Annotated in this window: 56 protein-coding genes (2 of these 56 running past the window's edge); 23 read left to right on the top strand and 33 right to left on the bottom strand. The window is 57.7% G+C overall.

Going from position 1 to position 55,769, the window contains the following annotated elements; translation table 11 throughout:
- The 4 genes from ACR0B7_RS01635 to fabD form a co-directional block, all read right to left on the bottom strand.
- Nucleotides 1-12: the start of a GNAT family N-acetyltransferase gene (locus ACR0B7_RS01635; protein ID WP_170382698.1), read on the bottom strand. 528 nt of this gene lie to the left of the window's left edge; only the first 12 of its 540 coding nucleotides appear in the window; the start codon lies at nt 10-12; its stop codon lies beyond the left edge, outside the window.
- Nucleotides 13-152: 140 nt separating this feature from the next.
- Entirely contained in the window at nt 153-386 is a 234-nt protein-coding gene (locus ACR0B7_RS01640; protein WP_008756330.1) for an acyl carrier protein, read from the bottom strand.
- Between the two features lie 209 nt (nt 387-595).
- Nucleotides 596-1,333, bottom strand: coding sequence for a 3-oxoacyl-[acyl-carrier-protein] reductase (gene fabG, locus ACR0B7_RS01645; protein WP_170382696.1), 738 nt, complete (start codon nt 1,331-1,333; stop codon nt 596-598).
- A gap of 41 nt (nt 1,334-1,374) precedes the next feature.
- Nucleotides 1,375-2,313 (bottom strand): ACP S-malonyltransferase, encoded by a 939-nt coding sequence (gene fabD / locus ACR0B7_RS01650; protein WP_170481276.1) that lies wholly within the window; start codon nt 2,311-2,313, stop codon nt 1,375-1,377.
- 170 nt (nt 2,314-2,483) lie between these two features.
- Between fabD and ACR0B7_RS01655 the strand changes: the two genes are divergently transcribed.
- Nucleotides 2,484-3,710 carry a cytochrome b/b6 domain-containing protein gene (locus ACR0B7_RS01655; protein ID WP_170481271.1) on the top strand — a complete coding sequence of 409 codons (1,227 nt, stop codon included), beginning with the start codon at nt 2,484-2,486 and terminating at the stop codon, nt 3,708-3,710.
- 55 nt (nt 3,711-3,765) lie between these two features.
- On the opposite strand, the gene ACR0B7_RS01660 is transcribed toward ACR0B7_RS01655, so the two are convergent.
- Both ACR0B7_RS01660 and ACR0B7_RS01665 read right to left on the bottom strand, forming a co-directional pair.
- On the bottom strand, nt 3,766-4,338 hold the full coding sequence (locus ACR0B7_RS01660) for a YceI family protein (RefSeq protein WP_170481267.1): 573 nt from the start codon (nt 4,336-4,338) through the stop codon (nt 3,766-3,768).
- A gap of 125 nt (nt 4,339-4,463) precedes the next feature.
- Nucleotides 4,464-4,982 (bottom strand): hypothetical protein, encoded by a 519-nt coding sequence (locus ACR0B7_RS01665; protein WP_170481264.1) that lies wholly within the window; start codon nt 4,980-4,982, stop codon nt 4,464-4,466.
- A gap of 284 nt (nt 4,983-5,266) precedes the next feature.
- On the opposite strand from ACR0B7_RS01665, the gene rpsF reads away from it, so the two are divergent.
- The 6 genes from rpsF to ACR0B7_RS01695 all read left to right on the top strand — a co-directional run bounded on the left by rpsF (nt 5,267) and on the right by ACR0B7_RS01695 (nt 9,010).
- Entirely contained in the window at nt 5,267-5,620 is a 354-nt protein-coding gene (rpsF, locus tag ACR0B7_RS01670) for a 30S ribosomal protein S6 (protein WP_039529890.1), read from the top strand.
- A gap of 28 nt (nt 5,621-5,648) precedes the next feature.
- Complete coding sequence (rpsR, locus tag ACR0B7_RS01675; RefSeq protein WP_005608650.1) at nt 5,649-5,876, top strand: 30S ribosomal protein S18; 228 nt, start codon at nt 5,649-5,651, stop codon at nt 5,874-5,876.
- 12 nt (nt 5,877-5,888) lie between these two features.
- Nucleotides 5,889-6,515 carry a 50S ribosomal protein L9 gene (rplI, locus tag ACR0B7_RS01680; RefSeq protein ID WP_170382686.1) on the top strand — a complete coding sequence of 209 codons (627 nt, stop codon included), beginning with the start codon at nt 5,889-5,891 and terminating at the stop codon, nt 6,513-6,515.
- A gap of 152 nt (nt 6,516-6,667) precedes the next feature.
- The gene (locus tag ACR0B7_RS01685) at nt 6,668-7,144 is read left to right on the top strand and encodes a lytic transglycosylase domain-containing protein (protein WP_170382684.1); all 477 of its coding nucleotides are present in this window, start codon (nt 6,668-6,670) and stop codon (nt 7,142-7,144) included.
- A 214-nt stretch (nt 7,145-7,358) separates the two neighbouring features.
- The gene (locus tag ACR0B7_RS01690; protein ID WP_170576630.1) at nt 7,359-8,060 is read left to right on the top strand and encodes a LuxR family transcriptional regulator; all 702 of its coding nucleotides are present in this window, start codon (nt 7,359-7,361) and stop codon (nt 8,058-8,060) included.
- 95 nt (nt 8,061-8,155) lie between these two features.
- On the top strand, nt 8,156-9,010 hold the full coding sequence (locus ACR0B7_RS01695) for an acyl-homoserine-lactone synthase (RefSeq protein WP_170481257.1): 855 nt from the start codon (nt 8,156-8,158) through the stop codon (nt 9,008-9,010).
- A gap of 100 nt (nt 9,011-9,110) precedes the next feature.
- Here ACR0B7_RS01695 and tig read toward each other — a convergent pair whose 3' ends face one another.
- The 3 genes from tig to ACR0B7_RS01710 all read right to left on the bottom strand — a co-directional run bounded on the left by tig (nt 9,111) and on the right by ACR0B7_RS01710 (nt 13,641).
- The gene (gene tig, locus ACR0B7_RS01700) at nt 9,111-10,442 is read right to left on the bottom strand and encodes a trigger factor (RefSeq protein WP_170481254.1); all 1,332 of its coding nucleotides are present in this window, start codon (nt 10,440-10,442) and stop codon (nt 9,111-9,113) included.
- A 183-nt stretch (nt 10,443-10,625) separates the two neighbouring features.
- Complete coding sequence (locus ACR0B7_RS01705; protein ID WP_170382678.1) at nt 10,626-11,750, bottom strand: porin; 1,125 nt, start codon at nt 11,748-11,750, stop codon at nt 10,626-10,628.
- Between the two features lie 304 nt (nt 11,751-12,054).
- On the bottom strand, nt 12,055-13,641 hold the full coding sequence (locus ACR0B7_RS01710) for an NAD(P)H-hydrate dehydratase (protein ID WP_170481213.1): 1,587 nt from the start codon (nt 13,639-13,641) through the stop codon (nt 12,055-12,057).
- A 170-nt stretch (nt 13,642-13,811) separates the two neighbouring features.
- Here ACR0B7_RS01710 and ACR0B7_RS01715 point away from each other — a divergent pair, with 170 nt between their 5' ends.
- The 5 genes from ACR0B7_RS01715 (at nt 13,812) to ACR0B7_RS01735 (ending at nt 18,282) form a co-directional block, all read left to right on the top strand.
- The gene (locus ACR0B7_RS01715) at nt 13,812-14,150 is read left to right on the top strand and encodes a P-II family nitrogen regulator (RefSeq protein ID WP_170382673.1); all 339 of its coding nucleotides are present in this window, start codon (nt 13,812-13,814) and stop codon (nt 14,148-14,150) included.
- A gap of 32 nt (nt 14,151-14,182) precedes the next feature.
- Nucleotides 14,183-15,589 carry a type I glutamate--ammonia ligase gene (gene glnA / locus ACR0B7_RS01720; protein ID WP_170382671.1) on the top strand — a complete coding sequence of 469 codons (1,407 nt, stop codon included), beginning with the start codon at nt 14,183-14,185 and terminating at the stop codon, nt 15,587-15,589.
- A 95-nt stretch (nt 15,590-15,684) separates the two neighbouring features.
- Nucleotides 15,685-16,314 carry an MSMEG_1061 family FMN-dependent PPOX-type flavoprotein gene (locus ACR0B7_RS01725; RefSeq protein ID WP_170481210.1) on the top strand — a complete coding sequence of 210 codons (630 nt, stop codon included), beginning with the start codon at nt 15,685-15,687 and terminating at the stop codon, nt 16,312-16,314.
- 68 nt (nt 16,315-16,382) lie between these two features.
- Nucleotides 16,383-17,171: a lytic murein transglycosylase gene (locus ACR0B7_RS01730; protein ID WP_170481207.1), complete on the top strand. Its 789-nt coding sequence runs from the start codon at nt 16,383-16,385 to the stop codon at nt 17,169-17,171.
- A gap of 199 nt (nt 17,172-17,370) precedes the next feature.
- The gene (locus tag ACR0B7_RS01735; protein ID WP_480680794.1) at nt 17,371-18,282 is read left to right on the top strand and encodes a hypothetical protein; all 912 of its coding nucleotides are present in this window, start codon (nt 17,371-17,373) and stop codon (nt 18,280-18,282) included.
- 20 nt (nt 18,283-18,302) lie between these two features.
- On the opposite strand, the gene ACR0B7_RS01740 is transcribed toward ACR0B7_RS01735, so the two are convergent.
- On the bottom strand, nt 18,303-19,061 hold the full coding sequence (locus ACR0B7_RS01740; RefSeq protein WP_170481199.1) for a heme-dependent oxidative N-demethylase family protein: 759 nt from the start codon (nt 19,059-19,061) through the stop codon (nt 18,303-18,305).
- Nucleotides 19,062-19,184: 123 nt separating this feature from the next.
- Here ACR0B7_RS01740 and dddP point away from each other — a divergent pair, with 123 nt between their 5' ends.
- Nucleotides 19,185-20,528 carry a dimethylsulfonioproprionate lyase DddP gene (gene dddP / locus ACR0B7_RS01745; RefSeq protein ID WP_170576631.1) on the top strand — a complete coding sequence of 448 codons (1,344 nt, stop codon included), beginning with the start codon at nt 19,185-19,187 and terminating at the stop codon, nt 20,526-20,528.
- 4 nt (nt 20,529-20,532) lie between these two features.
- Here dddP and ACR0B7_RS01750 read toward each other — a convergent pair whose 3' ends face one another.
- Nucleotides 20,533-20,721 carry a hypothetical protein gene (locus ACR0B7_RS01750; RefSeq protein ID WP_170481193.1) on the bottom strand — a complete coding sequence of 63 codons (189 nt, stop codon included), beginning with the start codon at nt 20,719-20,721 and terminating at the stop codon, nt 20,533-20,535.
- A gap of 239 nt (nt 20,722-20,960) precedes the next feature.
- On the opposite strand from ACR0B7_RS01750, the gene ACR0B7_RS01755 reads away from it, so the two are divergent.
- Nucleotides 20,961-22,175: a bifunctional alpha/beta hydrolase/OsmC family protein gene (locus tag ACR0B7_RS01755; protein WP_170481190.1), complete on the top strand. Its 1,215-nt coding sequence runs from the start codon at nt 20,961-20,963 to the stop codon at nt 22,173-22,175.
- Between the two features lie 5 nt (nt 22,176-22,180).
- Here the strand turns inward: ACR0B7_RS01755 and ACR0B7_RS01760 are convergent, their stop codons facing one another.
- The 4 genes from ACR0B7_RS01760 to ACR0B7_RS01775 all read right to left on the bottom strand — a co-directional run bounded on the left by ACR0B7_RS01760 (nt 22,181) and on the right by ACR0B7_RS01775 (nt 24,321).
- Nucleotides 22,181-22,531: a hypothetical protein gene (locus ACR0B7_RS01760; protein ID WP_170576632.1), complete on the bottom strand. Its 351-nt coding sequence runs from the start codon at nt 22,529-22,531 to the stop codon at nt 22,181-22,183.
- A 10-nt stretch (nt 22,532-22,541) separates the two neighbouring features.
- The gene (locus ACR0B7_RS01765) at nt 22,542-23,099 is read right to left on the bottom strand and encodes a hypothetical protein (RefSeq protein WP_480680797.1); all 558 of its coding nucleotides are present in this window, start codon (nt 23,097-23,099) and stop codon (nt 22,542-22,544) included.
- A gap of 136 nt (nt 23,100-23,235) precedes the next feature.
- Entirely contained in the window at nt 23,236-23,823 is a 588-nt protein-coding gene (locus ACR0B7_RS01770) for a biotin transporter BioY (RefSeq protein WP_170382655.1), read from the bottom strand.
- A gap of 75 nt (nt 23,824-23,898) precedes the next feature.
- Complete coding sequence (locus ACR0B7_RS01775) at nt 23,899-24,321, bottom strand: DUF6314 family protein (protein ID WP_170481187.1); 423 nt, start codon at nt 24,319-24,321, stop codon at nt 23,899-23,901.
- Between the two features lie 164 nt (nt 24,322-24,485).
- Between ACR0B7_RS01775 and purB the strand changes: the two genes are divergently transcribed.
- The 4 genes from purB (at nt 24,486) to ACR0B7_RS01795 (ending at nt 28,898) form a co-directional block, all read left to right on the top strand.
- Nucleotides 24,486-25,790, top strand: a complete 1,305-nt coding sequence (gene purB / locus ACR0B7_RS01780) for an adenylosuccinate lyase (protein WP_170481184.1) — start codon at nt 24,486-24,488, stop codon at nt 25,788-25,790.
- A gap of 374 nt (nt 25,791-26,164) precedes the next feature.
- Nucleotides 26,165-26,707 (top strand): hypothetical protein, encoded by a 543-nt coding sequence (locus tag ACR0B7_RS01785; RefSeq protein WP_170481181.1) that lies wholly within the window; start codon nt 26,165-26,167, stop codon nt 26,705-26,707.
- 68 nt (nt 26,708-26,775) lie between these two features.
- A complete protein-coding gene (locus ACR0B7_RS01790) occupies nt 26,776-27,867 on the top strand; it encodes a FliG C-terminal domain-containing protein (protein WP_170576633.1) in 1,092 nt (363 codons plus the stop codon).
- A 107-nt stretch (nt 27,868-27,974) separates the two neighbouring features.
- The gene (locus ACR0B7_RS01795; RefSeq protein ID WP_170481175.1) at nt 27,975-28,898 is read left to right on the top strand and encodes a lysophospholipid acyltransferase family protein; all 924 of its coding nucleotides are present in this window, start codon (nt 27,975-27,977) and stop codon (nt 28,896-28,898) included.
- Here ACR0B7_RS01795 and ACR0B7_RS01800 read toward each other — a convergent pair whose 3' ends face one another.
- On the bottom strand, nt 28,899-29,600 hold the full coding sequence (locus ACR0B7_RS01800; RefSeq protein WP_170481172.1) for a DUF1223 domain-containing protein: 702 nt from the start codon (nt 29,598-29,600) through the stop codon (nt 28,899-28,901).
- Between the two features lie 227 nt (nt 29,601-29,827).
- Here ACR0B7_RS01800 and acnA point away from each other — a divergent pair, with 227 nt between their 5' ends.
- Nucleotides 29,828-32,518, top strand: coding sequence for an aconitate hydratase AcnA (acnA, locus tag ACR0B7_RS01805; RefSeq protein WP_170382641.1), 2,691 nt, complete (start codon nt 29,828-29,830; stop codon nt 32,516-32,518).
- A 99-nt stretch (nt 32,519-32,617) separates the two neighbouring features.
- Here acnA and ACR0B7_RS01810 read toward each other — a convergent pair whose 3' ends face one another.
- The 10 genes from ACR0B7_RS01810 to yajC form a co-directional block, all read right to left on the bottom strand.
- On the bottom strand, nt 32,618-33,157 hold the full coding sequence (locus ACR0B7_RS01810) for a DsbE family thiol:disulfide interchange protein (RefSeq protein ID WP_170481168.1): 540 nt from the start codon (nt 33,155-33,157) through the stop codon (nt 32,618-32,620).
- On the bottom strand, nt 33,150-33,308 hold the full coding sequence (ccmD, locus tag ACR0B7_RS01815) for a heme exporter protein CcmD (protein WP_170481165.1): 159 nt from the start codon (nt 33,306-33,308) through the stop codon (nt 33,150-33,152). The genes ACR0B7_RS01810 and ccmD overlap by 8 nt, the downstream gene beginning before the upstream one ends.
- A complete protein-coding gene (locus ACR0B7_RS01820; protein ID WP_170481162.1) occupies nt 33,305-34,078 on the bottom strand; it encodes a heme ABC transporter permease in 774 nt (257 codons plus the stop codon). Before ACR0B7_RS01820 ends, ccmD begins: the two co-directional genes overlap by 4 nt.
- A 61-nt stretch (nt 34,079-34,139) precedes the next feature.
- Nucleotides 34,140-34,796 (bottom strand): heme exporter protein CcmB, encoded by a 657-nt coding sequence (gene ccmB / locus ACR0B7_RS01825; protein ID WP_170481158.1) that lies wholly within the window; start codon nt 34,794-34,796, stop codon nt 34,140-34,142.
- Nucleotides 34,793-35,407: a heme ABC exporter ATP-binding protein CcmA gene (ccmA, locus tag ACR0B7_RS01830; RefSeq protein ID WP_170415365.1), complete on the bottom strand. Its 615-nt coding sequence runs from the start codon at nt 35,405-35,407 to the stop codon at nt 34,793-34,795. Before ccmA ends, ccmB begins: the two co-directional genes overlap by 4 nt.
- Before the next feature lie 179 nt (nt 35,408-35,586).
- The gene (locus ACR0B7_RS01835; protein WP_170481155.1) at nt 35,587-35,940 is read right to left on the bottom strand and encodes an Mth938-like domain-containing protein; all 354 of its coding nucleotides are present in this window, start codon (nt 35,938-35,940) and stop codon (nt 35,587-35,589) included.
- Nucleotides 35,941-35,949: 9 nt separating this feature from the next.
- Nucleotides 35,950-36,696, bottom strand: a complete 747-nt coding sequence (locus ACR0B7_RS01840) for a sulfite exporter TauE/SafE family protein (protein WP_170481152.1) — start codon at nt 36,694-36,696, stop codon at nt 35,950-35,952.
- A complete protein-coding gene (gene secF / locus ACR0B7_RS01845) occupies nt 36,689-37,657 on the bottom strand; it encodes a protein translocase subunit SecF (protein WP_170481148.1) in 969 nt (322 codons plus the stop codon). The genes ACR0B7_RS01840 and secF overlap by 8 nt, the downstream gene beginning before the upstream one ends.
- A 2-nt stretch (nt 37,658-37,659) precedes the next feature.
- The gene (secD, locus tag ACR0B7_RS01850) at nt 37,660-39,321 is read right to left on the bottom strand and encodes a protein translocase subunit SecD (protein ID WP_170481144.1); all 1,662 of its coding nucleotides are present in this window, start codon (nt 39,319-39,321) and stop codon (nt 37,660-37,662) included.
- Between the two features lie 33 nt (nt 39,322-39,354).
- Complete coding sequence (gene yajC / locus ACR0B7_RS01855; RefSeq protein WP_155151194.1) at nt 39,355-39,642, bottom strand: preprotein translocase subunit YajC; 288 nt, start codon at nt 39,640-39,642, stop codon at nt 39,355-39,357.
- Nucleotides 39,643-39,844: 202 nt separating this feature from the next.
- On the opposite strand from yajC, the gene ACR0B7_RS01860 reads away from it, so the two are divergent.
- Nucleotides 39,845-41,500, top strand: coding sequence for a mechanosensitive ion channel domain-containing protein (locus ACR0B7_RS01860; RefSeq protein WP_170481140.1), 1,656 nt, complete (start codon nt 39,845-39,847; stop codon nt 41,498-41,500).
- Between the two features lie 78 nt (nt 41,501-41,578).
- On the top strand, nt 41,579-42,871 hold the full coding sequence (gene serS / locus ACR0B7_RS01865) for a serine--tRNA ligase (RefSeq protein ID WP_170569678.1): 1,293 nt from the start codon (nt 41,579-41,581) through the stop codon (nt 42,869-42,871).
- 54 nt (nt 42,872-42,925) lie between these two features.
- Here the strand turns inward: serS and ACR0B7_RS01870 are convergent, their stop codons facing one another.
- From ACR0B7_RS01870 to ACR0B7_RS01890, 5 genes are all read right to left on the bottom strand, one after another.
- Nucleotides 42,926-43,495: a helix-hairpin-helix domain-containing protein gene (locus ACR0B7_RS01870; RefSeq protein WP_170481133.1), complete on the bottom strand. Its 570-nt coding sequence runs from the start codon at nt 43,493-43,495 to the stop codon at nt 42,926-42,928.
- Between the two features lie 92 nt (nt 43,496-43,587).
- Entirely contained in the window at nt 43,588-44,574 is a 987-nt protein-coding gene (locus ACR0B7_RS01875) for a fatty acid desaturase (protein WP_170382615.1), read from the bottom strand.
- Between the two features lie 166 nt (nt 44,575-44,740).
- Nucleotides 44,741-46,204 carry a ribosome biogenesis GTPase Der gene (gene der / locus ACR0B7_RS01880; protein ID WP_170481130.1) on the bottom strand — a complete coding sequence of 488 codons (1,464 nt, stop codon included), beginning with the start codon at nt 46,202-46,204 and terminating at the stop codon, nt 44,741-44,743.
- A 48-nt stretch (nt 46,205-46,252) separates the two neighbouring features.
- Nucleotides 46,253-47,575 carry a PQQ-like beta-propeller repeat protein gene (locus ACR0B7_RS01885; RefSeq protein WP_170481127.1) on the bottom strand — a complete coding sequence of 441 codons (1,323 nt, stop codon included), beginning with the start codon at nt 47,573-47,575 and terminating at the stop codon, nt 46,253-46,255.
- A gap of 41 nt (nt 47,576-47,616) precedes the next feature.
- Nucleotides 47,617-48,288: a hypothetical protein gene (locus ACR0B7_RS01890; protein ID WP_170481124.1), complete on the bottom strand. Its 672-nt coding sequence runs from the start codon at nt 48,286-48,288 to the stop codon at nt 47,617-47,619.
- Nucleotides 48,289-48,513: 225 nt separating this feature from the next.
- On the opposite strand from ACR0B7_RS01890, the gene ACR0B7_RS01895 reads away from it, so the two are divergent.
- Nucleotides 48,514-49,746 (top strand): efflux RND transporter periplasmic adaptor subunit, encoded by a 1,233-nt coding sequence (locus tag ACR0B7_RS01895; RefSeq protein WP_170481121.1) that lies wholly within the window; start codon nt 48,514-48,516, stop codon nt 49,744-49,746.
- Nucleotides 49,743-53,531, top strand: a complete 3,789-nt coding sequence (locus ACR0B7_RS01900; RefSeq protein ID WP_170576635.1) for an efflux RND transporter permease subunit — start codon at nt 49,743-49,745, stop codon at nt 53,529-53,531. The genes ACR0B7_RS01895 and ACR0B7_RS01900 overlap by 4 nt, the downstream gene beginning before the upstream one ends.
- Before the next feature lie 70 nt (nt 53,532-53,601).
- On the opposite strand, the gene ACR0B7_RS01905 is transcribed toward ACR0B7_RS01900, so the two are convergent.
- On the bottom strand, nt 53,602-55,425 hold the full coding sequence (locus tag ACR0B7_RS01905) for an ABCB family ABC transporter ATP-binding protein/permease (protein WP_170569684.1): 1,824 nt from the start codon (nt 55,423-55,425) through the stop codon (nt 53,602-53,604).
- 60 nt (nt 55,426-55,485) lie between these two features.
- Nucleotides 55,486-55,769 carry the 3' portion of a LysM peptidoglycan-binding domain-containing protein gene (locus ACR0B7_RS01910; RefSeq protein WP_170481111.1) on the bottom strand. 1,063 nt of this gene lie beyond the right edge of the window, so only the last 284 of its 1,347 coding nucleotides appear in the window; its start codon lies off the right edge, out of view — the gene reads right to left on this strand; its stop codon occupies nt 55,486-55,488.

Raw genomic sequence — 55,769 nt, forward strand, 5'->3', positions numbered from 1 at the left:
GGATCGTATCATGCCCTGCCCGCTCTGATAATTTTGCCTCACGTAAATGGTGACGGAGGAATATCACGACTGGCAAGCAAGAATTCCGTTAGGGCATAAAAAACGGCGCCTCCGTTGCCCGGAAGCGCCGCTTTTAATTGAATACGAAGGTCTTAGGACGCTTCGGAGATGAATTTGACGGCGTCGCCAAAGGTCTGGATGGTCTCGGCTGCGTCATCAGGGATTTCGATGCCGAACTCTTCTTCAAAGGCCATAACCAGCTCAACAGTGTCCAGGCTGTCTGCGCCCAGATCGTCGATGAAGGAAGCGTTTTCCGCTACTTTGTCTTCTTCAACACCCAGGTGCTCAACAACGATCTTTTTAACGCGATCTGCGACGTCGCTCATGTCTATTCCTCATTCCGTTTCAGGGCGTAGTGCCCGGTTCTGCCCTTGCCCGCTCAGGCTGGCTTTGATTTGCCCGGTCCGGGCGGTTAAGGTCCCCGATTACCGGGAAAGTAGAAGGCCGACCATTTGGCCGACCCCTGCATTCATGCGCCGCCTATAGCACAGACAACGCCCGAGGCAAACGCTTTCGCACCTGCCCCGATCCGCGTTCACAACATGGCCATACCCCCGTTAACATGCAAGGTGGTTCCGGTAACATATCCAGCTTCGGGGCTGGCAAGATACAGAACAGCGGCTGCAATTTCCGAGGCATCCCCCATGCGACCCGCCGGAACCTGGTTCAGAATTCCTGATTTCTGATCGTCCGTCAGCTTGTCAGTCATTGCGGTTGTGATGAACCCCGGAGCGACAGCGTTGGCCGTGATCCCCCGGCTGGCCACCTCATAGGCCAGTGACTTGGTCATTCCAACCATACCCGCCTTGGACGCGGCATAGTTCGCCTGACCGGGGTTGCCCGTGGCACCCACGACAGACGAGATGTTGATGATCCGGCCCCAACGCGCCTTCATCATGCCGCGCAACACGCCTTTGCACAGCTTCGCGGTTGAGGTCATGTTGACGTCGATCACGCTCTGCCATTCTTCGTCCGACATGCGCATGAACAGGTTGTCGCGGGTAATGCCGGCGTTGTTGACCAGAATATCGACCGACCCCATTGCGTCAGCCGCTTGCTTCGGCAGGGATGCCACAGCCTCGGGGTCACTTAGATTGCAGGGCAGCACATGGGCGCGTTCACCCAGTTCGCCAGCAAGGGCTTCCAGCGGCTCGACCCGAGTGCCCGACAACGCAACTGTCGCGCCCGCAGTATGCAAAACACGCGCGATCTCACCGCCGATCCCGCCCGAGGCACCGGTGATCAGTGCGTTCTTTCCTGTCAAATCAAACATTCGATTGTCCTTTTCATGCGCATCCCGCGATGCGCTGTGTCTTACGATTCGGCCTGCGTCACATTCTGCACGTCATCCGGCGTGCCAACAGCTTTACCCGCGATCGAGCGGTCGATTTTGCGGATCATCCCAGACAGGGCTTTGCCTGCCCCGATCTCCCACGTTTCGGTCACGCCCTGCGCGGCCATATACTGAACGCTTTCGCGCCAGCGGACCGAGCCTGTGACCTGCTCAACCAGCAACTGACGGATCAGATCGGGGTCGCTAACGGCCTCGGCTCGAACATTCGCAATCAACGGAACGGCGGGAGCTTTGATTTCAACCCCGGCCAGAGCTTCAGCCATCACATCCGCCGCAGGCTGCATCAGCGCACAGTGGAAAGGCGCGCTTACCGGCAGCATCACGGCGCGCTTTGCGCCCTTTTCCTTTGCGATTTCGGCCGCGCGTTCCACAGCGGCCTTAGCGCCCGAGACCACAACCTGAGTCGGGTCGTTATCGTTTGCAGCCTGGCAAACCTCACCCTGCGCGGCTTCTTCAGCTACGGCCCTCACCGCATCCAAATCCAGCCCAAGGATCGCGGCCATCGCGCCCTCGCCCACTGGAACCGCGCTTTGCATCGCCTGCCCTCGGGTGCGCAGCAGGCGCGCCGTGTCCGAAACTGACAACGCGCCAGATGCAGCCAGCGCTGAATACTCACCCAACGAATGACCCGCCACAAACGCTGCATCCGTGACGGAAACGCCCTCGGCCTCCAGTGCACGCATCGCTGCCATTGAAGTCGCCATCAATGCAGGCTGCGCGTTCTGTGTCAGTGTCAAATCGGCAATATCGCCTTCCCAGATCAGGCCGCTCAGCTTTTCGCCCAATGCCTCATCGACCTCGTCGAATACCGCCTGCGCGGTAGGATACGCCTCGGCCAGAGCCTTGCCCATTCCGATGGTCTGGGCACCCTGCCCGGGGAAAACAAATGCGCGTGTCATTGCAACCTCTTGGATGACGTTAGGTTGCGGCGGGGTGTAAACCGACTGCGGGCGCGGCACAAGCGTTGCATTGGGTCTGCACTACGGCACTTTCGTTGTGCGCGACACACTATTGTGTCCTGACGGCATGGCTATAGGTTGATTTCAACACCACATTCCCGGAGCGCCTCATGCCCTCGACGAACACATTCTCCAGCTACGGCAGCGTGACCAAGACCTTTCACTGGCTGACCGCGCTCCTGATCTTTACCGCCTTCCCGCTTGGCTGGTTAGCGAATGATCTGGCCCACGCCATCTATGACCCCGCGATTCCAACCACCGAAGATGACATCGCCCGGGCGGCACGGCTGTTCTCACTGCACAAAACAATCGGTATTTCAGTGTTCTTCGTGGCTCTGGCGCGGATTTTCTGGGCGCTCTCCCAAACCAAACCCGGCCTTTTGAACGCAGATAACAAGCCTGAAGCGTTCGCCGCCGAGACCGTTCACTGGCTGCTTTATGGGTCCCTCGTTCTTGTGCCTCTGACCGGCTGGCTTCATCACGCAGCGGCCGAGGGGTTTGCCCCGATCCTCTGGCCGTTCGGACAGAACCTGCCCTTTGTGCCAAAATCAGCGCATCTGGCCGAGTTCACCGCGAGCCTGCATTGGCTGTTTGTCTGGACCTTGGCCGGATCACTGCTTCTGCACATCGCGGGCGCGCTCAAGCACCACATCATCGACAAAGACAGCACATTGCGCCGGATGTTGCCCGGCGGGTCCGTCGCGCCTGAGCCGCCAGCGCAGTCTCATTCCCTCATGCCAGCAGGTGCAGCCCTAATAGTCTGGTGCGCCGCTTTGGTCGGCGGATGGTCGATCGGAGCATTCAGCCACCATTCGATGGCCAGTACCGACACGGCTGAATTGGCAGAGGTTCAATCGGACTGGCAGGTGCAAGAGGGTTCGCTATCTATCACGATCACCCAACTTGGCAGCCCCGTCACCGGCAGCTTTGCAGACTGGACCGCTGCGATCGTATTCGATGAACCTTCTGCGCCCGGCTTAGCGGGCTCTGTGGATGTGAACATTGCCATTTCATCACTCAGCCTCGGCACGGTGACGGATCAGGCGATGGGTGCAGACTTCTTCGACAGCGCACAATTTCCAACCGCCCGGTTCAAGGCTGATTTGTTCAAAACCGAAACCGGCTATGAGGCGCGCGGCCCTCTGACGATCCGAGACAGATCGGCTGACGTTGTCCTGCCCTTCACTCTCGACCTACAGGACGACACCGCTGTGGTTTCGGGCAAGCTAGAACTGAACCGGATGGATTTCGATGTAGGCTCCTCTCAGCCCACGGAAGACTCGCTGGGGTTTGCCGTCGTTGTTTCAGTCGACCTGACCGCCAAGCGCGGCGAATAAAAAAACCGCCGGGGCAAGATGCTCCGGCGGTGTCAGAAAAACGTTCTTAACCCGTTTAGTCGGCTTTCTGTGCCTCGACCGAGATGTGGATTTCGACCTCATCGCTGACGAATGGTGCGAATTGGCCAAGGTCAAACTCGCTGCGCACAAGCGTCGTGGTCGCGTCAAATCCAGCCCAAGGCTTATTCGCCATCGGATGCTCGCCAACCTGATTCAGTTTGGCGTCCAGAACAACGGACTTTGTCACGCCGTTCATAGTCAAGTCACCCGTGATATTCGCCGTGTTCTCACCGGTGACTTCGATACCGGTCGAGGTGAACGTCACCATGTCGCCCTCGGCTGCGCCAAAGAAGTCCTCGGTCATAAAGTGGTCTTCACGTGGCTTCCAGCCAGTGATCATTTCAACGACAGGCATGGAAACCGTCACGCTGGAGGCAGCGGGATCTTCCTGATCAAACATGATCTCGCCTTCAAAGCCCGAGAACATGCCGGTCGTGGTCGAGTACCCGAGGTGGTTATAGCTGAAAACGACTTGGCTATGGCTGGGGTCCAGAACGTATTTCTCGGCGCTTGCAAACGCCGAGGTTGCCGAAACGGCCAGTGCAGCAGCAAGAAGGGTGGATTTCATGACAATCTCCGAAATGTTGTGGATGCAAACCTTTTGGATTGCTCAATACAAAAATGTGCCGCGCTGAGGCGGCACACAATCTGTATTCTTTCACAACTTCTGTTCCTATATGAACAGAGTAAATATCACGCGAAGATTGTTACACTTCCGCTCAGCTGACCCTTGAGCGCTCGGCTAACATCCGCCGATTGCAGGGGCAGTTTCATAAGCAGGCTACCGTCCACATCAAAAAGCTCGACACGATCATCGGTGAAACGCGCACCGCCCAGGGTGTCATAGCTGCGGCGCAGAACCGTCTGAGGGCGGCCGTTTTCGTTCTTTTGCAGAACGCGGACTTCGCGGCGGATCGGATCGAAATACGCATCAGGCCGCGCATCCAGAACCTGAACGGTCAGAAAGCTGACGCCAACGATCAAAAAGCCCAGGGAAGCGGCCAGTTTGATGGGCCATACCTCGGCAGCCATCATTGATCCAGGTGCCAGCCACATCGAGAAGGACATCACAATAAGAAATGCACCGACAATACGCGCAAGAACCATTCGGACTTTCCAGTTAGGAGCGAATGTGATCAGCACTGGAACTGATTTCTCAAAAGTCGCGTTGGTCGCGGTCTGTTCAAAAGTAGTCGTATTAATCGCGGTCATTTCTAACACCCTGTCTTCAGGTTCCCGTCTTGGGTCCGGTTTCTCCGGTTCAACCCCGGTATGAAAAACAACTTCGAGCCGAAAAGCGTCAGGAATTGGGCAACCCAATGGAAATAGCACGACTTCACAAAGGCATCTGTGGCGGGTCTTGCCCCTCGGCCATAAACGTGTATACGGGGCCATCCTTCGCTAATCGTATGAATCGCGCAGCCTCTCGTGGCAGGGTCGCGGAGGGTTGAATGGCCCCGCCTATGAAATGCGCCTTGATAGAAACAGGAGTGCACATGCCACTGTATGAGCATGTAATGATCGCGCGTCAGGATCTGTCCAACGCGCAGGCAGAAAGCCTCGTCGAACATTTCGGCACCGTTCTGGCTGACAACGGCGGCAACGTCGTCGATAGCGAGTACTGGGGCGTCAAGACGATGGCCTACAAGATCAACAAGAACCGCAAAGGCCACTATTCCTTCCTGAAGACCGACGCCCCCGCTGGCGCCGTTCAGGAAATGGAGCGCCTGATGCGCCTGCATGAAGACGTCATGCGCGTTCTGACCATCAAGGTCGACGAGCATGCCGAGGGCCCCTCGGTCCAGATGCAGAAGCGCGACGAGCGCGAAGGCCGCCGCGAGCGCCGCTGATCTAACGCCTGACGAAAGGACATAAACCATGGCCGCAAAACCATTTTTCCGCCGCCGCAAGGTCTGCCCGTTCTCGGGTGAGAACGCGCCGAAGATCGACTATAAAGACACCCGTCTGCTGCAACGCTACATCTCTGAGCGCGGCAAGATCGTTCCTTCGCGCATTACTGCTGTTTCGGCAAAAAAGCAGCGTGAACTGGCTCGTGCTATCAAGCGCGCCCGCTTCCTCGCCCTGCTGCCCTACGCCGTGAAGTAAGGAGAGACTGACATGCAAGTTATCCTGCTGGAACGCGTTGCGAAACTGGGTCAGATGGGCGACGTCGTTGACGTCAAGCCCGGCTTTGCCCGCAACTTCCTGCTGCCCCAAGGCAAAGCACTGAGCGCATCGGACGCCAACATCGCGTCGTTTGAAGCTCAGAAAGCACAGCTTGAGGCACGCAACCTGGAAACCAAACAAGAAGCTGAATCGCTGGCTGAAAAGCTGGACGGTCAGCAGTTCATCGTGATTCGCTCGGCATCGGATGCTGGCGCTCTGTACGGTTCGGTCACTCCGCGTGACGCCGCAGAAGCCGCGACCGAAGCTGGCTTTACCGTTGACAAGAAACAGGTCGCTCTGATCGCTCCAATCAAAGAACTGGGACTTCATTCGGTTGCCGTCAAGCTGCACCCCGAGGTCGAAGTTGAGATCAAGATGAACGTTGCCCGTTCGGAAGAAGAAGCCGAACTGCAAGCATCTGGCAAATCGATCCAGGAACTGGCCGCTGAAGAAGAGGCCGCCGCAGAATTTGAGATCGCCGAACTGTTCGACGATATCGGTTCCGCCGCTTCCGAAGACGAAGATCTGGTGGCCGAAGACGCTCCGGCTGCTGAAGAAGGCGACGAAGCCAAAGCCTGATTTGGCAACTAGAATTGTGAAAAGGCCGCGCGATTTGTGCGGCCTTTTTTGTGCGCTCATCTGACGGGCAAATTTCAGCCAGATTTCTCAGCTAGGCTTGCAGTCTGACGTTTGACTCATATCATCGCGCCCAGAAATACCGGAGACTTTTGATGACAAACCTCCTTCGTCGCAGCGTTCTGGCCTTGCTGATCGCCGCCCCCTTGTCCGCATGTGGCGGACCAGAAACAATGACGCGCGTAGAATTCGATCCCCCGCTGTATCCCAACGAAACACCCGAATTGCGGGCTTCCATCAACAAGTGGGCTGATCATTACGAATTACCGCGCGAACTGGTTCACAAGCTGGCGATCCGGGAAAGCACACACCGTCCGTGGGCAGTGAACCGGCCCTATTACGGTTTGCTTCAGATCCTTCCAGCTACCGCCAGATCAATGGGATATACTGGCAACGCCAAGGGTCTTCTGGACGCCGACACCAACTTGGAGTTCGCCGGAAAGTACCTGCGTGGAGCGTGGCTTTTGTCCGACGGAGATCAACAACGCGCGATATTCCTGTATGCCAAAGGCTACTACCCCGAAGCGAAAGCGCGCGGCATGTTGGTTGAAACAGGCCTAAGGCCTGAATAATCACCTCAGAAAGGTACTCGGACCATCAAAAGGCAAAAAACCGCCTACAACTTGCGGTTTTTGGCTTATTTCTGTTGCCGTTTCCGCGCATTAACACCGCATGACCCGAACAAATTGCTTGTCTCCCAAGGCTGCGGTAACACAACGTATGATTTAGTATGGACAGATATGGCAATTCTTTGGGGAAAAAATTGCCGCCACGAAGGTTGGACAAGTGAAACTCATAGACTTGGCCGCGATCGACCACGAGGAAAAGTCGGCCGCTGACATTATTGACGCTGTCTGCAATGAGTTGGGCTTTGACTTTGCGTCATATGCCACGTTCAACCCTGTCAAAGGGGATGTGCAGGGGTATGCAAACTATCCTGACGAGTGGAAAATCCACTACGGAACACAAGGGTTTCACCATTTTGACCCCACCTTGTATCAATCTGTCCTCAGCATCGCGCCTGTGGATTGGGCACGCTTTAACCACGATGAAAAGTTTCACGCCGTTTTTCGCGACGCGCATGATTTCGGGATAACTTCTCGGGGGTTAACTATTCCGGTGCGCGGTCCTTACGGTGAATGTGGCCTGTTGAATGTCACCCGGGATTGCTCGGACGAAGAATGGGAAAAGCTGAAAAAGCACGTCATGGGCGATTTGCAACTGGCTGCGGTTCAGGCCCATGATACCGTTATGCAGTCTGGCCTTTTGGCCAAGGCTCTGTACCTTCCCGCGCTTTCTACCCGTGAAAAAGAGATTCTGCAGTGGGTGGCTGACGGCAAGTCCCAACAAGATATTGGCGACATTCTTTCGATTTCTCATCGCACGGTCGAAGTTCACATGCGATCAGGTCGGGAAAAGCTCGGTGCGTTAACCACACCACAGGCCATTGGGCGCGCCATTGGCCTCGGTTTGATCGCACCTGGTTAGTCAAAATCTCACCTCTCTACGGGATACCCCCAATAGCCTAGATTGGGAACATGGTTAACGTGCCCCCTACGGTAATAAGACGTAGGGGGATGGATATGATCATAGTAATTGATGGTATCAACCAACATAAATTTGAAGATGTCCTTGATGAAATGTACCAACTGCGCGCACGCGTTTTTGGTGACCGCTTGGGCTGGGATGTAAATATCAAAGACGGGCGTGAGCGTGATCATTTCGACGATCTGCACCCTGCACATGTTGTCAGCCTCAACGACGATGGGGACGTTGTCGGCTGCATGCGGCTGTTGCAGACCACGGGGCCGCATATGCTGTCCGACGTTTTTCACTCGATTCTGGACGGCCAACCTCCGATCCGCAGCGCACAGGTATGGGAGGCAACCCGCTTTTGCGTCGACACCAATAAGTTGGGCAAGGGTCGCGGCGAGAACACAGTTTCCTACGTTACCAGCGAAGTCATGATTGGCTCGTTTGAATACGCGATGGCCGCCGGGGTTCAGGATTCAATTGCCGTCATTGATCCGGTAATGAACCGGGTTCTTCAACGCTCTGGAAACGCGCCTTACGACTATGTGGGCACGGCCAAGCCCATGGGCAAAGTAGTGGCGATGGCGGCAATGATGGATTGTTCCGAAGAACGAATTTCGGGAATTCGTGAGTACGCGGGCATCAAACACGATGTCTTTCTAAGCGACGACGCCGCTGTTGATCTGTTCGCAGGGACGAAAACCATCACCAGACGTGCGGCAAACTATGACCACAAGCCGCTGAGCCGGCTGGAGAAGTACTTTGTAGAACAGATGAAATCGGCGACCACGAAAGCGGAAATCGAGGCGGTTCTAAACCTGATCGAAGCTCTTTCCGACCGCTTCACGCCAGAGCAGAAGATCGCTCTGCTGAATACCCCCTGTGCTTTAGCTAATGAGGCCTAACCCCCTTACCTCAATCCACTAAAGCCACAATGTCGGAGCCGTCTTATTGCAGACGGCTCCGATTTTATTTTTGCCCAATGCAATATCGGGCGGAAAAGGATTACTCCTCTTCCAGCGCCTCAACGGCTTTTTGCAGGTCGTCTTTGCTGACCTCTTTGTCTGCAACCTGAGCCAGCTCGACGATGTAGTCGATGACCTTGTCTTCAAAGATCGGCGCGCGCAGTTGCTGCTGCATCTGAGCGTTCTGCTGCACGAACTCAAAGAACTGACGTTCCTGACCCGGGTACTGACGCGCCTGGTTCATGATCGCCTGAGTCATCTCGGCATCGGTGACTTCAACCTCGGCCTTTTGGCCCAGCTCTGCCAGCAGCAGACCCAGACGCACGCGGCGCTCGGCCAATTTGTTGTGCTCGTCGGTGGGCTCGATCTCACCGTGATCGTGACCTTCAACTTCGGGGTTTTCTTCGTGCCACAGCTGATGTGCGATCTGCTTGGCTTCGGCTTCCACCAGCGACGGCGGCAGGTCGAACGAGACCTTCTCGTCCAACACGTCCAGCAGCGCACGCTTCATCACCGCGCGCGAGGCGCCAGCATATTCAGCTTCCAGACGCTCGGAGATCTGACCTTTCAGGGCTTCCAGATCTTCGGCACCGAACTTGGTGGCCAGCTCGTCGTTAACCTCGGCTGCGACGGGCTCTTTCACTTCTTTAACGGTGCAGGTAAAGACAGCCTCTTTGCCCGCCAGATGCTCGGCACCGTATTCTTCGGGGAAGGTGACGTTGACGTCTTTTTCTTCCTCGGCCTTCACACCAACCAGCTGCTCTTCAAAGCCGGGGATGAAGCTGTTGGACCCCAGAACCAGAGGATAGTCTTCGGCCGAGCCGCCTTCAAATTCTTCACCGTCCACTTTGCCGACGAAGTCGATCACAACCTGATCGCCGTCCTTGGCTTTGGAACCCTTGCGGCGCGCTTTGAAGTCCTGCGCGGTTTCGGCCAGATTGTTCAGCGCTTCTTCGATGGCCGCGTCGTCGGCCTTGACGACCAGCTTTTCCAGTTCAACCGATTTCAGGTCAACTTCGGGGATCGCAGGCAGCGCTTCGTAAGACATCTCGACATGTACGTCGTCGCCTTCTTTCCAGTCCTCGTTGGTCATCTTGACCTCGGGCTGCAGGGCAGGACGCTCACCGCTGTCTTCAAAGTGCTTGTTCATCGCACCGTCGATGCTTTCCTGCATCGCTTCACCCAGCAGGCGTTGGCCAAACTGCTTTTTCAGCAGCGCCATCGGCACTTTGCCTTTGCGGAAGCCCTTCATTTCGACTTCCGGCTGCGCTTCGGTCAGCTTTTCGTTGACCTTTTCATCCAGCTCAGCTGCGGAAACGACGATGTTGTAGCCGCGTTTCAGACCTTCGTTCAGCGTCTCGGTAACCTGCATTATGGTAGTCCCCATAGGATTCGGGGCGCGCAAAACGGCGCGCCGGGCAAATTTGACGCCTTCTATTTGTCCTGCCGCCCACGTGCAAGAGGCAAAGCCCGGATCGGCCTTGTTTTGCCGCCAAATAGGACAAAAAAACGCCCCGAATTGCGTCGGAGCGTTCTTGAACAATTTGCTCTTGGATCAAAACCGCCAGCGCGCGCCCAAGGCCCAGGCTTCGTTCTTGTCAAAGTCCACCGTGCCGTCAAAATCGTGGCTGCGGTATTTCAGATATGCATCCGTATTGATGCTGTCGATCCGCTGTACAACCGCGATCCCCCACGACTTGGTGCTGGACCCCTCGGTGTCGAAGTCCGAGCCATCGAAATAGTCTACGCCGATCCCGGTTTTTCCCCACGATACCCAGTCATCCTCATAGGCGACCTTTGCATACCAGTAACCCGGGTCGCTTGCTCCGGCAGCGGTATCATCACGCGAACCGAGCGCGGCGGTAAAGCTGAACCCGCTGGGCAGCAGAACCGAGGCGGACCCGATCGTATCTTTCCGATCACCCGAACTGTCGTCGAAATCGCGAACTGCGTAGGCGATGCTTGCCGCGAATTCCACGCCGTTGGCAAAGGTGTTTCCATATGAAACCGCGATGTCATAGTAGTCATCGTCATCGCTATCGGAGAGAATGTTTTGCCCATAGGCAATTGCCGCCGAGAAGCCATTGAAATCAGGCGTATCATAGCGAATTCGCCCCCTGCGCCCCCCGTCAAAGTTGCTGGCCGAGTCTCCGACCGTGATGGCGCTTAATAGACCATCGGGCTGCCGATAGAAAAATGCACCGTTTTCGTCGTTGGTGAACGAGTACAGGGCCGTTCCGACATATGACAGATCAACCTCAGCCGCACCATCTGACGCCATACTGCCCTGACCGGCCGAAAACTTGCCGTATCCGCCCTTCAGCGCAAAATCGACGTGCCGAAGATCCTCACGTGTCCATCCATCGTTGTTGGTGCCATCCTGATTGGCAGAGCCGGTACTGGGAAGACCCAAGCCGGTTTCAAACCAGAATGTGAATTCATTGCTGCCGTAGGGCTGCATAAGGCGCAGTCCCACTCGGCTGTTGGAGAGATCATTGTCAAGCAAACGGGTTTCCGTTTCCTCGCCATCATCTACGGACACAATCACAGGGTGAAACTGCCCATATAATTCCACGTATCCGCCGCTGTTGTTTTCATACTTCAGCTCTGCCGCAGCAGGAATTGCTGTCGTCGCGGCCAAAACTGCGGTTATCGAACTGAGTCTAAATTTCTGGGTCATTTCACTCACCATGAAAAATTTCCGGTTTCCGGTACTGCTCAACTGCGCAACAACACCCTTTTTCCAAGCATGCGGTCATTCAGATTTGGCATCATCTTTCGCCCGTCAAAGAAAAGGCCAGATGCCCGTAATTTATATTTTTTTCAAAACCTTAAATGCCCTTACGCTTCCCTCTCAAAAGTCAGGCAACAAAAGTTTGCCGCTCAGCCATGCGCGTTGCAAACATTCGCTGTAAGGTCTTGATCCCCTCGTAAGCTATTTGCCGCCTAGATCGACCGCACTCGGCCAATTATCGCCGATATAATCACATATTCAATTGCTTTAGAACCACTGGTAATTGTTCCGGCAAATCCTCTGCGATCAGCCCGGGGCCGAATGTTCGCGCACATTCCACATGCAGCCATGCTGCAGCTTCCGCAGCTTGCATCGGAGTGCTCCCCCGCGCGAGCAACCCCGTGACGAAACCCGCCAGAACATCCCCTGACCCCGCCGTTGCAAGCCAAGGGGCCGACCGATCATAAGCCGCCGAATTGATCGCACATCTGCCATCGGGTGCCGCTATGACGGTATCCGGCCCCTTGAACAACACAACGCACCCCGCCCGTTCAGCGGCCTCGCGGGTTGCGTCAGCCTTTGAATACGCAGGCCCAGCCGTGGCTTCGGCGTTCAACCTTTCCGAGATATCAGGAAAGAGGCGCGCGAACTCGCCGCCGTGCGGAGTCAGGACGCACTTCTCATGCAGCATGCCAAACAGGAAAGAAGGGTCGTCTGAAAAAGCCGTCAGCGCGTCCGCATCCAGAACTGTGGAACGCCCGGCCTGCAAAGCTGCCGGCACCAAATAGCGCGCACGGTCCACACCCAAACCCGGACCAAGGCAGAGTGCATTCAACCGCTCATCCTGCAGGACATGCGACAATGACTCGGCGTCCTCGACCCTGCGAAGCATGATAGCCGTCACCTGCGCGGAAACTTCCATCTGCGCTGCCGGAGGCACACCCAGCGTCACCAACCCCGCCCCGATCCGCAAAGCCCCCCGCGCCGCCAACCGCGCCGCGCCAGTTTTGCCGGAACCGCCCGACAGGATCAGCGCATGTCCGTGAGTGTATTTGTGTTCGCCGTCTCCCTTGCGAAGCTCTCCCGACTGAACAAGATCAACCAACGTCGCACAGCCACTTCCAGTGCCATGCAACCCGATGTCCACCACTCGCAGAGCCCCACAATAGTGGGGACCATCCGCAAGAAACTGCCCTGGGCGACGCCGGTGGAAAGTGACAGTCAAGTATCCGCAAACCGCACCATACTCCTCGCTCAACGCACGTCCACTGTCCATGCAAAGTCCGGTCGGAGCGTCAATGCAAACCATGCGGTCAAAGGTTTCGCCCGCGACATGTAACTGCACCAAAGGCGCAAGAATGGCAGCCGACGGCTCTCGCGTCAGCCCCGCCCCGAATATTGCGTCCACGTAAAGGTCATAGCCGGACAATCCGGCAATTGTGGAAATCGACCACTCCCGAACGCGCCCAACCTCGCACCACCGCTCATAATTCACCCGCGCATCCGGCGGCAGTTTATCGGCATCCCCATACAGGAACACCTCAACCTCCCATCCTACCCCGTGCAACAACCGCGCCACGACAAACCCGTCGCCGCCATTATTCCCCGGCCCACACAGCACCACAGCGCGCAGCGGATCCTCTTCATCTGGCCCCAAATATCCCGGGGAGCTCGAGGGGCTGGCCCCTCGATCCTTCATTTCCGGCCACTTCTCGAATATCGCATCGACAACGCCCTGCCCGGCCCGCTCCATTAACTCCAAACCGGTGACTTCCCCAGACTCAATCGCCGCCTGTTCAATGACCCGCATCTGCGCAGCAGTCAGCAATTCGTTCATCTCAATACCCCCCGACGATTCATTTTTGATTATTTTTTGTGCAAGTCGATCAAAATTTGACCTGACGCTTATTTTCTCCGCACTCGAACACGGCCTTTTCCGCAATCAGATTGCCGACCGATCTTAGACGTGGTCACTGCCATCCTGACAAGAGTTAAAGGGAGCTCGGGATGAAGAAGATCGAAGCGATCATCAAACCGTTCAAACTCGATGAGGTGAAAGAGGCACTGCAGGACGTGGGCGTCCAGGGTCTCAGCGTGATCGAGGTAAAAGGGTTTGGTCGTCAGAAAGGTCACACCGAACTGTATCGCGGTGCGGAATATGTGGTCGACTTTCTACCCAAGGTGAAGGTCGAAGTCGTTTTGGACGACGATCAGGTCGATGCCGCCATCGATGCCATCGTCTCGGCTGCTAAAACGGACAAGATCGGCGACGGCAAGATTTTTGTTTCGCCCGTTGAACAAGCCATTCGCATTCGGACCGGTGAGGCCGGCTCGGAAGCGCTGTAATCGAACGCACTCAAATCAGAGGAATAGAGAGTATGAGCAAGGACGCAGTTCTTCAGCTGATCCGGGAAGAGGATGCTGAATACGTCGATATCCGCTTCACCGACCCGCGCGGCAAGCTTCAGCACGTGACCATCATGTCCGACCAGGTTGACGAAGACTTCCTGGAAGAAGGCTTCATGTTCGACGGTTCGTCGATCGCTGGCTGGAAGTCGATCGAAGCATCGGACATGAAACTGATGCCCGACACCGAAAGCGCCTATGTCGATCCGTTCTATGCGGAAAAGACCATCTGCCTGCACTGCTCGATCGTTGAGCCCGACACAGGCGAAGCCTATGAGCGTGACCCGCGTGGCACCGCCCAGAAAGCCGAGGCTTACCTGAAATCTTCGGGTATCGGTGATGTGGCTTACATGGGTCCCGAAGCCGAATTCTTCCTGTTTGACGATGTTCGTTTCTCGAACAGCATCAACAAGGTATCCTACGAAGTTGATGCGACCGACGCATCGTGGAACACCGACACCGAGTACGAGATGGGCAACATGGGCCATCGTCCGGGCGTCAAGGGTGGCTACTTCCCCGTGAACCCCGTTGACGAAGCGCAAGACCTGCGTTCGGAAATGCTGTCGACCATGAAGCGTCTGGGCATGAAAGTGGACAAGCACCACCACGAGGTTGCGTCTTGTCAGCACGAGCTGGGCCTGATCTTCGACAGCCTGACCAAGCAGGCCGACGAACTGCAAAAGTACAAGTACGTCATCCACAACGTTGCGCACGCCTACGGCAAATCGGCCACCTTCATGCCGAAGCCGATCGCAGGTGACAACGGCACCGGCATGCACGTCAACATGTCGATCTGGAAAGACGGCAAGCCTCTGTTCGCTGGCGACAAATATGCTGACCTGTCCGACGAAGCTCTGTACTTCATCGGCGGTATCCTGAAGCACGCCAAGACCCTGAACGCCTTCACCAACCCATCGACCAACAGCTACAAGCGTCTGATCCCGGGTTTTGAAGCCCCCGTTCTGCGCGCTTATTCGGCTCGTAACCGTTCGGGTTGTGTCCGTATTCCATGGACCGAAAGCCCGAAAGCCAAGCGCGTCGAGGCTCGCTTCCCCGATCCGGCCGCGAACCCCTACCTGGCGTTTGCCGCTCTGCTGATGGCTGGTCTGGACGGCATCAAGAACAAGATCGATCCGGGCGAAGCCATGGACAAGAACCTGTACGATCTGCCTGCCGAAGAACTGGCCGACATCCCGACCGTTTGCGGCTCGCTGCGTGAAGCTCTGGAAGCTCTGGCCTCCGATCACGACTTCCTGCTGCAGGGCGACGTGTTCACCAAAGACCAGATCGACGGCTACATCGCACTGAAGATGGAAGAGGTCGAAACCTACGAGCACACCCCGCACCCGGTTGAATACGGCATGTACTATAGCTGCTAATCCGGTTCTGGGTTTACATCTGCAAGGGCGTCCATTCGGGCGCCCTTGTTTCATTTGGGTCGATCTTCCAGACTGACAAAACAGGAGGAGATCGCATGGATACTGAATTTTCGGACTTCGTGACCACCCCCGAAGCGCTGGAGCAGATCACCGGCGCGCCCTTGCCTCAGGTTGTTGCCAAGGAGTTGCCCGCGCTGGATCAGATGTGTCGTGATTTTCTCGCCATGTCCTCCTTCTGCGTGATCGCCTCGGCCAACCCCGACGGATATCTGGATGTATCACCGCGCGGCGATCCGGCGGGCTTTGTTCACACGCTTTCAGACAGTTTGATCGCGATTCCCGACCGACCGGGCAACAAGCGCGTGGATACGTTTCACAACGTCCTGAAAGATCCCCGCATCAGCCTGATCTTCTTTGTTCCCGGCAAGATGGAAACCCTGCGTATTCGCGGGACCGCCCGCATTTGTGCCGACCCTGCGCTTCTTGAGACTATGGCGGTGCAGGACCACCCGCCCAAACTCGCCCTACTGATTCAGGTTCAAACCGTTTTCGCCCATTGTCCCAAATGCGTCATCCGGTCAGGCCTCTGGCAGCCGGACTCATGGCCGGATTCGTCCGGCCTGCCAAACATGAACGCGATGATGGTCAAACACGCGAAAATCAACAAAACGCCCGAAGAGTGGTTTGAAAGCCTGAAAGGAACGGGTGAACTGGACCTGTATTAAACCTCTTTGCGCATCTGGGAATACCGCATAGGCTTGGACTCAGCATTTCAGCCGACCGGATTTTGACCGTGTTTCGATTAGCCCTCATTCTTGCAATTTCACTTCCAACCGTCGGCGTGGCCGCGCCCTGTGGCGACACCAGCGCGGGGTTTGAAGCCTGGAAATCCGACTTTGCAAGGCAAGCCAAGCGCGCCGGGGTGAAAAAGAGGGGTCTACAGGCGCTGTCCCAGACGACATACGCAACGCGCACCATCGCCGCCGACCGCAACCAAAAGAGCTTTAAATACTCCTTGGACAAATTCATGCAGGTGCGCGGAGCGAACGCAATCGTCGCACAAGGGCGCAAACGCAAAGCCCGCAACCCTCAGTTTTATGCGGCTCTTGAACGCCAGTACGGGGTACCTGCGGGGGTCTTGATTGCTATCCACGGAATGGAAACCGGCTTTGGAAACTTTATGGGCGACAGTCAGGTTGTGTCAGCAATAACCACGCTTGCCTATGATTGTCGCCGATCCGAGTTCTTTGTCCCTCACGCCATCGGCGCCCTAAAACTGATCGATAAAGGCAGCATTACGACAGCGACCAAGGGGGCGAAACATGGCGAATTGGGGCACACGCAGTTTCTGCCCGGGAACGCTCTGACCTACGGGGTCGATGCCACGGGCGATGGCAAGGTCGATTTTTACAATATGACTGATGCGTTGGCCTCAACGGCCAATTTTCTGCGTAAGAAGGGTTGGAAACCTGGCCGGGGCTATCAACCCGGGCAGCCGAATTTCGCAGTGATTCAGCAGTGGAATGCAGCCACGGTCTACCAACAATCTATCGCGATTATGGCCGCCCGAATCGATAGTTGACGCTTGCCTTGTTTCCGCACCGGTGTTCCTCAATTCAGCCACATTGTCGCCACAGACATTAAACGGCCCCTAAAATGCCTAGGTTTCCATAGCGTAATCAATCTTTGCATTTTCTCATTTTTTTCCATTTTCGCCCAAATCTGCCCAATTTCGCTTGGTAAATTTGTTTTCACGAGAGGATGCGACAAAGGAAAAGGCAGTGACTCCCAAGCACAGCTACCACGGCGGTCTGCAGTTCAACGGTGAGACCGAAGGCGCGATCGAACGTTTCGCAGCCATCGTTGCTGCCACTCTGGAAGACTACGGTCATCTGGTTGAACGCAAGACAGTACGGGATACAACCGAAGCCAGCATCGTATCCAGCCAATACCTCGTGCGTCTGACTTTGGACACGCAGGTTGTCCAGACCGAAGACCGTTTCGAGCGCATGGATCGCGCAGCAGGTCTGAAAACCATTCAAAAGCCAGCCGTAACCTTGCCTGAGAACCGGTTGACGGTCACGATCTGCCCGGTCTCAGCCCTATTGGACGACAGCGAAATTTCCGAGCTTATGTTGGTGGTCATCCTTTACCGGATGGTCGACATCTGCTCGACGCAGCGTGTTGAGTGGCTTTCACCCAACACCGTGCTGACAATCCAGCAATTCATGAGTGCCTTTGACACTCTACCGCCCGCGAAAAAGCGGAACAGAAAACAGATTTTCGAGGCAGTCTCAGGCCCGTTTGCGGGGCTGGACATTACCGAGGAAGAAGACCTGGATGAGCCAGAAAAAAAGGCGCTGAAACCAGCAGCCCGGCCGATCCAGCTGTCAGATGAGCAGTTGCTCAGCATCGCTTTTCGGACAGAAACCACCGAGCAGACTTCAGATCGGGACGACACGCCCCCCCTCGACCACGACCAACCCAATGACATGCTCCGGCTTACCAGCTGGGGACTCACGGGTGCCGTGGCCAGCGTGTCAGTCCCGATCGCGGCATCCATGGCCGCTGTGAACCTGATCCGGGGCGAAGACTTTCGTCTGAATACACAAGTACTTGCCTATACGGTTGCGATCTCCGCTCTCAGCACAAGCGGTGCGTTCGCAGGCGTCGCCAACGCCCTGGGCATGTAGTTCACGAACCAAAGACCCTCCTAGGAGGCCCCGCCATCAGGCGGGGTTTTCCATTTTGGCAGGCTGCTTGCTTCCAGTACATAGGTATGGATCGAAAACACAACGGCTTGGGTTTTCGGTAGCCGCAACAAGGTCTGCCGTTCGCTACGCAGATACCGGGCGGTGCCGGGCTTTTTGACTTCGCGCCGCGCGCTCTCGCTGCGGGGTTGGTGCAGTTCGGCATCCTCATACCACAACGCATTGAACCGCCAGAGCGGGCGGTCCGGCTGAATCCCATCGAACAAACGCTGGACACGGCGCGCGATGTTCTCGTCGTAGCTCGCCACCGGCACGTGGATATCGATCAGAGGGCGCATGAACTTCTCGGACAGAGTCCAACTGGCGGGAAAACACAAAACTGCGCCGGTCAGGACATGCTCATCCCCATGCTTTTGCAGGATGCAGATGTCCTCTTGAACCAGTCGGCACAGAGTATCCATAGGGTTGTCACGGTCGACCGTCACCTCTTGCCCATCCGGGCGGATGACAAGATCGGAACACCCCGGATAGGCATGTTGCAGCACGAGGTCCAAAACCTCCTGCGCGGCGGGTATGGCGGATGCATCCAACGCCAGAACATCCCCGCGCTTTTCCTTCAACAGAGCATCCCGACGCTGCATCTGCGCGGCAAAGGCGTCGTCGCGGTGCAGCCATGTGTCCAGCGACGCCGGCTGAATGCCCGGCAGAGGGCGCGGGGTCAGCGGGTCATAGGGGATCGAGTTTTGCAGTATGATCGTCATGCGTTTCACCTACCACCAGAAGTTTTCCTTGTCGGTCAAAAAGCGACGAACGGGTCGTCGCATTTTTTTCAGACGAAACGGGAATGATTCTCCACGGTCTACGAACAGGCAGGGAGGCCCACCATGAACCAGCACTACCGGGACAGCCGCAAGATCGACCCAACCAAAGGGGCCACCCTTGGGGACGGCACGCCAAACGAACTGGATCGGATCGAGATCGGGCCCACTCAACTGGCATTCACCGAATGGGAGGCAGCGGGCCTGAGCCTACCCAACCTGAGCCGGATGCGAGAGTTTCGGTGGAAACGCCTGACCCAGGCAATTGTGGACCGGGGGTATGGCGGGGTGCTGATGTTCGACCCGCTCAACATCCGCTATGCGACCGACAGCACGAACATGCAGCTCTGGAACACCCATAACCCGTTCCGCGCGGTTCTGCTGTGCGCCGATGGCTACATGGTGATCTGGGACTATAAGAACTCCCCATTCCTCTCGACGTTCAACCCACTGGTGCGTGAGCAACGATCCGGTGCCGATCTGTTCTACTTCGACCGGGGCGACAAGGTTGATATCGCGGCTGACGTATTTTCAAACGAAGTGCGGGTATTGATCGAGGAACATAGCGGCGGCAACAAGCGGCTGGCGGTCGACAAAATCATGCTGCATGGCCTGCGCGCGCTTGAGGCGCAAGGGTTCGAGATTATGGAAGGCGAAGAGGTCACCGAGAAAACCCGCGCGATCAAAGGCCCGGATGAAATACTGGCCATGCGCTGTGCCAGCCACGCCTGCGAAACCGCCGTGGCCGAGATGGAGAAGTTCGCCCGCGCCAATGTGGGCGACGGGAAGACGTCAGAGGATGATATTTGGGCCGTTCTGCACGCAGAAAACATCCGACGTGGCGGCGAATGGATCGAAACGCGTCTTTTGGCTTCGGGTCAGCGGACCAACCCGTGGTTTCAGGAATGCGGGCCTCGGATCACGCAAAAGAACGAGATCATCGCCTTTGATACCGACCTGATCGGATCCTACGGCATCTGCATCGATATCTCGCGCACATGGTGGATTGGGGACGAGAAGCCCCGGGCCGATATGGTCTATGCCATGCAGCACGCGCATGAGCACATCATGACCAACATGGAGATGCTGAAACCCGGCGTGATGATCCCCGACCTGACCGCCAACTGCCACAGGCTGGATGACAAGTTTCAGGGTCAGAAATATGGCTGCCTGATGCATGGGGTCGGTCTTTGTGATGAATGGCCGCTTGTCGCTTACCCGGATAAAGCGGTGGCAGGCGCTTATGATTACCCGCTGGAGCCCGGCATGGTGCTTTGCGTTGAAGCAGCGGTCGGAGAGGTGGGTGGCGACTTTTCAATCAAACTCGAAGATCAGGTTCTGATCACCGAGGATGGGTACGAAAACCTCACCACCTACCCGTTCGATCCGATGCTGATGGGTCAGAGCTGACCCACTAGCCCGGCCAGTTTGAACGCCGCACATTGCCGTGCCAGTCTTCGATTTCAGCGCCAACCGACGGGGTCACCGAAGGGTGCGATGTATACTGTCCGGCGGCAAAGCTGATTATCCCGGTCAGGACAATCGCAATCAGTATGTCAGGACGCGGGGCAAATCCGCGGGGTGCTGTGATGATATGCGCCATGAGACTCTCCTTGGCTGCGAATTGGTGACAGCCCAAAGATGAGGGTGCTGCATTAATTTTAAAAACGAATATTTATTCGCCATAGCATCACATTTCTTGATGAAATGATTTCCCGCTTCGGGTTGGGCTTCACTGCCCCTACTCTCGGCTCACCTTCACGTGACGCTTACTACATAAGGGTTGAGCGGCCCCCTTGATGACCACAGTATTAGCGACAGCAGCAAGTTTAAGGAGCCGCCATGCCCACGGAACGCATCTCATTCACCGGTCACGACGGCAACCAACTGGCGGCCCGTCTTGATCTGCCGGACGGGCCAGTTTTGGCGACAGCGCTGTTCGCGCATTGCTTTACCTGCTCTAAGGATATTCCCGCTGCACGTCGTATTTCTGCGCGTTTGGCGGGTATGGGCATTGCCGTGTTGCGTTTTGACTTTACCGGCTTGGGCCATTCTGAGGGCGAGTTTGCAAACACCACCTTCACATCGAATGTCGAGGACCTAATCGCCGCCGCCCAGTATCTGGCCGGACGCAACATGGCCCCGTCTTTGCTGATTGGTCATTCGCTGGGGGGCGCAGCCGTGCTGCGCGCGCGTGCGGGTATTCCAACCGTCAAAGCCATCGCAACGTTGGGTGCTCCGGCCGATCCGGGGCATGTATCGCATCACTTTGAAAACGCCCTGCCCGAGATTCAGCAGCAAGGCTCTGCCGAGGTCACGTTGGGCGGACGCCCTTTCCGTATCGGCAAAGCCTTCGTGGACGACATCTCGGAATCCGCCTTGACGCCCGCCATTGCCGATCTGAAGGCTGCGCTTTTGGTTTTGCACGCCCCGTTGGATGAAACGGTCAGCGTGGACAACGCAAGTACGATCTTTCTGGCGGCCAAACATCCCAAAAGCTTTGTGACGCTGGATGATGCAGATCACCTGATCACGCGCGCGTCGGATGCCGAGTACGCCGCCGATGTAATCGCAGCTTGGGTCACACGCTATGTTCCGCTGTGTCCCCCTGCCCCTCCGCCGGGTGCGCCCGAAGGCGTCGTGCGCGTGACCGAGGCTGATCCCGCTGGGTTTTTGCAGGACATCCAGTCCGGCCCCCGGCATCACGCAGTCGCAGATGAGCCCGCCTCATACGGAGGCTCCGATCAGGGCATGTCGCCCTATGGTTTTGTATCTTCGGGGTTAGGTGCCTGCACCTCGATGACGATCCGCATGTATGCCCGGCGCAAGGGCTGGCCGTTGACGGGCATCTCCGTCGATGTCTGCCACGACAAGGTTCATGCGCAGGACGCGGGGTTGGTCAGTGACGGCAAAGTCGACCTGTTCCGGCGGAAAATCCGTCTGGAAGGTCCGCTTGACCAAACCCAGCGTGCGCGTCTGTTAGAGATCGCCGACAAGTGCCCTGTACACAGGACACTTGAGGGATCAGCTCAGATCACAACCGAACTCCTGACCTGAAAACCTCAGCGCCGTGGGGCTGGGCGGTGAATTGGCGGCCGTGCTGTTGGTGGTCGCGCAACCGGAGGGCGCGGACGCGCCGGTGGTTTGGCAACAGGCGGTCTGGGGCGCGCGGGCGGTTTCCCGACTGGCGGCTGGGTTCGATTTGGCGGTTTCCCTTCAGGTGGACGTGGCCGATTCGGGCGGTTCACGTCATGATAATAGTCATTCCACAGCATCGAGTCGTAGAACGGGTCGTACCCGTAGCCGTATCCATACCCAACCCCGACCGTCACGCCATCGCAGGCAGAAAGGGTAAAGCTGGCAGCGCCAAGTCCCAGCGCCAGAATGGACCGTTTCAACAGTTTATAGGTCATCTGAGCCTCCCTACTGCGCGGATCGGAACGACGCAAAAACGGCGTTCAGATCGTCTACATAGGCTGGGTCGGCACCATCGCGCAGCACAGCAATGACCACCGCAACACGGTCGCGTGGCAAATCAATGACGGTGGCGGTAAAGTTCACGCCGCGCCCTTCGCGTGTGCCTGTTCCCCGGATCACACGGGCAGGCAAACCACCGATCCGTGTAGAAACGGACTCGGAAACATCAGGATCGTTCACAAGAAACTTGTCGACGTCCTGCAGATAACGCAGCCCTCCATCGATCGAGGCGACACCGGCAGGCGAAACAAACCCCATCCATGCGCTGTCATCCGTCACGGGACGCACGCCAATCACACGCGCAACGGCGCGCGGGTCGCCCAGCTCGGTGTCCTCAATCTCTCGTGGCCCACCGGTGCGGACAGCCCAAAAATCAGGGACCGCAAAGCTGAATAGGGCACGCCCCTGATCGGTGTAGGTGATCGGTGTATCAGCAACGGCCGGAACGACACTCAGCCACAACGCTGCGCAAAAGGGTAAAACGGAACCCAACGGAATATGCATGACTCAAAAACCTTTTGATTTAGTGGGTTCACACTGAACCGTGACCGCGCGCTTTGTCCAGTATCTGAATTGAACAAAAAAAACCCGCGCCGGAAGCACTCCGGCGCGGGTTCATTCAATGTCAGTTTGCCGTAGATCAGGCGCGGGCGTCGCCCACCAGTTTCCACAGGCCGGGGATCAACAGAGCGGCCAGAGCCAGCTTGATCGCGTCACCCACCAGGAACGGTGTCAGACCCCATTCCAGGATCGGCTTGTCCCAGCCGTAAAGCTGACCCAGCCACAGCAGGCCGGGGACATAGATCAGGACGTTTGCCAGAACCAGCGCCAGCGCCAGCTTGCCAACCGAACGGTCCCAGCCGCGCGCAGCCAGAGCGCCCAGCAGGACGGTCGCCATCAGGTAACCCACCAGATAGCCACCGGTGCCGCCCATCATGTAGGTCAGGCCGAATTTTTCAGCCGAAGACCCGGCGAAAACGTCAAAGCCCAGCGCTCCGACCAGCAGGTAACCCAGCATCGTCACAAGGCCCAGACGGGCGCCATAGGCGGTGCCGATGGTCAGAACGGCAAAAGTGCCCATCGTGATCGGTACAGGCCACATCGGTACTTTGATTTTCGCGGCGACGGCCAGGGCAACGATGCCCAGCGCAACCAGAACAACCTGCTTGACGCGCAGTGCTGTTCCCTCGCGCGGACCAATCGCGTTGGCCAGAACATTTGAATTCATCTTCCTTCTCCCAATTCGGACCGAGATTCTGCGACAGCAATGCCCTGTCATAGCCTTTTCTGCAAGATGATTACGCTACCGCAGCATATATTCTGTGTCCATTTCATAGGATTTGCGAGGCCCGGACACGATCCAGCGCACGCTCCAGCGTGGCCAAGTAGAAAAGTCATAGACGGCATCGTAGCTGTCCGGTGGACAGTCATGGTGATCTGACGCCTGCATTTCCCCCAGTTTCAGCGCGTGAAAATAGCGGCCGTCGTCGAAATGAATCGCAACTTTTTCCCCGTCATCACGCCAAAGATAGCGGCGGGTTCCCTTCAACTCGGGTTGCCCCGGAAGGCGCAAAGTAACGTCTTCGTCGTAGACCAGCCCGTCGTCTGAACGGCTCAGGATCACTGTTCCGTCGGCGTGCACGACCTGACCTGCCTTTGCATCGCGAATGACGCGGGTCAGGCTCCAGCAGCCCTCAAACTCCGACAGGCTTTGCGGCAGGGTCATAAAGCCTCCAGAATCTCATTTCCGGTCAGTAGGCGGAATTCTTTCGCCGCCAAAATCAGGGCAAACCGTCTCATACCAGCACTCGTGCCTTGTTCCCTTGCGCGGGTGGGTTTAAACCGCGCCGCATCGCCCCTCTGCCAAATCACAAAAAGGTGCTGCTGCCAATGATTCCACGTTATTCCCGCCCCGAGATGGTCTCCATCTGGTCGCCCGAGACCAAGTTCCGCATCTGGTACGAGATCGAAGCCCATGCCTGCGAAGCTATGGCCAATCTGGGCGTGATCCCGCGCGAAAACGCCGATGCCGTGTGGAAGGCCAAAGACGTGGAATTCGACGTGGCCCGCATTGACGAGATCGAGGCCGTCACCAAACACGACGTCATCGCCTTCCTGACTCACCTGGCCGAGCATGTTGGCAGTGAAGAAGCCCGCTTCGTGCATCAGGGCATGACGTCTTCTGATGTGCTGGATACCTGCTTTAACGTACAGCTTACGCGCGCGGCGGATATCCTGATCGCTGACCTCGAAGGTCTGCTGGCCGCCCTCAAGCGCCGCGCCTACGAGCACAAGGAAACCGTTCGTATCGGCCGCAGCCACGGCATCCACGCCGAGCCCACCACCATGGGCCTGACCTTTGCGCGTTTCTATGCAGAGATGGACCGAAACCTGTCCCGTATGCGCGACGCACGCGCCGAAATCGCAACCGGCGCAATCAGCGGCGCGGTTGGCACATTCGCTAATATCGACCCCCGTGTCGAAGAACATGTCTGCGATCAATTGGGTCTGGTGCCCGAACCGATCAGCACGCAAGTCATTCCGCGCGACCGCCACGCGGCTTTCTTTGCCACGCTGGGCGTTATCGCCAGCAGCATCGAAAACATCGCCGTAGAAATCCGCCACATGCAGCGGACCGAGGTGCTGGAGGCCGAAGAGTTCTTCTCGAAAGGTCAAAAGGGCTCGTCCGCCATGCCGCACAAGCGCAACCCGGTCCTGACTGAAAACCTGACCGGTCTGGCCCGTCTGGTGCGTATGGCCGTGGTCCCCGCGATGGAAAACGTCGCCCTCTGGCACGAGCGCGATATCTCGCACAGCTCGGTCGAGCGCAACATTGGCCCTGACACGACCGTGACGCTGGACTTTGCCCTGTCGCGCTTGACCAGCGTGGTCGACAAACTGGTGGTCTACCCGGACAACATGCTGGCCAACATGAACAAGTTCCGTGGTCTGGTCATGAGCCAGCGCGTGCTGCTTGCCCTGACCCAAGCCGGCGTCAGCCGCGAAGACGCCTATCGTCTGGTACAGCGCAACGCGATGAAGGTCTGGGAAGAAGGCAAGGACTTCAAAACCGAACTTCTTGGGGATGCCGACGTAACCGCCGCGCTGAGCACCGAGGAGATCGAGGAGAAATTCGACCTCGGCTATCACACCAAGCACGTCGATACGATCTTCACCCGCGTATTTGGGGAATAAAACAACCCATTCAGAATTTCTTTCGGCCCGGACCACAAGACGTGATCCGGGCCGTTCTTTTGCCAGATCGGTCATTTTCGGATATGATGGCAGGATATTTCCGAACAGGAGACCCAAAGATGATCCGCACCCTTCTTTGCGCACTGGCACTTTCTTGCACGGCTTCGTTTGCCTTGGCCTGCAACGGCCACTCAAAGCAAACTCAATCCTGCGCGCCCGGAACCTATTGGGACACCGAAAGCCAGAGCTGCGCTAAAATTGTGAACAGCTGATAAAATCTTTCCTACTTGTGAACAAAAGCGAGCGAATGGCTGTTAGCTTTTCGTGAGAACGCGCTAGCTTGATCAGAGCAGCTCAGACAACGGAGTAGGAAAATGCGCATCGTATTCGCTTCAGCTATTGTTCTTCAGGCATTTGCATTCGCACCGGCTTTGCATGCCGCAGGCGGGGATAGCGCCAGCCCGCCCAAGCCGACAAACACCACCAAGAAATGCCTGTTCGGACGCGTTTACGACAAAGACCGCGGTCGCTGCGTGAAGCCGGACAAAACGAACTTTACCCAAGATGAACTTTATGAGGCCGTTCGCGAACTTGCCTACGATGGGCAGCTAGAGAATGCTCAGAACATTCTTCGGGTCATGGATCAGGCCGATGATCGCGTCATGACATACTGGGGCTTCACCTACCGCAAAATGGGCGATTTGGAGCTGGCGAACAGTTTCTACAACGATGCAATCCAAACGAACCCCGACAACCTTCTGGCGCGTTCCTACATGGCACAGGGCTATGTCTTGGAAGGCAAAACCGACCTCGCGATCGCGCAATGGCGTGAGATCAAAGCGCGGGGCGGCGAAGGAACCTGGGCCGAGGCGTCACTGCGCGAAGCGATCCGCACGGGGCTGACATATAGCTACTAAGCTTCAGCCTTTCTTTACCCGACTCTCGCTAACCTGCCTGCGGAACAGAAGAATGGCACCGCAGGCAGATGCAGGACGCAAATACTTTGGTACAGGTGGCATCGGGCTCAAACACCCCGTTGCCCGAACAAAACAACGAAACGCCGCGCGTGGTTCCACGCAGGCTCAGCAACAGGCAAAAGGCGGCAGTGGTCGTGCGCCTTTTGTTGAACGAAGGCGCGGATATTCCGCTTGAAGAACTTCCAGACGAATTGCAGGAGAATCTGACCCATCAACTGGACCAGATGGGATTGGTGGATCGCGTGACGCTTGATGCGGTCGCGCAGGAATTCGCAGAAGCGCTGGACAGCGTCGGCCTGTCCTTTCCACACGGTTTGGCTAGTGCCTTGGATGCAGTGAACGGGAAACTCGCCCCTGCGACCGCCGCGCGTCTGCGCAAGGTCGCCGGTGTCCGCCAGGTTGGTGATCCGTGGGAACGCCTGCGTCAGATCCCGACCGAGGAATTGGCCGAGATGGTTCAGGCGGAAAGCACCGAAATCGCAGCAGTCATGCTGTCAAAGCTAGAGACCGCCAAAGCCGCGCGTCTACTGGGGCTTCTGCCCGGCCCTGTGGCCCGTCGCATTACCTACGCTGTTTCCAAAACCGCCAACGTTACCCCAGAAGCAGTCGAGCAGATCGGATGGTCGTTGGCCGCTCAAATTGATCAACGCCCAGCGGTCGCGTTTTCCGATGCTCCGGGGCCGCGAGTCGGGGCAATCCTGAACCAGTCTGCGGCATCAACACGCGATGGGTTGTTAACAGCGCTTGACGAAGAAGATTCAGACTTTGCCAGTGTCGTCCGGCAATCGATCTTTACCTTTGCCCACATTCCAAGCCGTGTCCTGCCTCGCGACGTCCCTGCCGTTTTGCGCGGCGTCGACGAGTCTGTCCTGGTAGCCGCGCTCGGTGGGGCTGAAACGGAACAAGACCAATCCACCGTCGATTATTTGCTTTCCAACATGTCGTCTAGGATGGCCGACAACCTGCGAGAGCAGGTGAGCGAACGCGGCAACGTCAAACAGGCAGAGGGCGAAGAAGCCATGACCCAGATCGTCAGCGCCATTCGCGCTTTGGCGGATGACGGCACCATCACACTTATCGCAGAGGAAATTGGCGAATAGGTCAAAGGGTCAGCAGAAGTTCCGAACTCTGCGCAGAATACTTGTGGTTACGAGTTCCGGCTTGTATGTCTGGCCCGGCAGATCGCAATTGTTGCCGAGAACCTCTTATGCCCGTTGAAAAGTCTGAACTAAGCCGCTTTGAGCTTGGCAAATACTACGTCACTGGTCTGTTTCTTAAAGGAGTTGTGGGCGCTATGCGCTTGCTGCCCTACGAAAAACGCATTGCCGCGATGGGTGGCATCGTGCGTGGCTTGGCCCCGATCGTAGGCTTCTCCAAACGGGTGCGCAGCAATCTCGAACTGACGTGTCCCGAACTGTCCGATGCCGAAGTAAAGCGTATTTGTCGCGCCGTTCCAGACAATGCGGGCCGGGCGATTATGGAGCATTTTTCGCCCGAAGGTTTTACAGAGCGTCAGCGCAATGCAAAGGTTTCGGGCCCCGGCGTTGCAGCGTTTGATACCGCCGTGGCCGAAGGGAAACCGATCATGATGATCACCGCCCATTTCGGCCACTATCTTGCCGCGCGCATTGCCCTTCAGGAGCGTGGCGGTGAGCCGATCGGATGTCTCTACCGCCGCATGGCAAACCCTTATTTCAACGAGATGTATGTTGACGCCTTCTACAAAACCGGCGCGCCCATGTTTGAACAGGGGCGCAGGGGGATGGTCGAGATGGTGCGCTCCTTGAAAAAGGGCGGGATCATCGCCATCGTTTCCGACCTACACGCGCATGGCGGCGAAGAACTGATGTTTTTCGGCAAGCCCGCGGTGACTTCGGTGCTGAACGCAGAGCTGGCGATGAAGTACAATGCGGTCATGATCCCGTGCTACGCAGTGCGCCAGCCAAATGGTCTGGACTTTGAAATAGTTCTGCACGACCCCGTGCCCCACACCGACGCCAAGACAATGACCCAATATACCAATGACGACCTCGAAGCCGTGGTCCGACAGCATATGGGGCAGTGGTTTTGGATTCACCGGCGCTGGAAGCCGTGGAACGGCCTTGGGGTGCAGCCACAGGACATGCCGTGATCACTTGATGCGGGTGGCCGCTACGATGGGGCCATGCCCGGCTCTCTGGACAAGCACAACGGCAGGCAAGTCAGACGTCAGTGACACAGAAAACTCCTGCGGTTCATCGCCGTTCCACTGACCCGCGATCTGCCAGGTCTCAACCACATTTGCATAGTCCAGATCATGCCCGGCCAGCTCACCGCGCCGAATAGAAGCGTGCCGCATCGGAGAATACTGGACAACGCGAACGTCATACAAATCTGGTGCCAGCAGCGCGGTCGGGGCCACATCAATTACGATCTGGCCCCCCGATTGCACTGCCGTGACCGAAGCCTCTGGCTGGGTCGCAAGATGAGCGTCAATCAACCGATCCAGCTCAGAAGACTGCGCTCCGACAACATCCTGTTGGCCATTAACCACCATCTGAGGCGTATAGATCATCGACCGTCCCGCTTCACGGGCGTAGGCGCGTTGCCTCTCTGTGTGGTCAGGATCGGCGAATTCGTCCTTCCAACCGATATAGTCCCAGTAGTCCACGTGCAGGGCCAACCCAATGACATCGTCGCGTTTGGCCAGTTCATGCATGATCTGATCCGCCGGAGGACAAGACGAACAGCCCTGGGACGTAAACAGCTCTACGACCACAGGATCACTATCAGCAGAAGCCGAGGCCGCCAGAAACAAAGAGAGGAAAGCGGACGCAGGAACGAATCTGTACATGACGGCTCTTTGGTTTAACGGATGCTGAATGGGTTTACCCGGAACGCTGTTCAACCTCCAATCAAGGTTTCTTGAGACCTTTAAAGCGCTGCACCCTCAAAAATGTGTGCAATGGTATACAAAAATTGCCGCACCCTGCGTCTTGGACCTTGAACCGCGCGCTTGGGTGATGCAGATAGCCACCAGCGAATCCCAAAATCCACGTCATTTGAGAGGGAGGCCATTAGATGCCCATCAAAGTCGGACAGGATACCGCCAAGACACGCCGCAGCCTGAGCGTGAATGGCAAATCCATTTCCTATTACTCGATCCCTGCGGCTCAAGAAGCCGGTCTGGGCGATTTCTCGAAACTGCCAGCCGCGCTGAAAGTGGTGCTGGAAAACATGCTGCGGTTCGAGGACGACGGCTTCTCAGTGTCGGTCGACGACATCAAAGCCTTTGCCGAATGGGGCGCAAGCGGTGGCAAGAACCCCCGCGAGATTGCGTACCGCCCTGCCCGCGTGCTGATGCAGGACTTCACTGGTGTTCCGGCGGTGGTCGATCTGGCCGCAATGCGCGACGGGATCAAAGGTCTGGGCGGCGACGCGCAGAAGATCAACCCGCTGAATCCTGTTGATCTGGTCATCGACCACTCGGTCATGATCGACGAGTTCGGCAATCCGCGCGCGTTCCAAATGAATGTTGACCGCGAATACGAGCGCAACATGGAACGCTATCAGTTCCTGAAATGGGGCCAGAACGCCTTCAACAACTTCCGCGTTGTGCCACCGGGAACCGGTATCTGCCACCAGGTGAACCTGGAATATCTGGCCCAGACCGTCTGGACGGACACCGATCAGAACGGTGACGAAGTCGCGTATCCCGACACTCTGGTCGGCACCGACAGCCACACCACGATGGTCAATGGCATGGCCGTTCTTGGCTGGGGCGTTGGCGGTATCGAGGCCGAGGCCGCGATGCTGGGTCAGCCGATCTCGATGCTGATCCCCGAAGTCATCGGCTTTGAACTGACCGGAGAGCTGGTTGAAGGCACCACCGGCACCGACTTGGTTCTGAAAGTCGTTGAAATGCTGCGTGAAAAGGGCGTTGTCGGCAAATTCGTCGAGTTCTACGGCGAAGGTCTGGACCGTCTGCCGCTTGCAGACCGTGCAACCATCGCGAACATGGCACCGGAATACGGCGCGACCTGCGGCTTCTTCCCGATCGACGGTGAAACCCTGCGCTATCTGCGCAACACCGGCCGCGACGAAGACCGGATTGCGCTGGTCGAAGCCTATGCCAAGGAAAACGGCTTCTGGCGCGACGAAGACTACGCACCGATCTACACCGACACCCTGAGCCTTGACATGGGCACCATTGTTCCCGCGATCTCGGGACCGAAACGTCCGCAGGACTATGTCGCCCTGACAGGTGCCAAGGCCGCTTTCACCAAAGAAATGGAGGAGACCTTCAAGCGTCCGATGGGTAAGGAAATCGCTGTTAAGGGCGAAGACTACACCATGGAATCGGGCAAGGTCGTGATCGCGTCGATCACATCGTGCACGAACACCTCGAACCCGTATGTGATGATCGGCGCGGGTCTTGTGGCACGTAAGGCGGCCGCTCTGGGCCTGAACCGCAAGCCTTGGGTAAAAACCTCGCTGGCTCCGGGATCGCAGGTTGTGTCCGCCTATCTTGAGGCCGCTGGCCTTCAGGAAGATCTGGACAAGGTTGGCTTCAACCTCGTTGGTTACGGATGCACCACCTGTATCGGCAACTCTGGCCCGATCCAGAAAGAACTATCCGAGGCGATTGCCGAAGGTGACCTTGTTGCCACGTCTGTCCTGTCGGGCAACCGTAACTTTGAAGGCCGTATCTCGCCGGACGTGCGCGCCAACTACCTGGCTTCTCCGCCGCTGGTCGTGGTCTATGCGCTGGCCGGCACCATGGATATCGACCTGACATCCGAGCCGATCGGTCAAGACCAAGACGGCAACGATGTCTTCATGAAAGACATCTGGCCGACTCAGCAGGAAGTTGCGGAACTGGTTGAACAGACCGTCACCCGCGAAGCGTTCCAGTCGAAATACGCCGACGTCTTTAAGGGCGACGAAAAGTGGCAGGGTGTTGAGACGACCGACGCCGAGACCTATGACTGGCCTGCGACCTCGACCTATATCCAGAACCCGCCCTACTTCCAGGGCATGGGCACCGAACCCGGCACCATCACCAATATCGAAGGCGCTAAAGTTCTGGCCATTCTGGGCGATATGGTCACGACCGACCACATCTCGCCTGCGGGGTCCTTCGCAACCACCACGCCCGCTGGTAAATACCTGATTGATCGTCAGGTGCAGCCGCGCGAGTTCAACTCGTATGGCTCTCGCCGTGGCAACCACGAGATCATGATGCGCGGCACCTTTGCCAATATCCGCATCAAGAACGAGATTCTGGACGGCGTGGAAGGCGGTTATACCAAGGGTCCAGACGGCGCTGAAACCTCGATCTACGAAGCCTCGATGGCCTATCAGGAACAGGGCACACCGCTGGTCGTCTTTGGTGGCGAACAGTACGGCGCCGGGTCCTCGCGTGACTGGGCTGCCAAAGGTACCGCGCTGCTGGGTGTCAAAGCAGTGATCGCAGAAAGCTTTGAGCGTATTCACCGCTCGAACCTGGTTGGCATGGGCGTTATTCCGTTCGAGTTCACCGGCGGCGACACCCGCAAATCGCTGGGCCTGAAGGGTGACGAAACTGTCTCGATCCACGGTTTGGATACTATCCAACCGTTGCAGGAAGTACCCTGCACGATTGTCTATGGTGACGGGTCTGAGAAAACCATCACCCTGAAGTGCCGCATCGATACCGCGCCCGAGATCGAATACATCGAGAACGGCGGCGTTCTGCACTACGTGCTGCGGAATCTCGCCAAAGCGAGCTAAGTTCTTGCAAGAACGTTTAAGGGGCGCTCACTCGAGCGCCCCTTTTTCTTTGCGCCCTGTTCAGCGCGTCCTCAGATCGGAAGACTTCAAGTCAACGGGTTAATTGCCAGCGGCCTTTTCAAGCGCCGGGCGGATAGTGCTTTCTATCGCGCGCTGTGTAATCGGCCCCGCAAAGCGCAGGATGATCGTGCCCTGCCCGTCAACTACGTATGTCTCTGGCACTCCGTAGACACCCCAATCCAGCCCCATGCGGCCCTGCTCATCGCGTCCGATACCGGCATAGGGATCGCCCAGTTCGGTCAGAAATGCTTCGGCGTTTGCAAGCTTATCTTTGTAATTGATCCCGTAGACCGGAATACCTTCATCCGAAAGCACCTGTAGATTGGGGTGCTCAACACGGCACGGCGCGCACCAACTGGCCCAATAGTTGACCAGTTTGACCTCGCCATCTCTAAGGGTGGCGTCGTTGAAATTCGGCTTGCCAGAGAAATCCGTCACGACGACCGGAGGGGCTGGCTGCCCTTCCCGCGCAGAAGGCAGCGCGTCGGGGTCGTCTCGAAACATGCCGATTCCTGCGAGTACGGCAAATCCCGCAAAAATCAACGGCGGAGCGATCATCAGCGGTGAAATCTTAGCCATTACGCGACATCCTGCCTTCCACCTTTTCCATCTCAGCCCGAACTTTGCGACCGCGCATAACGCTTAGAACGATCAGCACAGCCAGCAGGCCGATGGACACTACATAAGACCACAATACAGTGTCCGCATATTTTCCAAGATCAGGCATCATCCACCCACCCTTTCCCGTGCCAGCAGCGCCTTGACTCGGCGTGCGCGAATTTCAGTTCCGGTTCGGTAAAGAACCAGCGCGATGAACAGGAGTACGAACCCGATGATGCACAGGAGCAGCGGATAGAAGTAGATATTGCTCACCTTTTCTTCTGTGTCTGATCCGGTAATGGCAGCGGCACGCATAACCGAAGCCCCTTGATGCAGCCCTTGGTTCCAGAAATTCACCGCATAACGGCTGAGGATCGCGAAGACTGAGCCAACCAGACATAGGACCGATGTCAGATCGGCAGCCGTATCGGGGTCTTCAATCGCCTCCCACAGCGCGACGTAGCCCAGATAGAACAGGAACAGGATCAGGAACGAAGTCAGGCGCGGGTCCCAGGCCCACCATGTGCCCCACATCGGCTGTCCCCAGATTGCTCCGGTCGCCAGCGCGATCAATGTCATGACGATTCCGACCGGAGCCGCAGCACGCGCGGCAAGGGCGCTAACGTGGTGACGGCGCACGAGCCAGACCAGCGAAGCCGCCAGCATCATGAGCCAACAGTTGATCGCCATCAGCGCAGCCGGAACATGCAGATAGATAATCTTGACGGTCGAGCCCTGTTTGTAATCATCCGGCGTAAAGAAAAAGCCCCAGATCAGACCGATCACGATGCACGCAATAGAGGTGACCCAAAAGAACGGAAGCACCCGTTCGCTGGTTGCGAGGAACTTGCGCGGGTTTGCATATTCCCACAGAGCGTTGGTTTTGGCTGCGATAGACATGGGCCTTATCTAGTCCGAGTCGGTTTCGTTCTCAATTGACCTCAGTCAATCTTTGAACCGGTCACCGAAGGTTGATACGCAAAACGGCGGCGCTGGCAAAGGGCAACAGCGCGATTGTGGCGGCGGTGATACCGGCCAGCATAAGCAGTGGGGTTTGGGTCTCCATCCCGGTTGCGCCACGGCGGGCTACTTCGGCCCCAAAGATCAGCGTGGGTACATAGAGCGGCAGCACCAGCAGCGAAAGAAGAAGACCACCGCGTTTCAGGCCAACGGTAAGGGCTGCGCCAAATGTTCCGATGACACTCATGGCCGGGGTTCCGATCAGCAAAGAAACAACGAGCCAGAAGTAGCCCGGCATCGGCAGGTTCAACAGAACCCCCAAAAACGGAGCGGCCAGAACCAACGGTAGACCGGTCGTCAACCAATGAGCCAAAGCCTTGATCGTCACGACCGCCTCAAGCGGCAGGGGCGCTGTTGCCAGCAGGTCGAGCGAGCCGTCTTCCCAGTCCAGCGCCAGCAATCGGTCCAAAGACAAAAGGCAAGCCAGCAGCGCACCCAGCCAAAGAATACCGGGGGCAATGGTCGACAGCAGTGATGATTGCGGACCGACCGCAAAGGGCACCAGAACCGTGACAATCAAAAAGAACGCAAGGCCAAGACCAAAACCGCCGCCTGCGCGGAAAGCCAGTTTCAGGTCACGCAGCAGCAGGGCTATCACAGAAAGCCTCCGTCGAACTCGTCAATGGGTGTCGGTTTGGCCTTGTTGGGGGCGACATCCAGAACCTCTCCGTCCAGCCCAAGGTCAATATGGGTGGCAATCAGGGCGGAGCCACCCTGCCCAAGATGCGCGCGGACAGCATCCGCGAACATCTGAACCGCGTCGCGATCCAGCGAAACGGTTGGTTCGTCCAGCATCCAGATCGGGCGACCTGTAACCAGCATACGAGCCAGCCCCAGCCTTCGTTTCTGACCTGCGGACAAGTTGCCAGCGTGCCGATCAGACAGCTCAACCAGCGCAAAAGCGTCCAAAGCAGGCTGAATGTCATGTGTACCAAATACGGACGCCCAGAACACAAGGTTTTCGACCACCGTCAGAGTTGGCTTCAAACCGTCGGAATGAGAGGCATAGGCTATCTGGTCCTCGGCCCCTTGGATTTGCCCGGCAAGCGGAGGCTGCAGCCCCGCAAGCGTTCTCAACAATGTGGTTTTACCAATCCCGTTCGGACCACGCAGGATCAGCGCCTTACCGGGGTGCAGCACAAAGCTGAGCCCTTCGAGCACAGGAACCCCGCCTCGGGCGATGGCCAGTTCGGTTACAGTCAGTGTCATGTCTTTCGCTTAACGGATTGCACGAAAGGACAAAAGACAGGATTTGCCGCACAGCGTGAATCGTGTTTTGTTGACACTGGCTGAAGTGAGGGGCCAGCCCCGCCGCCATTGGCGCTTGAACCAATGGCGCACCAATGCCCGCTCTCCGGGATATTTTTAGCCAGATGAAGATGGATCCCTTAGACAGGGATTAGGGCAAGCGCAATGCGGCGCCCCTCGGACAACAATACATTGTAGGTACGGCACGCAGCGGGAGAGCTCATGATCTCAACCCCAATGCCAGCGCTTTCCAGTTCGGTTCTGAGATCGGCGGGAATATGGGCAAGTTCGGCCCCGGTTCCGATGAACAGGACATCTATGTGATCGGCCAGCGCCAGCAATGCGCCTTCGTCCGTGTAGCCATTCCAAACCGTCGTCCCCTGAGGGCTTGTCAGAACCGCCCCTTCGTGGACTTCTCCACCAATTCGGAAGAACCCCGGACCATATCCGTCGACGGGTACTGCGTTGTTATACGTGATCTCATTCAGGCGCATGGACGCGTTCTAGCCCCAAAGTGGCAGCCCCGACAAGGCCGCCAGTGCGATCGCTACATATGCTGCGGTTCGGTACAGTTTTTCTCGCTCGGGACGGAACAGCCACCCGCCCAGCCAGTTGCCGACCAGATTCGGCACCGCCAGCGCGAAACCCAGCACCGCCGACGCGACAGTGACCCGCCCCATTGCCGACAAAAAACCCAGAATGAGAAAGTCAAACACCAGAAGAAACAGCAAGATGGTAGCGCGAATGACCTCGACCGGTAGCGGACGCGACATGTAGAACAGAATCACAGCCGGACCCGGCAATCCGGCGACGCCCCCCAAAAAACCTGCAGCTCCGCCAATACCCGCGACCATTGTTCGCCGGACAGGACCATTGTAGCGCAGCCCGAGGATCAAAATGATCAACATGAGGATCGCCAGCAGGCTAACCGCATAGCGAAAAACCTCGGGCTCGACCTGCGTCAATACCCACAACCCAATCGGCAGCATGATCGCACAGCCACTGACCAGCCGGAAAAGGTCGCCCCGGTCGACAGCACCCCACGCGCGGCGCACGTTTGGCAGAGGTCCGAAGATATCCATTATGGTCAGGCCGATCAGCGCCCCGAACGGGCCAAGGTAGGGTGTCGCGATTGGTAGAAAGATCAGCGCGGTTCCAAAGCCGGAAAAGCCGCGAACAATGCCGCCCAGGAAAGCGGCGAAAACGATGACGGCCAGCCCCGTCGGGGACTGGCCGAAAACATCAGGCATCGACGTTGGCAAACTGGTTGCCTGCCGTGTTCGACGGCTTGGACCAGTCGCGTTTAACGCCCAGCCATAGCAGGATGGTCGAGGCGACAAAGACCGAGGAATAAGTTCCCACGATCACGCCCCAGATCATCGCGAAGACAAAGCCGCGGATGACGTCTCCGCCCAGTACATATAGCGAGATCAGCGCCAGCAGGGTTGTGACCGAGGTCATGACTGTCCGGCTGAGCGTTTCGTTGATCGAGATGTTCAGAACCTCTTTCAGCTCTTTCTTTTTGTACTTGCGCAGGTTCTCGCGCACGCGGTCAAAGACGACCACGGTGTCGTTCAACGAATAGCCCACGATGGTCAGAAGTGCGGCGATGATGGCCAGATCGAAACGAATTTGCAGTTCCGAGAAGATACCGATGGTCAGGATCACGTCATGCACCAACGCAGCCACCGCGCCCAAAGCGAACTGCCACTCAAAGCGGAGCCAGATATAGACAAGCACGGCTCCGATAGCGAGGACAACGGCGATCACGGCGGTCTGGATCAACTCGCCCGAAACCTTGGGGCCGACGGATTCGACGGATACAAAAACGATGTCCGGTGCTGCCCCTTTCAGCGCCGCCTCCACTGCCGTGACTGTTGCGGCCGATACAGCCTCGGCGTCGGCCTGCGCCTGAATGCGGATCATGGCGACATTTTCGTCTTCACCGAAGGTTGGGTCGAAAATTTCGGTGATCGTGACGTCGCCCAACTCCAGCGGCGCGATAGCGTCGCGATAGGCACCCACGTCGATTTCCTGCGCCGATTGCGTGCGGATCGTGGTTCCACCTCGGAAGTCGATGCCGAAGTTCAGCCCTTGCAGCATGAAGGACGTAAACGCGATCACCATCATCAGGCCAGAGATACCCAACCAGACCTTCCAGCGGCTGAAGAAATCGAACGAGGTGTTTTGCGGGACAAGTTTCAGTCTCATGATCAAACCTCGATCGTTTTCGGGCGGCGGCGTTCAAACCACATCACGATCATCAGGCGCGTCACGAAGATCGCGGTGAAGACCGAGGTGAGGATGCCCAGACCCAGAGTGATGGCAAAGCCGCGCACCGGCCCGCTGCCCATGGCAAACAGGATCACGGCGGTGATGAAGGTGGTCACGTTTGCGTCCAGAATGGCAGACAGCGCCTTTTCATAGCCCAGCTCAATCGCGCGCGCTGGACCGCGGGCGGATTTCAGTTCCTCGCGTATACGTTCAAAGATCAGCACATTGGCATCAACCGCCATACCGACCGTTAGAACGATGCCCGCGATACCGGGCAAGGTCAGCGTCGCCCCGATCAGTGACAGCAGGCCAAACAACAGCCCAACGTTAAGGATCAGCGCGATATTGGCAAAAACGCCGAACAGACCATAGCTGAGCGCCATAAAGACCAGCACGGCGACAAATGCCACGATGGTCGCGACCTTACCGGCGTCGATGCTGTCTTGGCCCAGTTCCGGGCCAATGGTGCGTTCTTCCAGGAACTCCAACCCTGCAGGCAGGGCACCCGCGCGCAGCAGAACAGCCAGATTGGTGCTTTCCTCAACGGTGAAATTGCCGGTAATAATGCCTGATCCGCCGGGAATATGGCTTTGGATCACGGGGGCCGAGATCACCTCATCATCCAGAACGATGGCAAAGGGCGCGCCGATGTTTTCCAGCGTGTAGTCGCCGAATTTGCGGGCCCCGGACGTGTTGAACCGGAAGTTCACCGCAGGGCGACCGTTCTGGTCGAACGCAGGTTGCGCATCCACCAGTTCTTCGCCCGTCACCACGGGCGCTGCATCAAGTGTGTAGTACACGCCGTCTTCGTCGATGGATGGGACGACTTTCTCACCCACACCAGCGACGGCATCAGGATTGGTGCCGCGACTGACAACCGGGTTAAAGGTCAGTTGCGCAGTTGTGCCGATGATCTCTTTCAGCTCACCTGCACTGCCGATGCCCGGAACCTGAATCAGAATCCGGTCCGTACCCTGCCGTTGAATCGTTGGCTCTCGGGTGCCGACCTCGTCGATCCGGCGGCGAATGATCTCAAGCGACTGACGTACTGTGCGGTCGTCCGAGGCAAGCCTTTCAGCCTCGGACAGTTGCACGATGATCGTGTCACCCTCGGCCCGCGCCTCGATATCGGTGGCGCCTACTCCGGTCAGAGTTTGCACCTGACGGGCCAGCCCACGCACGACTTCCAGCGCGCGAGGCATACCTTCGGGTTGGCTGATGCGCACGCGAATCTCATCCGGAGCCGAATCTTGGCGGCGGATAGTGCCAATGGTGCCCCGCTCATCGCGCAAGGCGTCGCGGATTTCCGGCCACATCGCATCCATGCGGGATTCGTAGACATCGCTGACCTGCACTTCGGCCAGCAGATGCGCGCCCCCGCGCAGATCGAGGCCAAGATTGACCAGAGAAGATGGCAACCAATTCGGCCATTGCCCCGCCTCGGCCTGCATCTCGGGGGTACCCAACCCAAGCTCGATCGCGGCCTTGGCGTCGTTGGATTGCTCGACGCGCGTGTAAAACGCATTCGGCAGGGCCATCAGCAGACCGATCACACAGACCGCCCAGATCAGAACCCGCTTCCAGGTATCAATTTGCAGCATTACCCTGCCTTTTCAAGGAATTGTCGTGCGAAGTTACTTCGCTGGCTCGGTCTTGTTCAGAACCTGCGCAATGGTCGATTTGACCACACGGACCTTGACGCCTTCGGCGATCTCGACCTCGATCTCGTTGTCGCCTTCCTTGACCTTCGACACTTTGCCGATCAGACCACCCTGAGTGACCACCTGATCGCCCCGGCGCACAGCCTCGACCATGGCCTGATGTTCCTTCATCTTCTTCTGCTGCGGACGGATCAGCAGGAAATACATGATCGCGAAGATCAGGATCAGCGGGAGAAACTGGGCGATTGCGCCACCTTCCATGGGATATTCCTTTTGGTTTGGTCTTGCGGAAGCGCTCCGCAAATTTGGCGAGAACCTATTCTTTGAACTGTCTGTTTGCAAGGAATGGTGGCGCAGGTTTTTTCGGGGATTGGCTCAAAATGATCACAGTTTCAGGCCGAAGTTGCGTTTGACTTCTAGGAACACCGCCTTGGATGGATATAGTTGAGCGGCGGGAGGGCAAATGGCGCAATTATTTCATATTGTTGGCATGGTTGGCCGGGTGATGATCGCGGCCTTGTGGCTGGCTCTGCTGGTGCCATCTGCATCGGCACAGGAAACCGAGACCGAAGTCGAAACCACCGAACAGCAACCTGACACCTTCAAGGCACCGGTGATTGTCGATGGCGACACCTTGTTTTTCCTTCGAGGCTCCACCGCCTTGCCCGCGCAAGAACGTGCAGAATCTGTCCAAGACAACATTATCCAAGCGGCTGAAACATCCGAAAGCCCCAGCATCACGATCACCTATGAGGAAACCGATCTGGGAACGAGTATTCTGGTGGACGGTGTCGCCGTTTCAATCGTCACGGTTGCCGACGCCGAACTCGAGCAGATGGCGCTGGATGTTCTCAGCTTTCTTCACGGTGAAGCGATAGAAGAAGCAATAATCGCCTACCGGGCCAACCGAACCGAACAGGCACGCGTGTCGGGTGCGATCGAAGCTGTGGCGTGGACGGCTGGCTTTGGCCTGTTTGTCGCGACAATACTTTGGATACACCGCAGGATCAGGCGTCGCACCATCAAATTTGTCAAGCGCCACTTGAAGGATGTTGAGACCGCCACCGCCAAAAGCGTTCAGGCAGAGGCGATCGCGGCCTTGGTGCGGTATGGGCTGAGTTTCATCCTGTTGGTGATCTTCTTTCTGGGGTTCTACTACTACCTGTCTTTCGTCCTGCTGGCCTTTGCAGAAACTCGCTATTTCGCGCAGCTATTGCTGACCTACCTGACCGAACCGGTTCTGCTGATCTTCAAGGGAATCATCAGCTACATCCCCAACCTGATCATGCTTGCGCTAATCACCTGGGTGACGATGTACATCATTAAGGGCATGCGTGTTTTCTTCGACGCGGTCGAGGCGGGCACGTTCGACATGGGCGATTTCGAGCGTCACTGGGTGAACCCAACTTTCAACATCGCCCGTGTCGTCGTCATCCTGATCGCGCTTGTGTTTGCCGTGCCCTACATCCCCGGATCGGACTCAGCCGCGTTTCAGGGACTGACCATTCTGGTAGGTGCAATGCTGTCGCTGGGCGCGAACTCGGTCGTGTCGAACATGCTGGCCGGGCTTTTCGTGATCTATCGCCGCTCAACCTCGATCGGGGACCGCATCCAGATCGGCGATCACATCGGTGACGTGGTGCAGATCAAGCTGATGGAAACGCATCTCAAGTCGATCAAAAACGAACTGATCTCGATCCCCAATGCGCAGCTTATGAATTCGGACGTGGTGAACTTCTCGAAGAAAACCGATGGCAGCGGTTTGCTTTTGCACACCACAGTCGGCATCGGATACGAGGAACCGCCTGAAAAGGTCGAGGCCATGCTGATCGAAGCCGCGCGCCGCACCAAGGGGATCAAGGCCAAGCCAGAGCCCTTTGTTTTGTGGACCGCTTTGGCCGATTACGCGATCAATTATCAGATCAACGGGTACTCGACTCGCGGCAGCATTATCCCAAAGATCCGCTCGGACCTGCATCGTAATATCGTGGCCGTGTTTAATGAGAACAACGTGCAGATCATGACGCCCTCTTACATGGCCGACCCAGCCGAGCCAAAAATCCCGGCCGAGGAATGGGATGGCCATCTGGCGCATGAAACGCACGAGGGCGATGTTTAGTCGTATCCGGTGCTACACCCTGCCATTCAGATGGTGCATAAGCGGTTTCAGTGATTCACGCATTCAAGGACCTGAACCATGCACGACATCCGCGCCATTCGCGAAAACCCAGCCGCCTTCGACGCCGCCCTTGCGCGCCGTGGGGACGCGCCGGTGTCGTCAGACCTGTTAAGGCTGGATGAAAGCCGCCGCGCCAAGATTTTGGCAGCCGAGACCGCTCAGGCCGAACAGAACAAAGCATCCAAAGAGGTCGGTGCCGCCAAGGGGCGCGGCGACGAGGCTGAGTTTGAACGCCTGCGCGCGCTTGTGGCTGAGAAAAAGGCCGAGATCGCCCGGATGCAGACCGAGGCCAAGGATCTTGACGCGCTGCTGACCGATCAGTTGATCCGCATCCCCAACCTGCCCGCCGAGGATGTGCCCGAAGGCGCGGACGAGAACGACAATGTCGAGGTCAACCGCTGGGGCACTCCGCGCGAACTGGACTTTGCGCCGAAAGAGCATTTTGAGATCGAAGCTGTGCAGCACGGCATGGATTTCGAGACCGCCGCAAAGCTCTCTGGCTCGCGCTTTGTCCTGCTGTCCGGCGGTGTTGCGCGCATCCACCGGGCGCTGGCGCAGTTCATGCTGGACACGCATATCAACGAAAATGAGCTAACCGAGGTGAACGGCCCGGTTCTGGTTCTGTCCGAGATGATGCAGGGCACGGGGCAACTGCCGAAATTCGGCGAGGACAGCTATCAGACCCGCGAAGGGTGGTGGCTAATCCCAACGTCCGAGGTCTCGCTGACCAATATCGTCAACGACACGTTGATCGAGGAAAGCTACCTGCCCCGCCGTTATACCGCGCATTCGCTGTGCTTCCGCTCCGAGGCCGGTTCCGCAGGCAAGGACACGCGCGGGATGCTGCGCCAGCACCAGTTTGAAAAAGTCGAGATGGTCTCGGTCACGCATCCGGACAATTCCGACGACGAACAGAAGCGCATGTTGCGCTGCGCCGAGGGGATTCTGGAAAAGCTGGGCGTGCCCTATCGCACCGTGATCCTGTGTACCGGAGACATGGGTTTCGGCGCGCGCCGCACCTATGACATCGAGGCATGGCTGCCCGGTCAGGATACGTATCGTGAGATCAGCTCGGTCTCGACCTGCGGCGACTTTCAGGCCCGCCGCATGAATGCGCGCTTCCGGCCCGAGGGCGGCGGCAAGCCGGAATATGTCCACACGCTGAACGGCTCGGGCCTGGCGGTGGGGCGCTGCCTGATCGCGGTGCTGGAAAACGGACAGAACGCCGATGGCACGGTCACCCTGCCCGAGGTGCTGGCCCCCTATCTGGGCGGCAAGCTGACGCTGCAACTGGACGGCACACTGGCATAAGAAAACCGGCGCGCCAGAGCCGCCGGTTTCATAAGGATCAAAGGCGAGGAAGGCTTACTTCTTCGCCTTTTTCTTATCCTTCTTCTTCTCGCTCTTTTTGGCGTCCTTCTTCTTGTCGCCCTTTTTCTTATCGTCCTTCTTGGACTTCTTATCCTTCTTCGCCTTGGCCTTTACCTTGTCCTTGGCTTTCGAGAACACGGCCTCCATTTCGGCGCGCTTCTTAGCAGCTTTCTCAGCCTTGGCTTTGGCCTTAGCCTTTTTCTTGGCCTTTGCTTCGGCGGCTGCTTTTTCTTCGGCTGCTTTGCGGGCCGCTTCCTCGGCTCGTTTTTCGGCAGCGGCGGCAGCCACTGTTTTTCGTGCGGCAGGCTTGCGTGCTGCTGGCTTTTTGGCCGCAGGCTTTTTCGCTGGGGCACGGCGTGAAGTGGGCTTTGCGGCGGGTTTCCCGCCAGTCGCCTCTTTCGCGGCAGCGATCAGAACTGGTGCGCGGGCCGCGCCTATTCGGGGAACTTTGACCAGAGCGTCGGGGGTTGCCTTGGCGAGGGCTTCAGCCGTTTTGAACCCATTGGCAATCAACAATTGGCCAAGCGCGTCGCCTACGCCTTTAACGTCGGTCACTGCGGTCATTCTTTGTCCTTTCTGTTTCTCCCCGCCCACATGTAAATACACAAGATATACATTCTGCAAGGCAGGGTGTTTCGTGGATACCCGCCCGGGCGTCAGTTGCTATGGGCGAGACCGGTAGACCGATCCTTTTTAGGAAACGGAACAAGGCGCTTTGCGTCTTCATCCCACAATTTCAGGTTCAGGGCCGCAACCGCCTCGGGAAATTTGATTCGCCGAGGTGTGTATTCCGGTGGAAGGTTATAGTGGCACGCGCGCAGCCGATAAGATGGGATACGGGCGTTGAAGTGGTGAATATCGTGCAACGTGATGCAGGCAACGGCATTGTCAAACCACCAGCCGAAATCCAGCGCCGACGATCCTTGCAACGCGGCCAGTTTGGGGTCCAAATCAGGGCGGCGGTCCCAATAGGTGTCCTCGAAATTATGCTGCAGGTAGACGAGAAATACGCCCAGCATCCCGCCCAACAAGGAAAAGACAAGCCAGACCAGAATTCCCGTCGTCCCTGCAATCAGGTAAAGCAGCCCAAGAAACACAACAATCGACAGGTTGTGCAACAGAACCCCAGCGACACCGAACCGGACCGTATTCTTGGGCCAGCGGTACCGGATGAAATAGGTAAACAGCGCGCCTACCGGGACAAGGATGAAGGGGTTGCGGTAAAGACGATAGAACAGCCGTGCCTTCCAATCAGCTTCGTTCCATTCGCGTACCGTCATCGTATGAATCTCGCCGGTCTCGCGATGCTCGAGGTTGCCGATGCCAGAGTGATGCAGGTTGTGGTTTTGCTTCATCACTTCAAACGGCGCGAAAGTGAACGGAGACAACCCATGCCCCGCCCATTCATTCTGTTGACGCGTCTCAAACAGGGAATGGTGCCCGCAATCATGTTGAAGAACATAGAGCCGCACAGCAGAGAACGCGAAAACGACCCCGGCCGGGATCATGACATACCAGCGATCCACGTAGACAATCGCCAAAGCCAGCGACGAAAAATAAACTGCAAATGTTCCGAAATAGCTGAGTGCGGCCAGTCGATTGTCCTGCACAGCGTATTGTCTTGTGTATTCCCTCAGATCCATCAAGTCGGCTCCCCACGATGGCCCGGTCCAATATGGGTTCAAAACGAAGCGCGGAAAATTCCGCAAACGAAAAAAGCGCACGAAAACAAATGCACGCTTGCGAATGCTAGCGCGCAGTCATGGGCCTGTCACGCCCCTGAGCCAAAAATGCTGAAAATTGGCGCGGTTACGCGCGGCCCTTGAGATGTTTGGCCAGCGCACCCGCGTTTTTCTTGCGGCGTCCCTTGTAGGGGTTCTTGTCGCCCTGCCCGCGCAACGTCAGGCGGATGGGCGTGCCGGGCATGTCGAAATCCTCGCGCAGCCCGTTGACCAGATACCGGTTATAGCTTTCGGGCATCTTGTCAGGGTGCGAGCACATGACGACAAATCCCGGCGGGCGGGTCTTGGCCTGAGTCATATAACGCAGCTTAATCCGGCGACCCTGCGGCGCTGGCGGCGGGTGCTGTTCCAGCATCGCGGTCAGCCAACGGTTCAGTGCAGCGGTCGGCACGCGGCGATTCCACACGTCATGAGCGCGCAAGATGGCGGCGCGCAGGCGCTCCAAGCCCCGGCCCGTTTTAGCGGACACGGTGATCAGGGGCGCACCCCGCAACTGTGGCAACAGACGCTCGAAGGATTCTTTCAGATCGCGCAGTTTCTCCTGCTTGTCCTCTTCGATGTCCCATTTGTTCACGGCGACGACCACCGCGCGGCCCTCGCGCTCTGCCAGATCCGCAATTCGCAAGTCTTGCTGTTCAAACGGAATAGCCGCGTCCAGCAGGACCACCACGACCTCGGCAAATTTCACGGCGCGCAGCCCATCAGAAACCGACAGCTTTTCCAGCTTTTCCTGAACCTTGGCCTTTTTGCGCATCCCGGCAGTGTCGAAAATTCGCATCGGGGTGCTGTTGCCGTCCGGGTCGGCCCAGTCGATCCGAAGGCTGATCGCGTCACGGGTGATCCCGGCCTCGGGGCCGGTCAGCAGGCGATCTTCGCCGATGATCTTGTTGATCAGCGTGGATTTCCCGGCATTCGGGCGGCCCACAACGGCGACCTGCAACGGTTTGGCCGCAGTGATCAGCGGCGTTTCGCCCTCACCATCCTCATCCAGTTCAATATCGGTTTCCGGCGCGTCATCCTGCGCCCTTTCAGCCGCAGCGTCGGCCAGAGGCATCAACTGAGCATATAGGTCCGTCATCCCCTCGCCGTGCTCGCCGGACAGACGAACCGGTTCGCCAAGCCCAAGGTTGTAGGCTTCGAGCACACCTGCATCCGCTGCGCTGCCTTCAGCCTTGTTCGCCGCGAGGATAACGTGCTTGGACCGCTTGCGCAGGATTTCGGCAAACATCTCATCCGTCGGAGTCAGCCCCACCCGCGCGTCAATCATGAACAGGCAGACATCGGCCATGTCCACTGCGCGTTCGGTCAGGCGGCGCATCCGACCTTGCAGGCTGTCGTCGGTTGCATCCTCAAGCCCCGCCGTGTCGATCACGGTAAAACGCAGATCACCCAAGCGCCCTTCGCCTTCGCGCAGGTCACGCGTCACCCCGGGTTGGTCGTCGACCAAAGCCAGACGTTTGCCCACGAGGCGGTTGAACAGGGTGGATTTGCCCACATTGGGGCGCCCCACGATGGCGAGGGTCAGCGACATGATACTCAACTTTCAAAACTCAGACGCGCCCTTTAGCGCATCTTGTCGTCAACGGAAAGCGTGTAGATCACCTTTGGCGGACACGACATAAAGCGTCTGCCCGGCGACAACCGGTGCCGTGGTCGCACCGCCGGGGACTTCGACGCGGTGCACAAGCGTACCGTCAACCGGGCTGAAGAACCGAAGGTATCCATCGTTGGATGCAATCACAAGACGCCCCCCGGCCATGATCGGCCCGTAATGCGCCACGATCGGCCCACGGCGGTTTGGCTTGTCTTTCACAAAACCAGGCAAATCCTGTGCCCAGACAACGGCACCCGTAGCGGCGTCCAGACGAATAAGCTGACTGCGGTCACTGACTTGAAAGAGGCTGTTTCCAGCAGGCCAGACCGTATCGACCGCACCTTCATCCGCGGTCCACTTCCGCTCACCCGAACCCGAGTCAAAGGCGACCGTCCGCCCCGAGTGGTTTCCGATGTAAATCGTGTCACCTGACACCATCGGACCGCCCGTCACATCGACAATCTGAGCCGCCGCGCGCCCGCGGCGTCCGCCGGCCACCGACGCATTCCAGCGGCTGATACCACCCCTGCGGAACGTCGCGGCAATATCACCCGACCCGAAAGCAAAAACGGCAAGATCGGACGCAACCACAGGCGCTGGTGCGCCAAGTACGTTTCCGACGCTTGGAGTGCCCTGAACTTGCCAGGCAATGCGACCGTCCTTGGCATCAATAGCCCAACCGGTTTCATCCCCGGCCACCAAGTAAAGCAACCCGTCATTGACCAAAGGCGCACCGCTACCTGTTGCGTTCAAACGCTTTTGCCACCGGATGACCCCGGTTTTTGCGTCCAACGCCGTCAGCCGACCAAACCCTGATGAGACATAAAGGACGCCATTTGCATACGCCATGCCACCGCCGGTCGCGTCCGAGTCGCCATCACTGGCTGGAATAAGACCTGTACTCCAGACTTTCTGCCCCTGCGGAGAAACCGCGGATACTGTCGCCCCGGAATCGAGCGTGTAAATCAACCCGCCAGCTACGACGGGTTCCGCGGTTATCCGTTGCTTGCGCGAGTCACCCTTGCCGATCGGGGTCGACCAGACCCGTTGAGGCGTCGCACGCAACTGAGCGTTCGTTGTCCGAAAAGCGGCAGTTCCCGGACTTTGGGGCCAGCTTGCGTTTGCCTTCTGTGCGGGAACGCTGATGGGCTTGGACCCGCGCGTTGCCACAGTTTCAGTGTCGGCGGCGGGGCGAATATCTTCGCGCGCTCCGGGCAGGATAACCTCTGGTTCCTCACATGCGGCCAGAACAGTTAGGGAAACGGCCGCAACCGACAATCCTACTCGGGAAAAAAGACTTGTTACCATGGTTATCCGAACTCGCCTGCCATCATTCTTTCCGCCTTGGATCAACCCTGCCGGGCTACCAGCGGTTCGGGTTCACCGCCCAGAGCCACAATCAACTGCGCGGCACGCTGCTGAAGATCAACGCCAATCTCTGCATCCTGGCGCATCGCCTGCAACCTTTCGATCGCCGCATCGACATTCCCTTCGGACACGTCGATCAGGGCCAGTTGCTCTTCGGCCAATAACCGAAGCGGAGCACCAGGAGCTGCCAGTGCTTCAAACTGTTGCCGACGGTCCGCAGCAGGCAGAGTGTCGCTTTGCAGCAAAAGTGCCTTGAACGCCGCGATAGCCCGATAGATTTCCGGCAGATCGCCCTGAACGGCTATGCTGTTCAGGCTTTCAACGGCCTCTGACGTCGAACCGGTTTCGGATTGCGACGCCGACAGAAGCATATCTACGATCGCGTCCCCACCGGCAGAGCTTGACGGAACATTGGCCAGACCGCTCGCGCGTTCAGCCGAGTCGTTCTGAGCCAGAGCTGCAAGAATCGCATCCCCAAGATCCTCGGCCTGCGAAGTGGCCCTTGCTTTGCGGATCTCGTTGAAGGCGGCACCGCCGACGATCAGCACGACCGCCAGCACGCCGACCCATCCCCACCGGCGCAACAGCAGGAACAGGCGGTCACGGCGCACCTCTTCGGTCACCTCATCAATGAAACTGTCGACGTCGCTCATCCCTGCGCTCCGGGCTAAATCATTTACATATGGCGCCATGTCATACCCCGGCGTCCCTGCCAAGCCAAGGGTCCGATTTCGCACATTTTCAGCGGTCTGAAGGCTTCTTGCTTAAAAAAGTGAACCGAACTATTCAGTTTAGCGTGGAAAAGATACATAATCGGACCCACATTTAAGGACGTGCGCCAGGAAATACTCGGCGAAGAATTCTGGGAGAGATTCTCTATGCGTTTGATTTCAATTGTAAACGCGCTTCTGGTGGTTGTTGCCCTGTTCCTGCTGGTTTTTGAACGCGATACACTGTTCGCGTTTGCGGGTCGTGCCGAGGCCGAAGCAAGCCCCACTTCGGGGGATGAGGCGGGGGCCGAAACAACCACGGATCAACCTGCCATCGGCGTGGTGGCTATCCGCTCGGTCGCGCGCGAGATTGACAGCGCGGTCCTGCTGCGCGGTCAGACGAAGGCCAACCGTCAAGTTGAAGTTCTGGCCGAAACAACCTCTACCGTGATCTCGGAACCCAAGCGCAAAGGCACCTTTGTCGAAGCCGGGGATTTGCTGTGCGAACTGGACCCCGGAACCCGACCGGCCAGCCTGGCAGAAGCCGAGGCAGGCAAGCTCGAAGCCGAAAGCCGCATCCCCGAGGCGGAAGCCCGGCTTGAAGAAGCCCATGCGCTGGTCGCTGAGGCGCAAATCAACCTGACGGCGGCCCAAAGGCTGTCAGAGACAGGGTTCGGTTCAGAAACCCGCAGGATTTCCAGTCAAGCAGCCATGCGCAGCGCCGAAGCAGGCGTGAAAACCGCCGAGGCCGGGCTGGAGGCGACGCGCGCTGGGATCGAAGCGGCGGCGGCCGAGGTTGCCGCAGCCGAGCGCGAAATCGACCGGCAGACAATCGAAGCTCCGTTCAAGGGGTTGCTGGAAAGCGATACAGCCGAACTCGGCAGCCTGATGCAGCCCGGCTCGCTTTGCGCGACAGTCATCCAGCTCGACCCGATCAAACTGGTGGGATTCGTGCCCGAAGCCGAGGTGAACCGCGTCATCGTCGGGTCAGAGGCGACAGCCCAACTGGTAACCGGCCTGCAGGTCGGCGGGCGCGTCACTTTCCTGAGCAGGTCCGCCGATGAGACGACTCGGACCTTCGAGGTCGAAATCACGGTGCCCAACCCGGAACTTGCCATTCGCGATGGCCAGACTGCGGATATCCGCATTTCCGCCGAAGGAGCCAAGGCACATCTGCTACCGCAATCGGCATTGACCCTTGACAAAAAAGGGCAAGTCGGCGTGCGAACCGTTGGCCTTGGCAAAGTCGTTGATTTCATGCCCATCCGCCTGCTGCGCGACACATCCCAGGGCGTCTGGGTCGGCGGCTTGCCGGAAACTGTGGACATTATCGTCATTGGACAAGAGTTCGTGACCAGCGGCGTGACCGTTGAACCCACATATCGGGAAGCTGCAAAATGACCGGAATTGTCAGTTGGGCCGCTGGCCGGGCCCGAATGGTTCTGGCCTTCATCGCGATCTCGCTCGTCGTTGGCGGGTTCGCATATGTTGGCTTACCCAAAGAGGGCGAGCCTGACATCGAAATTCCCGCCCTGTTCGTCTCGGTGCAGTTCCCCGGCATCTCGGCCGAGGACTCCGAGAACCTGTTGGTCAAGCCGATGGAAACCGAACTGGCCGATCTGGACGGCCTCAAGGAAATGACATCGACGGCCGCGGAAGGCTATGCCGGGGTTGCGCTGGAGTTCGATTTCGGTTGGGACAAGACCGCGATCATGGCCGATGTACGTGACGCGATGAACAGCGCACAGGCTGACTTCCCTGAGGGCGCGGAACAATACACACTGACCGAGATCAACTTCTCCGAATTCCCCATCGTGATCGTCAACCTGACCGGAGCCGTTCCAGAACGCACAATGGCCCGTGTTGCCAAAGACTTGCAGGACGAGCTGGAGGCAATGGATTCGGTTCTGGAAGCGGGGATCGCCGGCAACCGGGACGAACTGCTTGAGGTGATCATCGACCCGCTGCGGCTTGAGGCTTACAACGTCACGGCCTCTGAACTGATCAACGTGGTTCAGAACAACAATCAGCTTATCGCGGCGGGTGAAGTCGAAACCGAGCAGGGTACATTCTCGGTCAAGATTCCTTCGTCGTTCAAAACTGCGCAGGACGTCTATGACCTGCCCGTCAAGGTCAACGGCGACCGCGTGGTCACGATGGGAGAGCTTGCCCAGATCAACTACACGTTTGAAGACCGCGAGGGCACAGCGCGCTTTAACGGAGAGCCGACGATCGCTTTGCAAGTGGTCAAGCGCAAGGGCTACAACCTGGTCGACACGGTTGAAGATGTCAAAACGACCATCGCCGCGGCTCAGGCCAAGTGGCCACCAGAGATGCAGGCGGCGATTGAGTTGGGCACGTCGAACGACCAAAGCCGTATAGTCGGCTCGATGGTCAGTCAGCTTGAAGGCTCGGTCCTTACGGCCATCGCGCTGGTCATGATCGTTGTTTTGGCTTCATTGGGAACCCGCGCCGCATTGCTGGTGGGTTTTGCGATTCCGACATCCTTCCTGCTGTGCTTTGCTTTCCTCGCCGTCATGGGCGTAAGTATCTCGAATATCGTGATGTTCGGCCTGATCCTTGCCGTTGGTATGCTGGTCGACGGGGCCATCGTCGTTGTTGAATACGCCGACAAGCGCATCAAGGAAGGTGTGGGGCCGATGCACGCCTATGTCGAGGCTGCGCAGCGGATGTTCTGGCCCATTGTTTCCTCCACGGCCACGACGCTTTGCGCCTTTCTTCCCATGCTGTTCTGGCCCGGAGTGCCGGGCGAGTTCATGGGTATGCTGCCGGTCACGTTGATCTTTGTGCTGTCGGCTTCCCTGATCGTGGCGCTTATCTACCTGCCGGTCATGGGCGGTGTTTCGGGACGTCTGAGCCGTATCTTCGATCGGACCTCCAACTGGCTAAGAGCGCGGACACCATGGTGGGCGCGCGCGGCTATGGTGCCGCCTTCGCTATACATGATTTTCCTTGGCGCCATGCAAGTGCTGAACCCGGCCTACCTGCTTCCGGCAGACGCGCCTGGCGGGCTTATCTTCGGCGCGCTGCTGTTTATCCTCGGAGCCTTTGCCGGTTCCGTCACATTGAGCGCAGCCAAAATCGAACGTGCGCCAGCACAGCATGTGCACACGGCGCGCGAGCATTCGCCTTTTGGCCATTTCATCAAGTTCCTCGTCGGCAATCCGATTATGCCCATCGTTTCGATCTTCGCAGTTGGTTTTGCGGTGGCGACGGTCATGTCCGCCTACGGCAACAACAATCGGGGCGTCGAGTTCTTCGTCGAGAACGAACCGGAACAGGCGACTGCCTATGTCCGGGCGCGCGGCAACATCTCTCTGGCCGAAAAAGACGCTATGGTGCTGGCGGCAGAAGAAATTATCAGCGCCCACCCTGCCGTGATCAACGTGTTCTCGTTTGCGGGTGAAGGCGGACTGACGCAGAACAACGGGGGCGCTCAGGCACCCGCAGACACTGTTGGCCGCGTGCAGTTTGAAATCATTCCCTGGGAAGATCGGCCGAATGTGTCCGAGCCAATTCTTGGAGGCGTGCTGGATCGCCAAACCATTGCGCCAGACTACGACGGGGACTTTGTTCTGGATCAGATCAATGCTGAGCTGGCGAATATTCCCGGCATCATCGTTGAAATTCTACCCCTCGAACAAGGTCCGGCGTCTGCCAAGCCGGTGCATTTGCGCATCAAAGGTGACGGCTGGGATGAACTGACCACAGCGACTCTGGCCGCCCGCGAAGTGTTCGACGAAACACCCGGCCTGACCAAGATCGAGGACACCCTGCCCCTCCCCGGCATTGACTGGCAAATAGATGTGGATGTCGCCAAGGCAGGCCGCTTTGGGGCCGATGTCGCGACCGTGGGCGCGATGGTCCAACTGGTCACACGCGGACTGCTACTGGGCGAAATGCGCCCGGAAACGGTGGATGAAGAAATCGAAATCCGCGTCCGCCTGCCTGACGAGGACCGTGTGCTGTCCACCCTCGACACGCTAAAGGTTCGCACTCCGGACGGGCTGGTGCCGCTATCCAACTTTGTGACGCGTGAGCCTGTCGCGAAACTTGCGCAGATCGACCGGGTCAATCAACAGCGCTACTATGACGTTAAGGCTGACGTCGAACCGGGTCTGAGCAAGGTCATTACGGAAGCGTCAGATGAAACGGAAACGCGGCTAGCCATCGTCAAAGAGGTTGCCGAAGGCGCAACACCGACCGGAGTGACAATCACCGGGCCGAACGGTGCCGAGTATGAGTTTGTCTCGACAGCCGAAGGCACCAATGCCGAAGGCGTGCGGGCGCAGGTTGCTTCCGGCGAGGCGCGCATTGCGCCGATCAACCCGAACGAACGTATCGCGGTCCTGACCGAGTGGCTCGACACTGATCCTTTTGGCAACGCCATAAGCTGGGAATGGACGGGGGACCAGGAAGACCAAGAGGAATCCGGCGCGTTTCTCATGAACGCCTTCGCAGGTGCGTTGGGGTTGATGTTCGTCATCCTGCTGGCTCAGTTCAATTCGTTCTACAATTCGGTACTGGTCCTTCTGGCGGTTGTCCTGTCGACCACCGGTGTCCTGATCGGGATGATGGTGATGCAGCAGCCGTTTTCGATCATCATGACCGGAACCGGTATCGTCGCCTTGGCGGGTATCGTGGTGAACAACAATATCGTTCTAATTGACACCTATCAGGAATACAGCCGCTATATGCCCCGGATCGAGGCGATTGTGCGCACGGCCGAGGCACGCATCCGACCAGTTCTTTTGACCACCCTGACAACGATGGCGGGTCTGACGCCGATGATGTTCGGCTTGTCGCTAGACTTTATCAATGGCGGCTATTCCATCAACAGCCCGACCGCGTTGTGGTGGAAGCAGTTGGCCACGGCCGTTGTCTTTGGACTGGGGATCGCCACTGTTCTGACGTTGATCGTGACGCCATCTTTCCTCGCACTGCGCGTGTGGGTTACCACCTACGCGATTTGGCTGGGTAAACTGCTTGCACGCGCTACGGCCGGTCGATCCAGCCAGGTTGCTCAGGACATGGCTATCGGCAAGGCCGCGCGTCAGGCACAGGCCACCGAGGTCGTCTGGACCGAAGATTCGGCACCGGCAGAGCAGGACATCGAACAGAAACCGGAACAACCGCCGGGTTCGCCGCTAAAAGCAGCCGAATAACCAAAAAGGGGCCGGTCAAACCGGCCCCTTTTTTTCAGGCGCTAAATTTCACCCGACAACCCTTAGTGCCTTATGCAGCTTTCGTGTCCGATTGCTGACGGTTCCACAACTGCGCATACCGCCCGCTTCGTTGCAGAAGATCCTGATGGGTGCCCTGTTCGATGATCTCACCGCGTTCGAGCACCACAATGCTGTCCGCCTCGGCAATGGTGCTCAGGCGGTGCGCGATGGTCAACACAGTCCGCCCCTCTCCGGCCCGTGACAGAGCGTCCTTGATGTCCTGTTCGGTATCCGTATCCAGCGCCGAAGTCGCTTCGTCCAGCAAAAGGATCGGAGGGTTTTTCAGCAGCGTGCGCGCGATTCCGACCCTCTGTTTCTCACCGCCCGACAGTTTGAGGCCACGCTCACCAACCTTGGTGTCATAGCCTTCGGGAAGAGTAACTATGAAATCATGTATTTGTGCGGCCCTGGCGGCTGCTTCCACGTCCTCTTGCGTTGCATTCTCGCGACCGTAGGCGATGTTATAGCGGATCGTGTCGTTGAACAGGACCGTGTCCTGAGGCACGACACCAATGGCCGCATGCAAACTTGTCTGAGACACGTCGCGCACGTCCTGCCCGTCTATTTTCAGCGATCCGCCGGTCACATCATAAAACCGGAACAAGAGACGCCCTATGGTGGACTTGCCCGAGCCGGTCGCGCCAACAATAGCGACCGTCTGCCCCGCCGGAACGGTCAGCGAGATACCCTTCAGAATTTCCCTGTCTGCATCATACCCAAAGCGAACATTCTCTAACGTTATTTCACCACCCGAAACGGAAAGGTCCGGCGCATTGGGTTTGTCAGTGACCTCGGCCGGTTGCTCCAGCAGATCGAACATCTGGCCCATATCTACCAGAGCTTGCCGGATTTCCCTGTAGACCGTCCCGAGGAAGTTCAGCGGTACAGTGATCTGTATCATGTATGCATTTACCATGACGAAATCACCGACGGTCAGCGTGCCCGACTGCACCCCGATCGCGGCCAGAACCATCACTCCGATCAGTCCGCACGTGATCAGGAAAGACTGTCCAAAATTCAGGAAAGCCAGCGAATACGCAGTCTTGAGCGCTGCCCCCGCATAGGCTTTCATCGACACGTCATACCGTTCAGCTTCGCGGGATTCTGCGTTGAAATACTTGACAGTTTCAAAGTTCAACAGGCTATCGATCGCGCGTTGATTGGCTTCGGTATCCTGATCATTCATCTCACGCCGCAGCTTTACGCGCCATTCGGTCACCGCAAAGGTAAACCAGATATACAGCGCAATAGTGACGACAACGACGACCAAATACCAAACGTCGAACAGCCACATCAGAATGATCGCGACCAGCAGCAGTTCCAGGATCAGCGGACCGATCGAGAACAAAAGAAAGCGCAGCAGGAACTCGACACCCTTTACGCCCCGCTCGATGATCCGGCTAAGCCCCCCTGTTCGGCGCGTCACATGATACCGCATCGACAGACGGTGAATGTGCTGAAACGTCTCAAGCGCAAGCGCCCGCAATGCGCGTTGACCCACAGGCGCAAAGGCTGCATCGCGCAGTTGCTGAAAGCCCACGGTCATCATGCGAGCCACGCCATAAGCAACCGTCAGCCCGACCGCGCCAAGCGCCAGCGGTGGCACGCCCTCACCCGCCAGACTGTCAACCGCGCCCTTGTACAAAATCGGTGTATAGACGGCGATCAGCTTGGCCAGCACCAACATTCCCATCGCCAGTACAACGCGACGTTTCACCCAGGGCTCGTCGCTGGGCCACAGATAGGGTGCCACCTTTCGGATCGTGCGCCAACCGGACTGTCGTTCGTCGTTTTGGGGCATGTCTTCGGAATGCATCGGGGCTGCTCGTCTCATCACGTACCAATACTGCGGTCAGAGAATGGCCTCTGACCCAAGAGGGCCAGAGGTACAGGATTATTCGGGGATGGTGAAGACCTGCCCCGGATAGATCAGGTCCGGGTCGCGGATCGCGTCCCGGTTGGCATCAAACAAGCGGACATAGAGGATGCCGTCGCCATAGCGCTCGCGCGAGATTGCCCAAAGGGTGTCGCCCTCCTGTACGGTAACCGAACGAATGGTGGGCGCTTCTGACTGAGTTTCGGTTTGCTCGGGCGTCTCAGCCGCGCGCAGGACGTCCAGCGGCTCGCGTTTGAACGGAGTTTCAAGACGGCTGACAACGGTTCCGTCCGTGCCGACCT

Source organism: Ruegeria sp. BB6 (genome assembly GCF_056539385.1).

What these genes read in the sequence shown, in the direction of transcription:
- ACR0B7_RS01885 (WP_170481127.1), bottom strand. Translation starts at nt 47,575, where the DNA reads ATGGTAACAAGTCTTTTTTCCCGAGTAGGATTGTCGGTTGCGGCCGTT.
- ACR0B7_RS01660 (WP_170481267.1), bottom strand. Translation starts at nt 4,338, where the DNA reads ATGAAATCCACCCTTCTTGCTGCTGCACTGGCCGTTTCGGCAACCTCG.
- serS (WP_170569678.1), top strand. Translation starts at nt 41,579, where the DNA reads ATGCACGACATCCGCGCCATTCGCGAAAACCCAGCCGCCTTCGACGCC.
- ccmA (WP_170415365.1), bottom strand. Translation starts at nt 35,407, where the DNA reads ATGACACTGACTGTAACCGAACTGGCCATCGCCCGAGGCGGGGTTCCT.
- ACR0B7_RS01790 (WP_170576633.1), top strand. Translation starts at nt 26,776, where the DNA reads ATGCAGGACGCAAATACTTTGGTACAGGTGGCATCGGGCTCAAACACC.
- ACR0B7_RS01640 (WP_008756330.1), bottom strand. Translation starts at nt 386, where the DNA reads ATGAGCGACGTCGCAGATCGCGTTAAAAAGATCGTTGTTGAGCACCTG.
- ACR0B7_RS01870 (WP_170481133.1), bottom strand. Translation starts at nt 43,495, where the DNA reads ATGACCGCAGTGACCGACGTTAAAGGCGTAGGCGACGCGCTTGGCCAA.
- ACR0B7_RS01890 (WP_170481124.1), bottom strand. Translation starts at nt 48,288, where the DNA reads ATGAGCGACGTCGACAGTTTCATTGATGAGGTGACCGAAGAGGTGCGC.
- ACR0B7_RS01705 (WP_170382678.1), bottom strand. Translation starts at nt 11,750, where the DNA reads ATGACCCAGAAATTTAGACTCAGTTCGATAACCGCAGTTTTGGCCGCG.
- secF (WP_170481148.1), bottom strand. Translation starts at nt 37,657, where the DNA reads ATGAGACTGAAACTTGTCCCGCAAAACACCTCGTTCGATTTCTTCAGC.
- ACR0B7_RS01665 (WP_170481264.1), bottom strand. Translation starts at nt 4,982, where the DNA reads ATGACCGCGATTAATACGACTACTTTTGAACAGACCGCGACCAACGCG.
- ACR0B7_RS01750 (WP_170481193.1), bottom strand. Translation starts at nt 20,721, where the DNA reads ATGGCGCATATCATCACAGCACCCCGCGGATTTGCCCCGCGTCCTGAC.
- ACR0B7_RS01715 (WP_170382673.1), top strand. Translation starts at nt 13,812, where the DNA reads ATGAAGAAGATCGAAGCGATCATCAAACCGTTCAAACTCGATGAGGTG.
- purB (WP_170481184.1), top strand. Translation starts at nt 24,486, where the DNA reads ATGATTCCACGTTATTCCCGCCCCGAGATGGTCTCCATCTGGTCGCCC.
- ACR0B7_RS01800 (WP_170481172.1), bottom strand. Translation starts at nt 29,600, where the DNA reads ATGTACAGATTCGTTCCTGCGTCCGCTTTCCTCTCTTTGTTTCTGGCG.
- ccmD (WP_170481165.1), bottom strand. Translation starts at nt 33,308, where the DNA reads ATGATGCCTGATCTTGGAAAATATGCGGACACTGTATTGTGGTCTTAT.
- rpsF (WP_039529890.1), top strand. Translation starts at nt 5,267, where the DNA reads ATGCCACTGTATGAGCATGTAATGATCGCGCGTCAGGATCTGTCCAAC.
- ACR0B7_RS01770 (WP_170382655.1), bottom strand. Translation starts at nt 23,823, where the DNA reads ATGAATTCAAATGTTCTGGCCAACGCGATTGGTCCGCGCGAGGGAACA.
- tig (WP_170481254.1), bottom strand. Translation starts at nt 10,442, where the DNA reads ATGCAGGTTACCGAGACGCTGAACGAAGGTCTGAAACGCGGCTACAAC.
- der (WP_170481130.1), bottom strand. Translation starts at nt 46,204, where the DNA reads ATGTCGCTGACCCTCGCCATCGTGGGGCGCCCCAATGTGGGCAAATCC.
- ACR0B7_RS01740 (WP_170481199.1), bottom strand. Translation starts at nt 19,061, where the DNA reads ATGACGATCATACTGCAAAACTCGATCCCCTATGACCCGCTGACCCCG.
- ACR0B7_RS01900 (WP_170576635.1), top strand. Translation starts at nt 49,743, where the DNA reads ATGACCGGAATTGTCAGTTGGGCCGCTGGCCGGGCCCGAATGGTTCTG.
- ACR0B7_RS01795 (WP_170481175.1), top strand. Translation starts at nt 27,975, where the DNA reads ATGCCCGTTGAAAAGTCTGAACTAAGCCGCTTTGAGCTTGGCAAATAC.
- ACR0B7_RS01835 (WP_170481155.1), bottom strand. Translation starts at nt 35,940, where the DNA reads ATGCGCCTGAATGAGATCACGTATAACAACGCAGTACCCGTCGACGGA.
- ACR0B7_RS01860 (WP_170481140.1), top strand. Translation starts at nt 39,845, where the DNA reads ATGGCGCAATTATTTCATATTGTTGGCATGGTTGGCCGGGTGATGATC.
- ACR0B7_RS01755 (WP_170481190.1), top strand. Translation starts at nt 20,961, where the DNA reads ATGCCCACGGAACGCATCTCATTCACCGGTCACGACGGCAACCAACTG.
- ACR0B7_RS01875 (WP_170382615.1), bottom strand. Translation starts at nt 44,574, where the DNA reads ATGGATCTGAGGGAATACACAAGACAATACGCTGTGCAGGACAATCGA.
- fabG (WP_170382696.1), bottom strand. Translation starts at nt 1,333, where the DNA reads ATGTTTGATTTGACAGGAAAGAACGCACTGATCACCGGTGCCTCGGGC.
- ACR0B7_RS01655 (WP_170481271.1), top strand. Translation starts at nt 2,484, where the DNA reads ATGCCCTCGACGAACACATTCTCCAGCTACGGCAGCGTGACCAAGACC.
- acnA (WP_170382641.1), top strand. Translation starts at nt 29,828, where the DNA reads ATGCCCATCAAAGTCGGACAGGATACCGCCAAGACACGCCGCAGCCTG.
- ACR0B7_RS01695 (WP_170481257.1), top strand. Translation starts at nt 8,156, where the DNA reads ATGATCATAGTAATTGATGGTATCAACCAACATAAATTTGAAGATGTC.
- ACR0B7_RS01810 (WP_170481168.1), bottom strand. Translation starts at nt 33,157, where the DNA reads ATGGCTAAGATTTCACCGCTGATGATCGCTCCGCCGTTGATTTTTGCG.
- dddP (WP_170576631.1), top strand. Translation starts at nt 19,185, where the DNA reads ATGAACCAGCACTACCGGGACAGCCGCAAGATCGACCCAACCAAAGGG.
- glnA (WP_170382671.1), top strand. Translation starts at nt 14,183, where the DNA reads ATGAGCAAGGACGCAGTTCTTCAGCTGATCCGGGAAGAGGATGCTGAA.
- secD (WP_170481144.1), bottom strand. Translation starts at nt 39,321, where the DNA reads ATGCTGCAAATTGATACCTGGAAGCGGGTTCTGATCTGGGCGGTCTGT.
- rplI (WP_170382686.1), top strand. Translation starts at nt 5,889, where the DNA reads ATGCAAGTTATCCTGCTGGAACGCGTTGCGAAACTGGGTCAGATGGGC.
- ACR0B7_RS01905 (WP_170569684.1), bottom strand. Translation starts at nt 55,425, where the DNA reads ATGAGACGAGCAGCCCCGATGCATTCCGAAGACATGCCCCAAAACGAC.
- ACR0B7_RS01785 (WP_170481181.1), top strand. Translation starts at nt 26,165, where the DNA reads ATGCGCATCGTATTCGCTTCAGCTATTGTTCTTCAGGCATTTGCATTC.
- ACR0B7_RS01775 (WP_170481187.1), bottom strand. Translation starts at nt 24,321, where the DNA reads ATGACCCTGCCGCAAAGCCTGTCGGAGTTTGAGGGCTGCTGGAGCCTG.
- ACR0B7_RS01685 (WP_170382684.1), top strand. Translation starts at nt 6,668, where the DNA reads ATGACAAACCTCCTTCGTCGCAGCGTTCTGGCCTTGCTGATCGCCGCC.
- ACR0B7_RS01710 (WP_170481213.1), bottom strand. Translation starts at nt 13,641, where the DNA reads ATGAACGAATTGCTGACTGCTGCGCAGATGCGGGTCATTGAACAGGCG.
- rpsR (WP_005608650.1), top strand. Translation starts at nt 5,649, where the DNA reads ATGGCCGCAAAACCATTTTTCCGCCGCCGCAAGGTCTGCCCGTTCTCG.
- ACR0B7_RS01765 (WP_480680797.1), bottom strand. Translation starts at nt 23,099, where the DNA reads ATGCATATTCCGTTGGGTTCCGTTTTACCCTTTTGCGCAGCGTTGTGG.
- yajC (WP_155151194.1), bottom strand. Translation starts at nt 39,642, where the DNA reads ATGGAAGGTGGCGCAATCGCCCAGTTTCTCCCGCTGATCCTGATCTTC.
- ACR0B7_RS01820 (WP_170481162.1), bottom strand. Translation starts at nt 34,078, where the DNA reads ATGTCTATCGCAGCCAAAACCAACGCTCTGTGGGAATATGCAAACCCG.
- ACR0B7_RS01760 (WP_170576632.1), bottom strand. Translation starts at nt 22,531, where the DNA reads ATGACCTATAAACTGTTGAAACGGTCCATTCTGGCGCTGGGACTTGGC.
- ACR0B7_RS01895 (WP_170481121.1), top strand. Translation starts at nt 48,514, where the DNA reads ATGCGTTTGATTTCAATTGTAAACGCGCTTCTGGTGGTTGTTGCCCTG.
- fabD (WP_170481276.1), bottom strand. Translation starts at nt 2,313, where the DNA reads ATGACACGCGCATTTGTTTTCCCCGGGCAGGGTGCCCAGACCATCGGA.
- ACR0B7_RS01840 (WP_170481152.1), bottom strand. Translation starts at nt 36,696, where the DNA reads ATGCCTGATGTTTTCGGCCAGTCCCCGACGGGGCTGGCCGTCATCGTT.
- ACR0B7_RS01725 (WP_170481210.1), top strand. Translation starts at nt 15,685, where the DNA reads ATGGATACTGAATTTTCGGACTTCGTGACCACCCCCGAAGCGCTGGAG.